This window comes from Streptomyces omiyaensis, from assembly GCF_014650895.1.
GTDB classification, from domain to species: Bacteria; Actinomycetota; Actinomycetes; order Streptomycetales; family Streptomycetaceae; genus Streptomyces; species Streptomyces omiyaensis.
On the sequence record NZ_BMVV01000021.1, the window covers coordinates 1 to 57671 of the forward strand.

The window sequence follows — 57671 nt, forward strand, 5'->3', positions numbered from 1 at the left end:
TGCCGCGGCCGCGCGTCACGTTCTCCAGGAACGGGACGACGTCGTCCGGGCCCTCGGGGCCGCCGAAGGAGAGCAGCAGCAGGGCGTCGTACGGGGCGGGATCGTGCTGATCGGACATGGCACCGATCCTGCCACCCGTCACCGGCGGCCCGGGGCGCGGCCCGTCCGGAATTCGGGGGTGATCCGATGGCTTCGAACCCTTAGGCTTTAGCTGTTAATTACACGTGTTGACCGCGACGCGCGGCCGGCACGCCGCGTCGCAGAGCCGGAGAACCCCCTTGCCCAGTCCCTACCGCGCGATCTTCTCGGCGCCCGGTACCACGTCGTTCTCCGTGGCCGGCTTCTTCGGCCGGATGCCCCTGTCCATGATGGGCATCGGCATCGTCACGATGATCTCCCAGGTCACCGGCAGGTACGGCCTCGCCGGCGCCCTCTCGGCGACCCTCGCGATGTCCGCCGCCGTGCTCGGCCCCCAGGTCTCCCGGCTCGTCGACCGGCACGGGCAGCGCAGGGTGCTCCGCCCGGTCACCCTGATCTCCCTGGCCGCCGCCGCGGGACTGCTGCTCTGCGTGCAGCAGAAGGCGCCGGACTGGACCCTCTTCGCCTTCACTGCGGTGATCGGCGTGGTGCCGAGCGTCGGGGCCATGACCCGGGCCCGCTGGGCGGACATCTACCGGGGCGACGCGCGCTCGCTGCACACCGCGTACTCGTGGGAGTCGATCGTCGACGAGGTGTGTTTCATCTTCGGCCCGATCATCTCGATCGGCCTGTCGACCACCTGGTTCCCCGAGGCAGGTCCGCTGCTGGCCGGCGTCTTCCTGGCGATCGGCGTCTTCTGGCTGACCGCCCAGCGGGAGACCGAGCCGCAGCCGCACCCGCAGCCAGCCGTCAAGCGCGGTTCGGCGCTCCGCTCCCCCGGCCTCCAGGTCCTCGCGCTGGCCTTCGTCGCCACCGGCGCGATCTTCGGCTCGGTCGACGTGGTCACCGTGGCCTTCGCCGAGGAGCGGGGCCAGAAGGCCGCCGCCAGCCTGGTCCTCGCCGTCTACGCGCTGGGCTCCTGTCTGGCCGGCGCGGTCTTCGGACTGCTGCACCTGAAGGGCGAGCCCTCCCGCCGGTGGCTGCTGGGCGTCTGTGCGATGGCCGTGAGTATGATCCCCCTCCTACTGGCCGGGAACCTGCCGTTGCTGGCCGTGGCGCTCTTTGTCGCGGGCCTCTCCATCGCGCCGACGATGGTGACCACGATGGCCCTCGTCGAGAAGCACGTACCGCACACCCAGCTCACCGAGGGCATGACCTGGACCGGCACCGGCCTCGCGATCGGCGTGGCGCTCGGCTCCTCGGCCGCCGGCTGGGTGGTCGACGCCTCGGGGGCGGAGTCCGCGTACGTGGTGCCCGTCGTCTCGGGCGCGCTCGCGGTCGTGGTGGCCGTCCTCGGCCACCGCCGGCTGCGCAGGCCGGTGCCGAACCGGGAGGGGCGAGATGAGCACGAGGACAGCGGGACCGGGGAGCTCCAGGACGGCGGGCGGCCCGTGGCGTAACTGGGCGGGGAACGTCACCTCCCGCCCGGTGCGGGAGGTGAGCCCGGCCTCGGCCGAGGAGCTGGCCGCCGAGATCCGCCGGGCCGCCGAGGACGGGCTGCGGGTGAAGACGGTCGGCACCGGCCACTCCTTCACCTCGATCGCCGCCACCGACGGCGTCCTGGTCCGTCCCGGCCTGCTCACCGGGATCCGCCGGATCGACCGCGAGGCGATGACGGTGACCGTGGAGTCGGGTACCCCGCTGAAGCGGCTCAACGTGGCGCTGGCCCGCGAGGGCCTGTCGCTCACGAACATGGGCGACATCATGGAGCAGACGGTCGCCGGGGCCACCTCCACCGGCACCCACGGCACCGGCCGCGACTCCGCCTCCATCGCGGCCCAGATCCGCGCCCTGGAGCTGGTGACGGCCGACGGCACCCTGATGACCTGTTCGGAGAAGGAGAACCCCGAGGTCTTCGCGGCGGCCCGGATCGGGCTCGGCGCGCTCGGCGTGGTCACCGCGCTCACCTTCGCCGTCGAGCCGGTCTTCCTGCTCACCGCGCGCGAGGAGCCGATGCGCTTCGACCGGGTGATCGCCGACTTCGACGAGCTGCACGCGGAGAACGAGCACTTCGAGTTCTACTGGTTCCCCCACACGGACAACTGCAACACCAAGCGCAACAACCGCAGCGCCGGTCCCGCCGCCCCGCTGCCGCGCCTCGGCGGCTGGTTCGAGGACGAGTTCCTCTCCAACGGGGTCTTCCAGGCGGCCTGCTCGCTCGGCCGCGCGGTGCCGCCGGCCATCCCGGCGATCGCCCGGATCTCCAGCCGCGCCCTGTCGGCGCGCACGTACACCGACATCCCGTACAAGGTCTTCACCTCCCCGCGCCGGGTCCGCTTCCTGGAGATGGAGTACGCGCTGCCGCGGGAGGCCGCGACGGCGGCCCTGCGCGAGCTGAAGGCGATGGTCGAGGGCTCGCCGCTGAAGGTGAGCTTCCCGGTGGAGGTGCGCACCGCGCCGGCCGACGACATCGCGCTCTCCACGGCCTCGGGCCGGGAGACGGCCTACATCGCGGTGCACCTCTACAGGGGGACGCCCCACCGCGGGTACTTCACCGCGGTGGAGCGCATCATGACGGCGCACGGGGGCCGCCCGCACTGGGGCAAGGTCCACACCCGGGACGCGGAGTACCTGGCGGAGGCCTATCCGCGCTTCGCCGAGTTCACGGCCCTGCGCGACCGGCTCGACCCGGACCGGCGCTTCGCCAACGACCACCTGCGCCGGGTCCTGGGCGACTGACGGGCGCCGGTCACCCCGCCGGGGTGCCGGAGGGGGCCGCGGGGGCGTCCGGGAGGGCCGGACCGGTCCCGGGCGCCTCGGCGGGCGCGGACGGCGTCACCGGGGCCGTCGGGGCCGTCGTCGGCTCCGTGGGCTCCCGCGCCGGGGCCGTGCCGCCGTCGGCGGAGCCGGTCGGGTCCGGGGCCGGCGCGGTGGTCGGGCCCCCGCTCGGCGTACCGGTCCCGGGGTCGGGGGTGGCGCCGGTGGGGGGCGCGGACGGGGTGCCCGTGCCGGCGCCGGGCCCGGCGTCCCGCCGGTCCTCGCCGCCGGCGGAGCCGCTCGGCGCGGGGGTCTGCGGCCCGGGCTCCTCCCGCTGCTCCCCGGGGGCGTCCTGCTGCCCGCCGCCGCGGACCACGGAGCCGAAGGTGGTGGTGCCCTCGGTGCCGCTGAAGTCCTCGCCGGAGACCAGCTCGTAGGTGGTGATGCCGCCCATGGTGACGCCGAAGACGAGGGCGGCGGCCAGCACCGGACGCCTCCAGCCGCGCAGCCGGGTGCCGTGGGTGGTGGCCGCGCCGAACTCGTCGTCGTACGGGAAGGGGGCCGGGGCGGCGGGGACGCCGGACAGCGGGGCGCGGTGGTCGCGCGCCGGGGCCGGGAAGGCCGCGGGGAGCCCGTCCTCCCGGGGGAGGACCGGGACCTGACGCGCCTTCGGCTTGGCGGCCGCGGTCGCGTCCCGCACCTGTTCGCCGGTGCGCTTGAAGAGCTGCTGGAAGAGCGGGCCGCCGCAGGTGGCGACGACGCTGATCACGCCGGCACCCAGGATCGTCCCGTAGACGCCGAGGGTGGAGGCGAGTTTGGCGGCGATCACGGCGGCGAGGGCGCTGCCCGCCACCTGGGGCACGCTCAGGTCGATCTTCCGCTTCGCCCCGTCACCGGGCTCCGGGGGCTCGCCCCCGGGCTCCGGAGTCCGTATCTCCGGGTCGTCCGTGTCGGTCGGCTGCCTGTGGCGCATCTCCACCCTCTGCCTGGTCATCTGTTCCACCGTGCACCCAGAAGGGACAAATGAGCGAAGTGAATAGTTCCGTTTCAGGGGGTTCTGTGAAGAGTGCCACGCGGGAGGAATGGGGACGGGGCCCAACTCCCGCGCACCCCGAGAAGTTGGGCGGCGCGCCGGTCCACCCGAGTGGCCCGAATGGAGTACATTGACGAACCCTGGGTCCGGACGCCCTCCGGGGCGCCCGGGAACGGAACCGCTACACAGTGTGACCTCCAGTCACTCCGGGTAGTGAACAGGTAACCGTGCCATAACGGCGGACCGGGGTCCACGCCCGACACGCCGGGCAACTCGGCAAGGTAGTGGCAGGCTGCACCCGGGCAGGCCACACTCGACTAGCGGAAGCAGCGACGCACGTGACGTCGGCAGGCACCACCCGGGAGGTCCCCATGCCCGAACTGCGTGTCGTGGCCGTCTCCAACGACGGCACACGACTGGTGCTCAAGGCTGCCGACAGCACGGAGTACACGCTTCCGATCGACGAGCGACTCCGGGCCGCCGTGCGCAACGACCGCGCCCGCCTCGGTCAGATCGAGATCGAGGTCGAGAGCCACCTCCGCCCCCGGGACATCCAGGCGCGGATACGAGCCGGTGCCTCCGCCGAGGAGGTCGCCCAGCTCGCCGGCATCCCCGTCGACCGCGTCCGCCGCTTCGAGGGCCCCGTGCTCGCCGAGCGCGCCTTCATGGCCGAGCGCGCCCGGAAGACCCCGGTGCGCCGTCCCGGCGAGAACAGCGGGCCGCAGCTCGGCGAGGCGGTGCAGGAGCGGCTGCTGCTCCGCGGCGCCGACAAGGACACCGTGCAGTGGGACTCCTGGCGGCGCGACGACGGCACCTGGGAGGTGCTGCTCGTCTACCGGGTCGCCGGCGAGGTGCACACCGCCAGCTGGACCTACGACCCGCCGCGCCGGCTCGTCCAGGCCGTGGACGACGAGGCGCGGGCGCTCATCGGCGAGACCGACGACACCCTCGCCGCAGCGCCGGAGCCGAGCTTCCCCTTCGTCCCGAGGATCGCCCGGCTGCCCCGGGACCGGCCGCTGGACCGGACCCTGGACCGGCCGCTCGACCGCGCCCTGGACCGCCAGCTCGACCGGGCCCCGCTGACGGCTTCGGCGGCGGAGCCGGAGGACGAGCGGGACTCGCTCACCAGCCTCCTGGAGGCGGTGCCCAGCTTCCGCGGCGACCTGGTCGTCCCGGAGCAGCCCGACGGCGAGCCCTCCGACGAGGTCGAGGCGGAGGAGCCCCCGGCTCCCGCCGCCTCCGCCGGGGCCGGCGCGGCCTACGCCGACGTCCTCATGCCCCGCTCCGTCTCCGGCCACCGCGACCGGCTGCACGGCGCCACCGACCGGCAGGCGGAGGCCGACGGCGTCCGTCCGGGCCGCCGCGCGGCGGTCCCCAGCTGGGACGAGATCGTCTTCGGCACCCGCAGGAAGAAGCAGGACTGACGCCCCCGGGTTCACGCCCACGGGGTTCGCGGGAGGGCCCGTGCCGAGCAGCTCGGCACGGGCCCTCCCGCGTCCTCGCGCGGGGTCCTACCGCGGGTCGGGCCCGGTGGCCACCGGGCGGGACGGGTCCGAGGACCACTCCGACCAGGAGCCGGCGTAGAGGGCCGCCGGGATCCCGGCGAGCTCCAGGGCCAGCACCTCGTGGGCGCCCGACACGCCGGAGCCGCAGTAGACGCCGACCTCCGCCGCCTCCGCGGCGCCCAGCGCGGCGAACCGGTCGCGGAGCGCGCCGGCGGCGAGGAAGAGACCGTCCCCGGCCACGTTCTCCGTCGTCGGGGCCGAGTGGGCGCCCGGGATGTGGCCGCCGACCCGGTCGATCGGCTCCACGTCGCCCCGGTAGCGCTCGGCGGCCCGGGCGTCCAGCAGCAGCCCCGAACGGGCCAGGGCCGCCGCCTCGTCCGCGTCGAGCAGCCGCAGCCCGCCCGGCTTCGGCGTGAAGTCGCCCGGCTCGGGCTCCGGCACCTCCGTCGACAGCTCCCCCGGCCAGGCGGCCAGGCCCCCGTCCAGCACCCGCACCTCCTGGTGGCCCGTCCAGCGCAGCAGCCACCAGGCCCGGGCGGCGCCCCAGCCGAGCCCGCCGTCGTACACCACCACCGGACGGTCGGCGCGGACCCCCGCCCGGCGCATGGCCTTCCCGAATTCCTCCGGGTCGGGCAGCGGGTGCCGGCCTCCGGAACCGGGCGGACCGGCCAGTTCCGAGTCGAGGTCCACGTAGACGGCGCCCGGCAGGTGGCCCGCCTCGTAGGCGGGGCGCCCGGGCGGGCCCCCGAGGGTCCAGCGCACGTCCAGCAGGACCGGCGGCCGGGCTCCCGCCGACTCGCCCGCGAGTTCGCTTGCGGAGATGATGGGGTTCATGGGGCCATCCTCGCGCAGCCATGCCCGCGGCGGGGAAGGACCCGGCGTCCTCCCGCAGGATCGCGCCAGGCAGGGTGCGACCGGGGCGCGCCGTGCGCGGCCCGGCGGAACCTCCGGCGGCGGGGCACGGTCACGACCAGGTCCGAGGAGAGAACGACGATGACCGAGGCGGCGCGGCGCAGCCCGGGAACACCCTGCTGGGTGAGTCTGATGGTGCACGGGATCGAGACGACGCAGGAGTTCTACCGGGCGCTCTTCGGCTGGGACTTCGTCCCGGGACCGCAGCAGCTGGGCCCGTACGTGCGCGCGCTGCTGGGCGGGCGGGAGGTCGCCGGCATCGGCCAGCTCCCCCCGGACCGGCACCTGAGCAGCGCCTGGACCACCTACCTCGCCACCCGGGACGCCGACGAGACCGCGGAGTCCATCCGCTGCTGCGGCGGGACAGTCGCGGTCGGCCCGCTGGACGCCGGCGAGGCGGGCCGCCTGGTGATCTGCGCCGATCCGACGGGGGCCGTCTTCGGCGTCTGGGAGGCGGAGGCCCACCACGGCACCGCGCTCGCCGGGCCGCCCGGGACACCGGTCTGGAACGAGCTGCTGACGTACGAGACCGCCACGGTCGGCAAGTTCTACCGGACGGTCTTCGGGTACGAGATCGCGCCGGTGGTGTCGCCCGACTTCGACTACGCCACCCTGCACGTCGACGGGCGCCCGGTCGCCTCGCTCCACGGGGTCGGCGAGTCGCTGCCCCGGGACCGGGGCCCGCACTGGATGACGTACTTCGAGGTCGACGACGCCGACGCGGCGGCCGGGCTGGTGGCGGAGCTCGGCGGCCAGGTGCTGCGGCCGCCCCGGGACGGCACGGCCGGCCGGCTCGCGCTGGTCGCGGACCCGGAGGGGGCGGTGTTCACCCTCGTGAGGTCCCGCGGTCGTTGACGCGGGGGCCCCTGGCCTCCCGGCCGCGCCCGTCGGCCACCCCCGGCGCCGGCCACCGATCCCGGCCGCGCCCCGGGTCAGCGGCGGGCGCGGGCGAGGCTCCGGCGGAGGAGCGAGGGGCCGGCCGGGGCGGGACCGCCCGGAAGGCCCAGCTGGGTGAGGCGTTCCGGCTGGAAGTGGTGGGCGACCGCCGGGTCGTCGTGGTGCGCCGCGAGGTACAGCTCGGTCTCGGCCCGCAGGCCGGGGTGGGCCTTGTGCCGCATGCAGAAGCCCACCGCGCGGACGAGCGGGGCGAGCGAGTCCGGGGCCGGTCCGGGCACGGCGGGCTCCGCGTCGCCCTCCAGGGCCGGGACGAGGTGGTCGACCACGGTGAGCGGGATGCGGTTGCTGTTCTCGAAGGGGGTCAGCCGCTCCAGGAGCTCCTCGGTGCCGACCCGGGCGACGGGCACCCCGTAGTAGACGGCGGCGGTGAGCATCGCCGTGGAGAAGCAGCCGACGACCAGCCGCAGCGCGCAGCGCTCGTAGAAGGTCTCGGCGAGCAGCGGCACGTCGAGGACGGTGAGCCGGACCCCGGCCGCCTCGGCCGCCTCCCGGAGGGCGGTGGAGTAGCCGGCGGGCGCGGTGGGATGCGGCTTGAAGACGATGCTGCGGTGTCCGAGGGCGGCGGCGCCCCGGACCATCCGCACGTGGAGCTCCTCCTCCTCCTCGCCGGTGAGCAGGCCGAGCGCGGCGAGGTACTGGCCGAGGAGCAGCGCGGTGGGCCGGGCGGCCACGGCGGCGGCGACGGCGGGGTCGTCGCCCGCGTCGGCGGCGATCTCGGCGAGGACGGCGCGGAAGGCGGCGTCGGGGACCAGCTCGGACGGGGTGCCGTACTCGGTGAGGAGCATCGGGGTCAGGCCGGGCACCAGGTCGAGGTGGAGGAGGCGGCGGATCCGGCAGGCGAGGGACTGGGCGACGTCCGTGCGGGTGGGGCCGTAGCTCATCAGCCCGTCGGCGTACACCTCGACGGAGCTCTCCGGGAAGCAGGCGCCGAGCGCCTTGGCCGGGTTGACCTGGATGGACTCCACGACCAGCTCGACCCGGGCGGTGCCGAGGTCCCAGGCGGTGCGCAGCACGCGCTGCCAGAGCGGGGCCTCCTCGGGGCGGGGGGCCCAGGCGGCCGGGTGGTAGGGGTGGATCGTCTCGTTCCAGTCGAGGACGCCGTCGAAGCGGGCGGCGAGGCGCGCGTAGCCGGTCATGGTCTCCAGGCGGAGCGCGGTCTCCGGGATCTCGGCGTTGTGCGAGAGGAGCAGGAGCCGGCGGGCCGTGCCGGGGGCTCCGTAGAGGCCGGCGTCGATCGCGGCGGCGACGGTCGCGGCGCCGTACAGCGTGGAGACCTGGAAGATCTGGACCGGGAGCGGGCCGGGGGCCGTGTCGGTGGGCATGGTCAGAGGGTCCTTCCGGTCGCGCGCAGGCTCCGCAGGAGGGTGGCGCGCGGCGTGTCCATGGTGGCGAGGGTCTCTTCGAGGACGTCCTGCGGCATGCGGCGCAGGGCGTCGGCGACGTCGGCGCGGAGCCGCTCGGCGACCTCGGGCTCGTACTTCCCGGCCTTGTTCACGTGGAAGGCGATCATGGCGCAGTAGGTGCGGACGGCCTTGGGCAGGAAGCGGTCGGCGTCGCGGTCCCGGGAGACCTCCTCCAGGAGCAGGTCGTAGGAGGGGATGAAGTCGAGCTGGCGGTTGTCGCTGATCTGGGTCAGCGAGGTGGTGACGCCGCGCCGGTAGAAGACGCCGTGCAGGGAGAGCGCGGCGTAGCTGGCGGCCCTGAGGTGGAGGCGCCAGACCCAGAGCCGGTCCTCGGCGGTGCGGAGCTTCGTCTCGAAGCGGGAGGCGCCGTTCGCGAAGAGCCGGGCGCTGTAGATCCCGAAGGGGACGAAGGGGTAGTCGACCATCGTGACCATGCTGGCCGGGGCGATGCCGTCGCGGGGGTCCATGACGGCGTCGCGGACCTTGGCGGGGGCGTACTTGACGTGCCGCTTGCGGCCCTCGGCGAGGACGTGGTCGGTGCGGGCGAAGTCGCAGCCGAGGCGTTCGATGCCGTCGACGGCGGCGCGGAGGTGGCCGGGGGCGTACCAGTCGTCGCCGTCGAGGAAGGTGAGGTGGTCGCCGGTGGCGGCGTCGATGCCGGTGTTGCGGGCCTGGGCGACGCCGAGGTTGGTCTCGTGGCGGATGACCCGGGCGTTCGGGAGGCGGTCCTTCCAGCGGTCGAGGACGTCCGGGGTCTCGTCGGTGGAACAGTCGTCGATCAGCAGGAACTCGAATTCCGGGTCCGCGTTGTTCGCGAGGCTGCGCACGGTGTCGGGGGCGTAGGGCCCGACGTTGTGGAAGGGGACGACGACGGAGAGTTTGGGCACGCGGAGAATCCCCACACTGGATCGGGAGGCGGACACGGATGGAATCGGAGGTGTCTTCCGGCTGTCAGGCGCCGGTACGGCGGGGAGCGTAATCGGCGTCCCGGCCGCCCGAACGAGCCTCGTGTGGACGGTCGGTGAACTCTTGCCGTCCCTCGTGCGAACCGTCCGCCGGCCGCCGCGCGCGGCGCCGGGCGAGGAGGGCGGTGGCGAGCAGCGCGAGCAGCGCGGTGGCTCCGGCGGCGGCGCCGAGCCGGGCGCCGGGGGGACGGAAGGAGCAGCTGACGCGGGTGGCGCGGCCGTCGAGGGGGACGGCGATCAGGCCACGGTGGGAGCGGGCGGAGACGGGGGCGGCGTCGCCCGCGGCGCACCGCCAGCCGGTGGCGCGGGGGACGGCGACGACCGCGACGCCGGTGCTGCCGGGCGGCAGTTCGGCGGCGATGCCGTGGCCGGTGGTGGTGACGCGGGTGGCGCCGGTGGCGGTGAGCCGGGCGACGGCGGCGGCGAGCCGGTCGCGGTCGAGGCAGCCCACGGGCCGGCGCGGCAGGACGGGCTTGCGCGCGGCGGCCAGCTCGACGCGGACCGCCCCGTCGGCCGGGACGGGGCCGAGGGCCCGCATCGCGGCGCGGGTGGCGGGCGGGCGGCCGTCGAAGGCGGCCGGGGCGGCGGCCGCGAGGGCGGCGGTGCCCCGGTACTCCGGTGCCCAGAACCAGACTTCGGTGCCGGCCGGGCAGCGGGCGGTGAGGGTGGTGCCGGTGCGGCGGACGGGGGGCAGCGTGTAGACGGCGGAACCGAGGAGGAGTTCCTGGTTGCGGAAGGCTGACTCCGCCGGGTCGACGGTCGCGTCCCGGGCGGGACGGACGGTGACGAGCGGCGGTACGGGGGTGCGGGCGGTGGTCGCGGTGCCGCGGGGCGCGGCGTCCTGGCGCACCGGTTCGGTGGCCTCGGAGCGGATCCGGGCGCCGATCGAGAAGATCGCGTCGGTGACGGGGTTGTCGAGGGTCTCGGGGTGCCGTCCCTTGGCGTAGTGGCCGAAGCCGAGGGAGTCGAGGGTGCGGGAGGTGTTCTCGGTGGTGAGGCTGGAGTAGGCGTCGGCGCCCTCGCCGCCGAGCAGCAGCGGTTCGTTGCCGCCGGGCAGCGGGCCGGGGTCGGTGCGGTACGCGGGCCAGCCGTCGGCGCGGGCCACCTCGTCGCCCACGGCCCGCTGCCAGGGCCCGATCCGGGGCGCCCAGGCGACGTCGGCCCGCTGCTGCCGTTCGATCCGCATCCCGCTGACGGCCGCCTCGCCCGCCTGGGCGGTGAGGAGGAGGACCGCTCCGGCGACGGCGAGCAGCCGGGGGGCGGCGGGGCGGGCGGCGCGGAGCGCGAGGAGGGCGGCGCCGGCGGCGAGCAGGAGGGCGGCACCGGCGGCGGGGTAGGTCCAGGCGTCGATGTCGGTGCTGTCCCGGGCGGCGAGGGCGAGGGCGCCGAGGAGGGCGGTGGCGCCGAGGAGCGCGGCCGGGCGGGGCGCTGCGGGGGCGGCGGCGAGCCAGGCGGCGACGAGGAGCAGGCCGCACAGCACGAAGGTCTGGCGGTAGGGGTTGCCGTTGGGCGAGGCGCCCGCGTGCCAGAGGAGGTGGGTGGGTCCCCACTGGAGGGAGAGCGTCACCAGGACGAGCAGCGCGGTCCAGCCGGCCCGGACGCGCGGGGCGAGGGCCCGCTGGAAGGGCAGGGTGAGGGCGAGGAGGAGCGCGGGCGTGCCGATGAAGAGCGCCGGGGTCGCCACGTTGGCGGTGGCGGGCAGGAGGCGGCCGAACAGTTCGGCCCAGCCGGCGGGCGCGAAGACGGTCTCGGGGGTGGGGTCGGCGTACTTCGTCGCGCTGAAGACGACGAGGACGAGCGGGGCGGCGAGTCCGATGCCGAGGGCGACGGTCCGGGCGGCGCGGAGCAGGGCGGCGAGCCGCCGCCGGGCGCCGGTCGTGTCGTCGGTGAGGAGCCGGACGGCGAGGAAGAGCGCCGCGCCGAGGGTGGCCATGTAGGCGGTGTAGAAGTTGGCGGTCCAGGAGACGGCGACGACGAGCGGGCCGAGCACCGGCCGCCGGCCGGCCCGGGCCCACTCCGCCACCAGGCAGAGCAGCGGGAAGGCGATCAGCCCGTCCAGCCACATGGGGACGGAGGCGCCGTGGTTGAAGGTCCAGCCGGAGAGCGCGTACGCCGCGCCGAGGAGCGCGGCGATCGGCCAGGGGCCGGTGCGTCCCGCCGGGCGGAGCCGGATGAGGAGCGCGGCCATCGCCGCGCCGGCGGCGGCGGTCTTGAGCGCGGTGATGGCGTACAGCGCGAGTTCCGGCCGGTCGGCCGGGAAGAGGACGACGAGGAGCGAGAAGGGGCTGCTCAGGTAGGTGCCGATGTCGCCGAGGAAGCCCGCGCCGAAGCCGGAGTTCCAGTTGAGGAAGGCGTCGCCGTGGGTGTCGCCGAGCAGGAACGCGCGCCAGTAGGCGTGGTACGGCAGGTACTGCTGCCCCAGGTCGACGACGTTCCGGGTGTACGGCCCGAGGGGGTGGCTGCGGGCGAGCGCGGTGGCCAGGACGAAGACGGCGGCGGTGAGCAGTCCGGCGCCGGCGGGGGCGAGCAGCAGCGGGTCCCGGGCGCGGCGGGGGCCGCCCCGTGCCCCCTCCCGGTCGGGAGTGGGCACGGGTGTGGCGGCGGGGGGCACGGGTCCTCCAGGGAGCGCGGGGCTCGCGTCGGTCACCCGCGGCGAACGCACGGCGGGACGAACCCATTACTCCTGGTTCGGGCGACCCGAAGTGGATCACCCGGCGTTCTTCCGGCGGCTCCCGGGTGAACACCCGGTGTCGGTCCCCGCCGCCGGGGGCCGGTCAGGAGACGTGGTTGAAGGCGATGTCCCCGTTCAGCACGTCGCTGGTGACGCGGGTGGCGAAGGGCTTGCGGTAGTCGCCGGTGCCCGCGTAGAAGTAGGCCGTCTTGTTCGGGCCGTACGCGAACAGGTCCGGACGCCCGTCGTGGTTGCCGTCGCCGATGCCGATGGTGTCGGTGTACGCGCCCCAGCCGCCCCCGATCTGCCTGCGGGCGGTGAAGGTGCCGTCGCCCTTGCCGAGGTACAGCCACAGCACGCCGTCCTTGTCGCGGGCGATCAGGTCGCCCGCCCCGGCGCCGCCGATGTTGCCGGTGGCGGTGATCTGGTTGTAGACGCCCCAGCCGCCGGTGCCGATCTTCTTGCGGGTGGCGAACGGGGCCGCCACCTTCCCGGTGCCCTTGTAGAACCACAGGGCGCCCGCCTTGTCGACGGCCACCAGGTCCGGACGGCCGTCGCCGTCCAGGTCGCCGCCGCCGGTGAGCTGGGTGTAGGTGTTCCAGCCGCCGCCGACCTGCTTCCGGGGCGCGATCGTCGCCCCGTAGCCGTTGCCGGTCACGTCGTACAGCCACAGGACGCCGTTCCTGTCCCGGGCCACGAAGTCGGCTGGACCGCCGCCGACGCCGCCGATGGTCTCGATCCGGTCGTAGGTCTGCCAGCCGGGGCCGACCTTGACGGGCGAGTAGTTCCGGACGAGGGTCTTCTTGGCCTCGTCGTACCGGCTGTCGAGCTGCCACAGCACGCCCGCGGTGTCCCGGGCCAGCAGGTCGGGGGCGCCGTCCCAGTCGAGGTCGTGCGGGGAGGAGACGCTCTTGGCGGCCGTGAAGCTGCCGGAGACCTCCAGGTCCGGGCCGACGCCGTTCTGCGGGCGGGCCGTGAACGACCAGTCGTAGGTCCCGGCGACGGCGTCCCGGCCCATCTGGGACTCGGCCGCGATCTGCGACCACTTGATGCCGAAGAAGCCGCCGCCGTAGTAGTACGGGCTGCCGGCGGACTCGCTGTAGAGGTGCAGCGTCTTGGAGAACGCCTTGCCGGTCGCCCGGTGCGTGATCCTCAGGTCGACGTCCGCGTTCTCCCGCGACAGCCTCCACTTGAGCGGGACCGGGGAGCTCATGTCGAAGGGCTGCGGGATCTGCGCGCCGAGGTGGCGCAGGGCCACCGGCCTCCCGGTGACGGCGACCGCCTGGGCGGCGGGCCTGCCGTCCGCGCCGAAGGAGATCCGGTAGAGCCCTTCACCGTGCTCGACGGTGCCGCCGCTCACGTACGCCGTGTCGCCGGGGCCGGGCATGACGTACCCGTCGGTGTAGTCGAGGAGCCTGACCGTCTGACCCGAGGTCAGGGACTTGGCGGTGAAGGGCACGTACGTCGGCTTGTTGCCCGTGCCGTCGCCCTCCAGGCTCGTCCAGGTCCCGTACAGCTGCCACGAGTCGAGCAGACCGACGATCATGCTCTGCTCATCGCCGAGGCGGAAGTCGGTCACGGTCTCCGCGCCGGTGGCGCGGTCCTTGGAGTGGACCTTGCCCTGGTCCGCCCAGACCAGGTGCGTGGCCGAGAAAGCGCCCTGGTCGGCGCGGGAGGCGGGCCGGTGGACGGAGGTCGCCTTCGCGGTGGCGAGGTCCACCACGGCGAGCTCGCTCTTCCAGGCCGTCCCGTCCTGCAGGGAGTACGTGAGCAGGACCGAGCCGTCGCGGGCCGGAGTGGAGGAGAGGTACGCGGTGGCGCCGGCCGGGAGGCCCTGGACCGGCCGCTGGGTGAGGGTGCCGCCGGCGCTGGTGACCAGGTGCAGCTCCACGGAGCCGTCGGCCTTCGTCACCTTCGCCAGGATCGTGTCCTGGGACACGACCTGCACGTAGGTGGCGTTCAGCGGACGGAGGTCCATCGTGACGGTGCCGCCGCCGGGGGCCATGTCCCGGAGCTGCAGCACCAGGGAACGCTCGGGGGACCTCCCCTTCCCGGTCATGATCACGTCGGTGCCGGTGGAGTCGACCGCCGACGCGTCGAGCGTGGTGACCGCGCCGTCCGCGAACCGGGTCCACTGGTACCGGTACTGGTCGTCCACCCGGGCGTGGGTCAGGAAGCCGGTCTTTCCGGCACCGACGAGGTTGCTGGACTCCGGGTAGGTGACGGGCGCGGCCTGCGTGCCCGTCTCGGCCGACACCGCGGCGGGCAGGGAGGCGGCACCGGCCGGGGCGGTCAGGACGCCCGCGCCGAGCGTGACGGCGAGGACCGTGGTGATCGCGGCGGACACGCCCCGGCGGGGCGCTGATCCGGACATCAAATTTTCCTCCCGATAAGTCAGGTAGAGGCGCATTCGTGCAGGCGCCGCTCACTGGGACTCCCGTCCCGGGCGGAAGGTTGTACGGGTGTGCGAAGTCCGGGGCTCCCGGTGTCCTCCCGCCGCGCCGGCCCTCCGTCGGGAGGGCCGGCGCGGCGGGGCTTCCCCGGTCGTGGGAGGGGAGGTCAGGACACCTGGTTGAACGCGGGCTGTCCGGCCAGGACGGGGCTGGCGACACGGGTGGCGAAGGGCCTGTGGAGGTCGCCGGTGCCGGCGTAGAAGTACGCCGTCTTGTTCGGACCGTAGGCGAACAGGTCCGGACGCCCGTCGCGGTTGCCGTCACCGATGCCGACGGTGTCGGTGTACGCGCCCCAGCCGCCCCCGATCTGCCTGCGGGCGGTGAAGGTGCCGTCGCCCTTGCCGAGGTACAGCCACAGCACGCCGTCCTTGTCGCGGGCGATCAGGTCGCCCGCCCCGGCGCCGCCGATGTCACTGGTGGCGGTGATCTGGTTGTAGACGCCCCAGCCGCCGGTGCCGATCTTCTTCCGCGCGGCGAAGGGGGCCGCCACGTTCCCGGTGTTCTTGTAGAACCACAGGGCGCCCGCCTTGTCGACGGCCACCAGGTCCGGACGGCCGTCGCCGTCGAGGTCGCCGCCGCCGGTGAGCTGGGTGTAGGTGTTCCAGCCGCCGCCGACCTGCTTGCGGGCCGAGATCCTCGTCTTGTAGGTGCGGGTGACGTCGTACAGCCACAGCACGCCGCTCCGGTCCCGGGCCACGAAGTCCGTCGGGCCGCCACCGATGCCGCCGATGGTCTCGATCCGGTCGTAGATCTGCCAGCTGGGGCCGATCTTGGTGGGCGAGTAGTCCCGGACGAGGGTCTTCTTGGCGTCGTCGTACCCGGTGTGTACCCACCACAGCACGCCCGCGGCGTCACGGGCGAGCAGGTCGGGCTCGGCGTCCTGGTCGAGGTCGTGCTGGGTGGAGAGGTGCCGGCCCGCGGTGAAGGTGCCCGACGCCTTGGCGTCCGGTCCGACGCCGTTCTGCGGGCGGGCGGTGAACGACCAGTCGTACACCCCGGTCTCGGCGTCCTTGCCCATCGGGGACTCGGCCGCGATCTGGGACCAGGTGAGGCCGAAGGTGCTGTCGCCGAAGAGGTGGGGGCTGCCGGCGGACTCGGTGTAGAGGTTCAGCGTCTTCGAGAAGGACTTGCCGGTCGCCCGGTGGGTGATCCTCACGTCCACGTCGGCGTTGGACCGGGACAGCTCCCACTTCAGGGGGGCCGGGGACGTCAGGTCGAAGCGGTCCGGGAACCGCTGGCCGAGGTAGCGGATCTGGACCGGCTTCCCGGTGGAGGCGACCGGCTCGACGGCGGGCCTGCCGTCCGCGCCGAGCGAGATCCGGAAGAGCCCGTCGCCGTGCTCGACGGTGCCGCCGCGCACGAGCATCGTGCCGTCGGGCCCGGTCCAGGCCGTGGCCACGTAGTCGAGCAGCTTGACCGTCTCACCGGTCGTCAACGACTTGGCCGTGTACGGGAGCACGGGATTCGTCTCGCCGAAGCCGTCTCCTTCGAGGTGCGCCGGATTGCCGTACGTCAGCCACGAGCCCATCAGCCCCGTGGCGAGGTACATCCCCTCGGCGCCCTGGGGATCGAAGGAGGACCGGACGCCGGTGGCGCGGTCCACGGTGACGATCTCCTTCTCGCTGCTCACCCAGGCGAGGTGCGTGGCGGAGATCGCGGAGTACTCGTGCTGGTCGTCGTAGCGGTTCACGAAGAACGGGCTGCCGTCGTGCGTGGAGACCACCTTGGCGGCGGCGAGGTCCACGACGGCGGCGCGGTACCGCGAGCCGGAGGTGCCCGTCAGGCCGAAGGTGACGAGCGCGGACCCGTCGCGCGCGGGGGCGGCGCTGATGCGATGGGCGTCGGCCGGGACGCCCTCGACCTTCCGCTGGGTGAGGGTGCCGCCGGTGCTCGTGACGAGGTGCAGCTCCACGGAGCCGTCGGCCTTCTTCACCTCCGCCAGGATCGTGTCCCTGGAGACGGCCTTCACGTAGGTGGCGTTCAGCGGGCGGAGGTCCATCGTGACGGTGCCGCCGCCGGGGGCCATGTCGCGCAGCTGCAGGACCAGGGAGGTGCGGGGGTACTGGCCCTTCCCGGTCATGATCACATCGGTGCCGGTGGAGTCGGCCGACACCGCGTCGATCGTGGTGACCGAGCCGTCCGCGTACCGGTTCCACTGGAACTGGTACGTGCCGTTCACCGGGCCGCGGGTCAGGAAGCCGGTCTTCCCCGCGGCGGAGAACCAGAGTCCGTTCGCCGGGTACGCGAGGGGGGCGGCCTGGGCCCCCGCCTCGGCCACCGCCGCCCCGGTCAGCGGGGCGGCACCGGCCGGGGCGGTCAGGACGCCCGCGCCGAGCGTGACGGCGAGGACCGTGGTGATCGCGGCGGACACGCCCCGGCGGGGCGCTGATCCGGACATGAAAGGTTCCTCCCGAGAAGCCGGTGCACGGCGCACGGATACCGGCGCCGCTCCCTGAGACTTCCGTCCGGACCGGAAGGTTGTACGGGTGTGCGAAGGTCAGGCCGGGGTGACCGGCAGCACGTCCGGGGAGAGGGACGCGGCGCGGGAGCTCGCGCTCGTCATCCGCCGCCGGTGGTGGCGGCGGCACAGCACCTCGTACCCGACGACCTCCGCGGCGGTGTTCACGTCGCCGACGACGACCTGCTCACCCTCGACGACCATGTGGCCGCCGACGGTCCGGGCGTTGTGCGTGGCCCGGGCGCCGCACCAGCACAGCGCCTCCACCTGAAGCTGCTCGATCCGGTCGGCGAGCTCGATCAGCCGCTGCGAGCCGGGGAAGAGCTTGGTGCGGAAATCGGTCGTGATGCCGAAGGCGTACACGTCGAGTCCGAGGTCGTCGACGATCCTCGCGAGCTGGTCGATCTGGGCCGGGGCGAGGAACTGGGCCTCGTCGACGATCACGTAGTCGGCCTTGCCGCCCTGGGAGAGCTGGTCGACGAGGTACGCGTAGACGTCCATGCCCTCCGGTGCCTCGACGGCCTCGGTGACCAGGCCGAGCCGCGAGGACAGCTTCCCGGTGCCCGCCCGGTCGTCGCGCGTGAAGATCACGCCCTGGAGGCCGCGCGCGTCGCGGTTGTGCGCGATCTGGAGCGCCAGCGTGCTCTTTCCGCAGTCCATCGTTCCGGAGAAGAACACCAGCTCGGGCATGACGGGTCGGGACCTTTCGGGTCGGGGTGCGGGAGGGGTGGGGACGGGGGAAGGACGGGGAACGGCGTCAGGTGCGGACTTCGAGGAGCGGCACCAGCTGCTCGGCGGCGGTCATCGACCCGTGCATGCCGGTCATCTGGGACTCCAGCGGCTCGCCGACGGAGGCGATGAGGGCGACGTCGTCGTGGGCGGCGGCGACGACGTCGCCGATCCGGCCGTGGACCCGCTCGTCGACGGTGTCGCCGAACCAGCCGAGGCCGATCGCCTCGTCGCGGCCCGCCACCCAGAACTGCTCGCCGAGGACCTCGCGCCAGCAGGTGAGGACGTCGGCCTCGGCGCCGGGGACGGCGTAGACGTGGCGGGCCCGGCCCTCGCCGCCGAGGAGGGCGACGCCGGCGCGCAGCTCCCAGTCCTCGTCGACGTCGATGCGGTGCTCCTCGTCGAAGGGCACGTCGACCATGCCGTGGTCGGCGGTGACGTACAGCGCCGAGCGGGCGGGCAGCTGCTCGGCGAGCCGCCGCACCAGCCGGTCGACCAGCATGAGCTGGCCGCGCCAGGCGTCGGAGTCGATGCCGAAGCGGTGCCCGGCGCCGTCGAGCTCGCTGTAGTACGTGTAGACGAGCGAGCGGTCGCCGGCGGCCAGCTGCTCGGCCGCCAGGTCCATCCGTTCCTCGCCGGAGAGGCGCCCGTGGAAGGAGCCGCCGCTGAGCGCGATCTGGGTCAGCGGGGTCTGCGCGAAGATCGGGGAGGACACCTGCGCGGTGTGGATGCCGGCCTCGTGGGCCAGCTGGAAGACGGTGGGGTACGGCTGCCAGGCCTTCGGCGGGGTCCACGGGCGCCACTTGAGCTGGTTCATCAGCTCGCCGGTCTCCGGGTTGCGGACCATGTAGCCGCCCAGGCCGTGGGTGCCGGGGGCGCGGCCGGTGCCGACGGAGGCCAGCGAGGTCGCGGTGGTCGCGGGGAAGCCGGCGGTGATCGGCCGGCCGGTGCCGCCGCGCGAGGAGGCGAGCAGCGAGGTCAGGTAGGGCGCCTCGTCCGGGTGGGCGGCGATCTGCTCCCAGCCGAGCCCGTCGACGAGGAAGACGCAGACGCGGTCGGCCGGGGTCAGCTCGGCGATCCGCGCCTCGAAGCCGGGCACGCCCTGGCCCGCGACGAGCGTGGGCAGCAGGTCGGCGAGGGATCCGGAGCCGTACGCGGGCACCGGGGCGGACTCCGGGGCGAGCGGGACCGGGTCGTCGGGCCAGCCGTGGGCGACGGAGGTCGGCTGCGCCATCAGCGGCCGGCCGTCGGGGCGGTGGCGGCGGTGGCCTCGGAGAGCGCCTGGGCGAAGGTGAGGGTCTGCCGGACGGTGTCGGGGCCGTCGCCGGCCTCGCTGACCCGCAGGCTGAGGTCGTCCGCGGTGGCGTTGCCGGTGTAGCCGTGGTCGGCGTCGCAGTTCGGGTCGCCGCAGGCGGCGGGCTCCAGGTCGATCCGGGAGACGGCGCCCCAGCCGATGGTGAGGACGACCTCCCGGGGCACGGTGCCCGGGGTGTACGACTCCGGGTTGGCGACGACCCGGCTGACCACGACGGACGAGATCCGGTCGAGCTTCACGGACTCGGTGGACGTGGTGGCGTAGGGGCTCGGGGAGCTGTTGTCGGCCGCCTGCTCGTCGGTGTGGCTGACGATGAAACGGCTGGGGGTCAGCACGAGGACGGTGACGTGGCGCCGGACCTCGTTGGCGTCGAAGGTGGTCTCCTGGTGGACCACGTACGACGCGACGTCCTCGCCGCCGACGGCGGCCTCCACCGCCTCGGCCACGAGTGCCGGGTAGTAGCCGCTGCGCTCGATCGCCGCGCGCAGCCCCTGGGTCGTCGTACCGCTTTTCGCCATGGACTCCATCCTACGGGGCCGTGGAGACCCCCGGACCCGTCAGTAGCTGGGCAGGCGGCGCGGGCCGAGGTCGGTGGTGGGCGCCGCCGGGGCGAGCCGGACCGCGGCGCCGAGGACGGAGACGCCGGCGGGGGCGACCACGGCCGGTTCGAGCGCGACGGAGACGATCTCCGGGTGGTCGTCGACCAGCCGGGAGACCCTGAGCAGCAGCTCCTCCAGGGCGGGGGTGTCGACGGGGGCCGAGCCCCGCCAGCCGAAGAGCAGCGGGGCGGTGCGGATGGAGCGGACCAGTTCGGCGGCGTCCCGGTCGGTGGCCGGGACGAGCCGGTGGGCGGTGTCGCCGAGCAGCTCGGAGGCGGCGCCGGCGAGGCCGAAGGAGAGGACGGCGCCGGCGGCGGGGTCGATCGTGGCGCGCACGACCGTGTCCACGCCCCGGGGCGCCATCGCCTGGACGACCGGCTGCAGCTCCTCGGGCTTGCCGAGGGCCGAGGTCAGCTCGGCGTAGGCGGTGCGCAGCTGCTGCTCGGTGGCGAGGTCGAGCCGGACGCCGCCGAGGTCGGGGCGGTGGCGGAGGTGGGGGGCGGTGGTCTTGAGCGCGACCGGGTAGCCGAGCAGGGCGGCGGCCGCCACGGCCTCGTCCGGTCCGGGCGCGGGCAGGGTGGGGCGCAGCGCGATGCCGTACCGGCCGAGCAGTTCGCCGGCCTCGTCGGGGGTGAGGGTCACCCCCCGGGACTCCTGTCCGGCGCCCCGCTCGCCGAGCACCCGGTCGATGAGCGCGGCGGCGCCGGCCTCGTCGATGGAGTCGTACTCGGGCACACGTCCCGGGTCGGCGGCCTGCCGCCGCCACTGCCCGTACCGCACGGCCTCGGCGAGCGCCCGCACGGCCCGCTCGGCGGCGGGATAGGCGGGGATCTTCCGCACGGGGGCGGGCGCCTCGGCCCCCGGGGAGGCGGAGGCCTCCTGCCCTCGGAGGGCGGACGCTTCCCGGCCCCGGAGGGCGGAGGCTTCCTGACCTCGGGGGCCGGTGGGGGCCGGGCCCCGGCCGGTGGAAGGGGCCGGGTCCGGGGCGGTGGCGGGGGGCAGGTCCGGGACGGTGGGCGCCCGGCCGGGGGCGGCGGCCTGCGGGTCCGGGGATCCGGCGGTTCCCGGCCCCGGGACGGCGGCGGCTTCCCGGTCCTGCGGCGGGGTCGCGGACCCGCCCGTGCCGGGGGCCGCGGTCGGCGCCGGGCGGCGGGTGCGCGGGGAGGCGGGGCGGGTGCTGGTGGCGGCGGAGAGGGCTTCGGCGAGACCGCCCATCTCGACGTGCACGACGACGACCGGCTTGGCCGCCCCGGACGGCCCGCCGCCGGCGACCGCCTCGCGGAGGGCGGTGGCGAGCACCTCCGTGGTGCCCTCGATGCCCACCCAGGGGATCGCGGTGACGACGACCGCGTCGCAGGAGTCGTCGGCGAGCGCCGCGGCGAGCGCGTCCCGGAAGTCGGCCGGGGTGGCGGCGGTCGTCAGGTCCACGGGCCGCTGCGGGCGCAGCCCCTCGGTGAGGCAGGCGTCGTACGTGAGGAGGCCGAGGGACTCGGAGTTGCCGAGGATCGCGACGCGCGGCCCGGCGGGCAGCGGCTGTCCGGCGAGGAGCAGTCCGGCGTCGACGAGCTCGGTGACGGTGTCGACGCGGATGACCCCGGCCTGGCGGAGCAGCGCGGAGACGGTGGCGTGCGGGATGCGGGTCACGGGGACCCGGTGGCCGGGCGGCGCGCTGCCGCTGTGCCGGGCGCCCTTGACGACGACGACCGGCTTCACGGCGGCGGTGCGGCGGGCGAGGCGGGTGAACTTGCGCGGGTTGCCGATCGACTCCAGGTAGAGGAGGACGACGTCGGTCGCCGGGTCGTCGTACCAGTGCTGGAGGAGGTCGTTGCCGGAGACGTCCGCGCGGTTGCCGGCGGAGATGAAGGAGGAGAGGCCCGCGCCCCGCCGGTGCAGTCCGGCGAGGAGGGCGATGCCGATGGCGCCGGACTGGGTGAAGAGGCCGATCCGTCCGGCGTCGGGCATCTCGGGGGCGAGGGAGGCGTTGAGCCGGACCTCGGCGGCGGTGTTGATGATCCCGAAGGCGTTGGGTCCGATGATCCGCATGCCGTGGGAGCGGGCCTGGCGGACCAGCGCCCGCTGCCGCTCGCGCCCCTCGGTGCCGCTCTCGGCGTACCCGGCGGAGAGGACGACCAGGCCGCGCACCCCGTGCGCGCCGCAGTCGGCGACGACCTCGGGGACCCGCTCGGCGGGGACGGCGACGACGGCGAGGTCGACGGGGGCGCCGATGGCGGCGACGGACGGGAAGGCGGGGACGCCGTCGGGGTCGGGCGCGCCCTCGCCGAAGGCGGGGTTGACCGCGTACAGCTGGCCGGTGAAGCCGGCTCCCCGCAGGTTGCGCAGCACGGTCCGGCCGACTCCGCCGGGGGTGCGGCCGGCGCCGACGACGGCGACCGAGCCGGGGGCGAGGAGCCGCTGGACGGAGCGGGCCTCCGCGCGCTGCTCGCGGGCGCGCTGGACGGCGAGGGAGCGGTCGGTCGGCTCCAGGTCGAGGTGGAGCCGGACGGAGCCGTCCTCGAAGCTGCGCTTCTGGGTGTAGCCGGCGTCCGTGAACACCTTGATCATCTTGTTGTTGGCGGGGAGCACCTCGGCGGCGAAGCGGCGGATGCCGCGCTCGCGGGCGACGGCCGCGATGTGTTCGAGGAGGGCGGAGGCGACGCCCCGGCCCTGGTGGGCGTCCTGGACGAGGAAGGCGACCTCGGCCTCGTCCGCGGGGGCCGAGGCGGGCAGGCCCCGGTCGTCGATGCGGTCGTAGCGGACGGTGGCGATGAACTCGCCGCCGACGGTGGCGGCGAGGCCGACCCGGTCGACGAAGTCGTGGTGGGTGAAGCGGTGGACGTCCTTGGCGGAGAGCCGGGGGTAGGGCGCGAAGAAGCGGTAGTACTTCGACTCGTCCGAGACCTGCTCGTAGAAGCTGACGAGCCGGCCGGCGTCGTCGGCGGTGATGGGGCGGACGCGCGCGGTGCCGCCGTCCCGGAGCACGACGTCGGCCTCCCAGTGGTCGGGGTAGGCGTGCTCCTCCGGGGCCGGGCGCTCCCCCGCCCCGCCGGCTTCGCCCCCGCCCGTTCCGTCCGTTCCGTCCGCCTGCTCCGACGTGCTCCGCATGGGGCAAAGCCTACGGCCGGGGTCCGTCCGCGGCACCGTCCGCGCGCCCACTCCTTGGCGGCACACCGCTCGCGCGGCCTCCCCCTCCCGTGCAAGGTGGGAGGGGCCGAAGGTCGCCCGGACACGGGACGAAGGTCGGCCGGAGCACGCCGCAACCCGTGAGAGACTGGTCTAGACAACCGCTGAAGACCTGAAGGGCAACACCATGGCTGAGCGCCGCGTCAACGTCGGCTGGGCCGAGGGCCTGCACGCCCGCCCCGCCTCCATCTTCGTCCGTGCCGCCACGGCCTCCGGTGTCCCCGTGACCATCGCCAAGGCCGACGGCAACCCGGTGAACGCCGCCTCCATGCTCGCGGTGCTCGGTCTGGGCGCGCAGGGCGGCGAGGAGATCGTGCTCGCCTCGGACGCCGACGGCGCCGAGGCCGCGCTGGAGCGCCTCGCCAAGCTCGTCGCCGAGGGTCTCGACGAGCTCCCCGAGACGGTCTGACCCGGCGGGTCGATCCGCAGTCGTCACGGACGGCCGTGTCCCCGGAATTCCCGGTGGCCACGGCCGTCCGGCATTTCCGGGCGGGACGGAGAGGCCGGGCATTTCCGGGAGGGCGGGACGCGCCGCATTCCACGGCCCCATTACCCGGCCCACGCAATTCCCATTTCCGGGCAGCACGAAGAAGGCCCCGGAATTGCTATTCTTTGTATACGGTGTCCTTGTTAATTCCGGACGCTCGCCGTGTTGACGGCATGTTGCGAAACCCTCACACGGCCCCGCTCCGGCCTTTTCAGCCGGTGCAGCGCGAGCGCGTGCTCGGCGTGCAGGGCGGTCAGCGCGCGGGCCCGCTCCGCGTCGCCGCGCGCGATGGCGTCGACGATCGCCCCGTGCTCCGCCCAGACCTCCGCGGGCCGCTCCGGCCGGTCCACGGAGTACATCCACGCGATCTTGTGGCGCAGCTGGGTGAGGAGGGCGGCGAGCGCCGGGCTCCCGGACGCCTGCGCGAGGGTCTCGTGGAACCAGCCGCCGAGCGCCTTCAGGTCCTCGCCCTGCCCCCGGCGGGCCCGCTCCTGCCCCAGCCTGACCAGGCCGCGCAGGACCTTGAGGTGGGCGTCGGTGCGCCGCTGGGCCGCCCGGGCCGCACCGAGCGGTTCGAGCAGGGCCCGTACGTCGAGGAGGTCGGCCGCCTCCTGGTCGGTGGGTTCGGCGACCTGGGCCCCTGCGTGCCGGCGGCTCACGACGAAGCCCTCCGACTCCAGGGTGCGCAGGGCCTCGCGGACCGGCACCCGGGAGACGCCGTAGCGGCGGGCGAGCTGGTCCTCGGTCAGCCGGCTGCCGCGCTCGAAGACCCCCGAGACGATGTCGTCCCGGATCGCCGTGCATACCGATTGCGCGGGAACCTGCATGTCCGACCTCCGTATTTCCGCTCCGCGCGCACCGGATTCGAGCGCTCTTCTCCGCGACTCTATTGCAGCACGCCGGAAATTCCGATGCCCCCTCGGAATTCGTCCGGTTCACGGCAGTGGGCACAGCGGGCGGGAGCGACGGAAAACGGCCCCGGCTCTGGGGAGCCGGGGCCGTTGCGCAGCGGGTGTCGGGTCAGAGGCTGACGCCGCGGGCGCGCAGGTACGCGATCGGGTTGAGGTCGGAGCCGTAGTCGGCGGTGCTCCGGGCCTCGAAGTGGAGGTGCGGGCCGGTCGAGTTGCCGGTCGAGCCGGAGACGCCTATCTGCTGGCCGGGCTCGACGGTCTGGCCGACGTAGACGCCGATGGACGACAGGTGGCCGTACTGGGTGTAGGTGCCGTCGTTCATCCGGATCACGATGTTGTTGCCGTACGCGCCGCCCCAGCCGGCCTCGACGACGGTGCCGGAGCCGACGGAGACGACCGAGCTGCCGTAGGCGGCGTGGAAGTCGACGCCGGAGTGGCTGCCGGAGGACCAGAGCGAGCCACCGGTCTTGTAGCCGGTGGAGACGTACGAGCCGGCGACCGGGAGGTTGAAGGAGGCGAGCCGGCGGCGCTCGGCCTCGCGGGCGGCGCGCTCCTTGGCCTCGCGGATCTCCTGGGCGCGGGCCTCGGCCTTGCGCTTCGCCTCGGCGCGCGCCTTGGCCCGGGCCTCGGCCTCGACGGCCTCCAGCTCCTGGGCGGCGACCTGCGCGCTGACCTGGTCGGCGAGGGACTCCTCGGCGATCACCCGGGTGAGGCCGGTGTCCTCGGCGGAACGGTCGTCCGTGTCGGCGGCGAGCGCCGGGGAGGCCAGGGTGCCGACGACGCCGGTGGTGGCGAGGGCGGCCACGCCGGCGATGCCGGCGCTGCGGCGAGCCATTCGGCTCGCGCCACGGTGCTTCCCGGTGGCACGGGTGAACGCCAAGACGGTTCCTTTCCTTCCTTCTCGCCTACCGGGTTAGCTGACGGGTTCGGAGCAGGAAGGTCTCCTACGGACCCCTCCGCATGGCGAAGGCGCCCGATTCACCCCAGGGACTGCGTGGGTCCCCGGCTCCCCAGGCTCGCGCCTGACGGGGACTCGGCGATGGCTGCCCGATGCCGCGGGTGCGGCGCGTACGTCGGCCGGACAGCCGGGTCGACGCTAGGCCGGACGGATGTCGTTCGCCAAACAGACACGCTTTTTTGTAAGACATGCCACAAGGCATACAAGCATTCTTGACGCCATAACGGACAAAGCGGAGGCCTCCGATGCCCCGTCACACCGGAGACCTCCGCCCGAGCCGACGGCGGGTCAGCTCACCACGGTCACCTCGCCGATGCCGAGGGCCCGCACGGGCTCCTCGATCTCGGCGGCGTCGCCCACCAGGACCGTCACCAGACGGTCCACCGGGAAGGCGCTGACGACGGCGGCCGTGGCCTCCACCGTGCCGGTCTCGGCCAGGCGCGCGTACAACCGGGCCTGGTAGTCGTCCGGGAGGTGCTGCTCGACCTGGTCGGAGAGGGTCGCGGCGACCGAGGCGGCCGTCTCGTACTTGAGCGGGGCCACGCCCACCAGGTTCTGCACCGCGACGTCCCGCTCGGCGTCGGTCAGGCCGCCCTCGGCCAGGGTCCGGAGCACCTTCCACAGGTCGTCGAGGGCCGGGCCGGTGTGGGGGGTGTCGATCGAACCGCTGATGGCGAGCATCGAGGCGCCGTGCCCCTCGCCGTCCGAGCGGAGCACCTGCCCGAAGGCGCGCACGCCGTACGTGTACCCCTTCTCCTCCCGCAGGACGGCGTCCAGACGGGACGTCAGGGTGCCGCCGAGGCAGTAGACGCCGAGGACCTGCGCCGCCCAGACGGCGTCGTGGCGGTCCGGCCCGATCCGGCCGATGAGCAGCTGGGTCTGGACGGCCCCGGGGCGGTCCACGATGACGACCCGGCCGGTGTCGTCGGCCGTGATCGGCGGCATCGGCCGCGGCGCGGCCGGCTTGCCGCTCCAGCCGCCGAGGGTCCCGGCGAGGACCTCGTCCAGGTCGACGCCGGTCAGGTCGCCGACGACGACCGCGGTGGTCGCGGCGGGCCGCACGTGCGCGTCGTAGAAGGCGCGGACGGCGCCGGCGTCGATGGCCCGCACCGTCTCCTCGGTGCCCTGGCGCGGCCGGGACATCCGGGTGCTCGCCGGGAACAGCTCCTTGTAGAGCTGCTTGGCCGCGCGGCGGCCAGGGTTGGCGGCCTCGTGCGGGATCTCGTCGAGCCGGTTGTCCACCAGGCGCTTGACCTCGTCGGCGTCGAAGGCCGGGGAGATCAGGGCCTCGGAGACGAGCCCGAGCGCCTTCGGGAGCCGGGAGACCGGGACCTCCAGGGAGACCCGGACGCCGGGGTGGTCCGCGTGCGCGTCGAGCGTGGCGCCGCAGCGCTCCAGCTCGGCCGCGAACTCCTCGGCGCCGCGCTCGGTGGTCCCCTCGGAGAGGGCGCGCGCCATGATGGTGGCGACGCCGTCGAGGCCCTCGGGCTCGGCGTCCAGGGGCGCGTCGACGAAGATCTCGACGGCGACGACCTGCTGGCCGGGGCGGTGGCAGCGCAGCACGGTCAGACCGTTGTCCAGCGTGCCGCGCTCGGGGGCCGGGAAGGCCCACGGCTTCGCCACGCCGGCCTCGGGCCGCGGGTGGAAGTCCATGCTGGTCAGGGACTCGGTGGTGTCCGTCACTGGTCCGCTCCCTCTGCGTCGTCGCGGTCGGCGGCGTCGCCCGCCTCGTCGGCCCCGTCGGCCTCGTTCTCGACGGGCTCGTAGACCAGCACCGCGCGGTTGTCCGCGCGGAGCCGGGCCGCGGCCACCTCGCGCACCTCGTCGGCGGTGATGTCGAGGACACGGTCGACGGCGGTCAGGGCGAGCTGCGGGTCGCCGAACAGCACGGCGAAGCGGCACAGTTCGTCCGCGCGGCCGGCCACCGTGCCGAGCCGGTCGAGCCATTCGCGCTCCAGCTGGGCCTGGGCGCGCTCCATCTCCTCGGCGGTCGGGCCCTCCGCGGCGAAGCGGACGAGCTCCTCGTCGACGGCCGCCTCGATCGCGGGGACCTCGACGCCGCCGGAGGTCTTGACGTCCAGCCAGCCCAGCGAGGGGGCGCCGGCCAGGCGCAGCAGGCCGAAGCCGGCGGCGACGGCGGTGCGGTCGCGGCGGACCAGCCGGTTGTGCAGGCGGGAGGACTCGCCGCCGCCGAGCACGGTGAGGGCGAGGTCGGCGGCGTCGCACGCGCGCGTGCCGTCCTCCGGCAGCCGGTAGGCGGCCATCAGGGCCCGGGCGGGGACGTCCTCGACGACGACCTCGCGCAGCTGCTCGCCGATCACCTCCGGCAGGGCGCCGTCGCGCGGGGCGGGCTTGCCGTCGTGACCGGGGATCGAGCCGAAGTACTTCTCGACCCAGGCGAGCGTCTGCTCCGGGTCGATGTCGCCGACCACCGACAGGACCGCGTTGTTGGGCGCGTAGTAGGTGCGGAAGAAGTTCCGCGCGTCCTCCAGGGTGGCCGCGTCCAGGTCCGCCATCGAGCCGATGGGGGTGTGGTGGTACGGGTGGCCCTCGGGGTAGGCGAGCGCGGTGAGCTTCTCGAAGGCGGTGCCGTACGGCACGTTGTCGTACCGCTGGCGGCGCTCGTTCTTCACGACGTCGCGCTGGTTCTCCATCGACTCGTCGTCGAGGGCGGCGAGCAGCGAGCCCATCCGGTCGGCCTCCAGCCAGAGCGCGAGCTCCAGCTGGTGGGCCGGCATGGTCTCGAAGTAGTTGGTGCGCTCGAAACTGGTCGTGCCGTTGAGCGAACCGCCGGCGCCCTGCACCAGCTCGAAGTGCCCGTTGCCGTGCACCTGCTTCGACCCCTGGAACATCAGGTGCTCGAAGAGGTGGGCGAGGCCGGTGCGGCCCTCGACCTCGTGGCGCGAACCGACGTCGTACCAGAGGCATACCGCGGCGACCGGGGTCAGGTGGTCCTCGGAGAGCACCACCCGCAGGCCGTTCGCCAGCCGGTGCTCGGTCGCTGTCAGGCCGCCGGAGCCGGCCTCGGCCGTGGCCGTGTGACCCATGGGCATGTACGTCCCTTCGATCGCGATCTGGAAAAGTCCTGCCACTGTATGCAAGCGCGTCGACACCTGGCGAAGTTCCCGGACCCCGGAGATGTCCCTCGTCCGGGTCGCGGTCAGTGTTGTCGGTGGCACGGTCCACAATGGTCCGCGTCAGATCAAGCCTTGTCGGAGAAGGAGCAGCAGCCGCGATGGCCCGCCGCAGCACGAAGACACCGCCGCCGGACGACGCGTACGAGGAGAGGATCCTCGACATCGACGTCGTCGACGAGATGCAGGGCTCCTTCCTCGAGTACGCCTACTCGGTCATCTACTCGCGCGCGCTCCCCGACGCCCGCGACGGCATGAAGCCGGTCCAGCGGCGCATCGTCTACCAGATGAACGAGATGGGCCTCCGCCCGGACCGCGGCTTCGTCAAGTGCGCGCGCGTGGTCGGCGAGGTCATGGGCAAGCTGCACCCGCACGGCGACGCCTCGATCTACGACGCCATGGTGCGCATGGCGCAGCCCTTCTCCATGCGCGTGCCGCTGGTCGACGGCCACGGCAACTTCGGTTCGCTGGGCAACGACGACCCGCCGGCCGCCATGCGGTACACCGAGTCGCGGATGGCCCCGGCCGCCCTGCTGATGACCGAGTCCATCGACGAGGACACGGTCGACTTCGCGCCGAACTACGACGGCCAGGAGCGGGAGCCGGTCGCGCTCCCCGCCGCGTACCCGAACCTGCTGGTGAACGGCGCCTCGGGCATCGCGGTCGGCATGGCGACCAACATGCCCCCGCACAACCTCGGCGAGGTCGTCGCGGCCGCCCGCCACCTGATCCGCCACCCGAACGCGGACCTGGACGCGCTGATGCGCTTCGTCCCCGGCCCCGACCTGCCCACCGGCGGCCGGATCGTCGGCCTGAACGGCATCCGGGACGCGTACGAGACGGGCCGCGGCACCTTCAAGATCCGCGCCACCACCTCGGTGGAGACGGTGACCGCCCGCCGCAAGGGCATCGTCGTCACCGAACTGCCCTTCACGGTCGGCCCCGAGAAGGTCATCTCCAAGATCAAGGACCTGGTCGGCTCGAAGAAGCTCCAGGGCATCGCCGACGTCAAGGACCTCACCGACCGCGCCCACGGGCTCCGCCTCGTCATCGAGATCAAGAACGGCTTCGTGCCCGAGGCCGTCCTGGAGCAGCTCTACAAGCTGACGCCGATGGAGGAGTCCTTCGGCATCAACAACGTGGCCCTGGTGGACGGCCAGCCGCTCACCCTCGGCCTCAAGGAGCTCCTGGAGGTCTACCTCGACCACCGCTTCCAGGTCGTCCGCCGGCGCTCCGAGTACCGCCGCGGCAGGAAGCGCGACCGGCTCCACCTGGTCGAGGGCCTCCTCGTCGCGCTCCTCGACATCGACGAGGTCATCCGGCTGATCCGGGAGAGCGAGAACTCGGCGCAGGCGAAGGAGCGCCTGATGGAGCGCTTCTCGCTCAGCGAGATCCAGACCCAGTACATCCTGGACACCCCGCTGCGCCGGCTCACCAGGTTCGACCGGCTGGAGCTGGAGACCGAGCGGGACCGGCTGACCGGCGAGATCGACGAGCTGACCGGGATCCTGGACTCCGACTCCGAGCTGCGCAAGCTGGTCTCGGCCGAGCTGGCCGCGGTCGCGAAGAAGTTCGCCACCGACCGGCGGACGGTCCTCCTGGAGTCGGCCGGCGCACCGGTCTCGGCCGTCCCCCTGGAGGTCGCCGACGACCCGTGCCGGGTGCTGCTCTCCTCGACCGGCCTGCTGGCCCGGACGGTCTCGGCGGAGCTGCCGCCGGCCGACCCGGACGCCAAGCGGACCAAGCACGACGCGATCGTCTCGTCGGTGGCGGCCACCCAGCGCGGCGACGTGGGGGCGGTGACCTCCGCCGGACGGCTGCTGCGGATCGCCGTCATCGACCTGCCGCAGCTGCCCGACACGGCCGCGGCGCCGAATCTGGCGGGCGGCGCGCCGCTGAGCGAGTTCCTGTCCCTGGAGGGCGACGAGACGGTGGTCTGCCTGACCACGCTCGACGAGGCCTCCCCCGGTCTGGCGCTCGGCACGCTCCAGGGCGTGGTCAAGCGGGTGGTCCCGGACTATCCGGCGAACAAGGACGAGCTGGAGGTCATCACCCTCAAGGACGGCGACCGGATCGTCGGCGCGACCGAGCTGCGGACGGGCGAGGAGGACCTGGTCTTCATCACCTCCGACGCCCAGCTGCTGCGCTACCAGGCCTCCCAGGTGCGGCCGCAGGGCCGTCCGGCGGGCGGCATGGCGGGCATCAAGCTGGCGGCCGGCGCCGAGGTGCTGTCGTTCGCCGCGGTGGACCCGGCGGCGGACGCGGCCGTCTTCACGGTGGCGGGTTCGACCGGCACCCTGGACGGCTCGACGGCGTCCTCCGCGAAGCTGACCCCCTTCGACCAGTACCCGCGCAAGGGCCGGGCGACCGGCGGCGTGCGCTGCCAGCGCTTCCTGAAGGGCGAGGACGTGCTGGTCCTGGCCTGGGCGGGCGCCCTGCCGGCCCGTGCCGCGCAGAAGAACGGCACCCCGGTCGAGCTGCCGGAGCCGGACCCGCGCCGCGACGGCTCGGGCACCCCGCTGCCGCAGCCGGTGGACGTGGTGGCGGGCCCGGCGAGCTAGCCGGCACGCCCGTGACGAAGCCCCCCGCTCCATCCGGAGCGGGGGGCTTCGTCACGCGCGGGAGGAGGCGCCGGGCGGGCCGTCAGCTCCGGGCGCCGGGGGCGTACACCGCCTCGATGCCGGCGAGGACGATCCGGAGCCCCTCCTCGAAGCGCTCGTCGTAGTCGGCGAAGATGGTGGCCGACCGGGACCACTGGCACGTCTGGCGGGCCCCGGACGGCGGCGTGGCCCTCTGCCCGCTGCCGGGCGACGGCGGCCTGTTCCAGCTCGCCGCCGCCTTCGAGGACCGGTCGGCCGCGGTGGACACCACCCCGGCGGGCGTCCGGGCGCTGCTCGCGGCCCGGACGCCGCTGGCCCCGGAGGAGGTCACGGAGGTGCCGTGGGCCTCGGACTACCGCGCCCGGGCGGCGCTGGCCGACCGCTTCCGGGCCGGCCGGGTCTTCCTCGCGGGCGACGCCGCCCACGTCCACTCCCCCGCCGGCGGCCAGGGCCTCGACACCGGCGTCCAGGACGCGTACAACCTGGGCTGGAAGCTCGCCCAGGTCCTGCTGCGCGGGGCACCGGCGTCCCTCCTCGACAGCTACGAGGCGGAGCGCCGCCCGGTCGCGGCGGACGTGCTCGGGCTCAGCACCCGCCTCCACCGGGCGACCGCCGACGGCGAGGCCACCCAGCGGGGCGCGGAGGTGCAGCAGCTCGGCCTCGGCTACCGGGAGTCCGCCCTCGCGGTGGACACCCGCCCCCGGGTGCCCGGGGACGCCCTGCGCGCGGGCGACCGCGCCCCGGACGGCGCGTACGGCCCGGGACGCCTCTTCGACCTCTTCCGGGGGCCGCACTTCACCCTGCTCGCCGTCGGGTCCGCCGAGACCCCGGCCGCGCTGCCGGAGGCGGTCCGCGCGGCCCGGCTCCCGGCCGACGAGGCGTACGGCACGGGCCTCTTCCTGATCCGCCCGGACGGGTACGTGGGCTGGGCCGGCGACCGCGCCGGCGCGAGCCTCGACGCCTACCTGGCGACGGTCGGCCTGGTGGCGGAGGGCGTGCCGGCCTGAGCCGCGGCCTACGCCTCGGCGGGCGGCTCCTCGCCCTGCGGCACGTACCGCAGGACGCCCCACAGGGCGTGCTCGTCCGGGGTGTCCCCGGGTCCGTCCTGCTCGCAGGCGGCGAGCTCCTTGCGCAGGGCCGCCGCGTCGACGCCGGAGCCGATCAGGACGAGCTGCGAGAGCCGCTGCTCGCCGGCCGGCCAGGGCTCCGGGTAGAAGCGCAGGAAGCGGCCGACGGCGTGCACCGCGTAGCGGTGTCCGGGGTCGGCTGCCCCGAGGTCCACGAAGCCCTTGATCCGGTACAGCCCCTCGGGCCGGGAGTCGAGGAAGGCCATCAGCCGTCGCGGGTGCAGCGGAACCGCCGTGGCGAGGGAGACCGTGTCGTAGGCGGCGTGCGGGTGGGCGTGCCCGCCCTCGTCGCCGTAGAGGATGTCCTCGATCGACATCTGGCCGGCGATCTCGCCGTCCGGGACGACCCGGTCGAAGAGCAGCTCGGGATCGATCCGGCCGTGCGCCGCCTCGATCACGGCGGCGCGCTCCGCGAGCCCGGCCACCGTCTCCCGGACCGCCCGCAGCTCCTCTCCGGACACCCGGTCGGCCTTGTTGACGACGACCAGGTCCGCGAGGGCGAGGTGCCGGTCGGTCTCGGGGTGCCGCTCCCGGGTGGCGGCGAACCCGGCGGCGTCGACGACCTCGACGAGCCCGCCGTAGACCGTCCGCCGGTTCTCGCTGGCGAGCACCATCCGGACCAGTTCCTGCGGCTCGGCGAGTCCGCTCGCCTCGATCACGATCACGTCCAGACCCAGCTCGGGCCGGGTCAGGACCTCCAGGTACTCGTCCAGCTCGCTCGCGTCGACCGCGCAGCACAGACACCCGTTGCCGAGCGAGACCGTGGAGCCGACCTGCCCGGCGACGGTCATCGCGTCGATCCCGATGTCGCCGAAGTCGTTGACCATGACCCCGATCCGCGTCCCCCGGGCGCTGCGCAGCAGATGGTTGAGGAGCGTGGTCTTCCCCGCCCCGAGAAACCCGGCGAGGACGACGACGGGGATCTGCTGCGCGCTCAAGAAGCATGCCTTTCGCTGGGAGACGTACGGGTAGGGGTACGGGACGCGGGAGCGGGGCGCGGGTGCCGGGGCCGGCGCCCGCCCGGGGCCGCTCACCGCACCGGACCGGCGTCCAGGATAGGCAGCCCGGCCCGACGCCCCCGGAGCCACACGCGCACCACAGGCCCACGGGCCGGCCCGCGCCCCGGCCCGGCACTCCCGCACCCGGCACCGGTCCGGTGCCGGGTGCGGGCACGGGCGCCCTCGGTGCAGGCACCGGCCGGCATGGGTGACGGACGCCGGCGGCCTGCGACCCCGGCCGCCGGTTGCCGACCGGCGACCGGCACCGGCTCGTTTCCGGTCGCCCACCCCGCCCCCGTACCGTTTCGGGCATGAGCAGCACCGGATCGGTCCCCTCCGCGCCGCCGGCCGCGCGCCGCCGGCGCAGGCTGGGATGGCCGCGCCGGGTCTTCTCGCAGGTGCTGCTGATGCAGCTGGCCGTCGCCACCGGCGTCACCGTGCTGGCCACCGGGTTCTTCCTGGCCCCGCTCAGCGCCCAGCTGGACGACCAGGCCATGCGGCGCGCCCTGGCGATCGCGGAGACCATGGCGTCGACCCGTACGGCAGCGGACCTCGCCGGCGGGCCGCCGTCCGCGACGGGGCCGGTCCAGCGCGAGGCGGAGCGGGTCAGGACCGCGACCGGCGCCGAGTACGTGGTCGTCATGGACACGCGCGGGGTGCGCTGGTCGCACCCCGACCCCGCGCAGCTCGGCCGGACCGTCTCCACCGACCCCAGCGAGGTCCTGGCGGGCCGCGAGGTGATGGAGATCGACAGCGGCACCCTCGGCCGCTCCGCGCGCGGCAAGGCTCCGCTCCTCGACGCCGACGGCGGGATCGTCGGCGCCGTCTCGGTCGGCATCGAGTACGACAGCGTCCGCGACCGCCTCCTCTCCGCGATCCCCGGGCTCCTCGCCTACGCCGGCGGCGCCCTCGCGGCCGGCGCCCTCGCCGCGTACCTGATCTCCCGGCGGATCCAGCGGCAGACCCGCGACCTGGCCTTCTCCGACATCTCGGCGCTGCTCGCCGAGCGCGAGGCGATGCTGCACGGCATCCGCGAGGGCGTGGTGGCCCTCGACCGGAAGGGTTCGGTCCGGCTGCTCAACGACGAGGCGCAGCGGCTGCTCGGCCTCGGTCCCGAGGCCGCCGGACGGCCGCTCGACGCGCTCCTGGGCCCCGGTCGCACCGCGGACGTGCTGACCGGCCGGGCGACCGGAGCCGACCTGGTGACCGTCCAGGGGCACCGGGTGCTGATCGCCAACCGGATGCCGACGGACGACGGGGGCGCCGTGGCGACCCTGCGCGACCGCACCGAGCTGGAGCGGCTGGGCCGTGAGCTGGACTCCACCCGCGGCCTCATCGACGCCCTGCGCGCCCAGGACCACGAGCACGCCAACCGGCTGCACACGCTGCTCGGCCTCCTGGAGCTGGAGCTGTACGACGAGGCGGCGGACTTCGTCACCGAGGTCGTCGGGGTGCACCGGGCGACCGCCGAGCAGGTCACGGAGAAGGTCCACGACCCGCTGCTCGCGGCGCTCCTGGTCGGCAAGGCGACGGTCGCGGCGGAGCGCGGGGTCTCGCTGCGGATCGCCCCCGACTCCCTGCTCCCCGACCGGCTGGTGGACCCGCGCGAGCTGGTCACCGTCGTCGGCAACCTCGTCGACAACGCCCTGGACGCCGCCGCCGGCACCCCGGACGCCCGGGTCGAGGTCGCGCTGCGCGCCGACGGCCGGACGGTGGTCCTGCGGGTCGCCGACAGCGGGCCCGGCGTCCCCGAGGACCGCCGGGAGCTGATCTTCACCGAGGGGTGGACGACGAAGGATCCCCCCGCCCACGGCAGGCGCGGTCTCGGACTGGCGCTGGTGCGGCGGCTCGCCGAGCGGCGCGGCGGCACCGCGCGCGTGACGGCGGGCCCGGCCGGTGGCGCCGAGTTCGGCGTGGTCCTGCCGGACGCCCTGACGGAGCACGCCCCTCCCGCCCCGTACGACCCGCCCGCCCCGCGCGGGCCGGTGGACCCGACCACGGCAGAGGAGCGGTCCCGATGATCGACGTGCTCGTCGTCGACGACGACGTCCGGGTGGCGCGGGTGAACGCCGCGTACGTGACCAAGCTGCCCGGCTTCCGGGTGGCCGCGACGGCCCACTCGTCCGCGGAGGCCCTGGCCGTCCTCGACGGCCGGTCCGTGGACCTCGTCCTGCTCGACCACTACCTCCCCGACGAGAACGGGCTGGCCGCCATCCGCGAGCTGCGGGCCCGCGGCCACCAGTGCGACGTGATCATGGTGACCGCGGCCAGGGACGTGGCGACCGTCCAGGCGGCGATGCGGCACGGCGCCCTCCAGTACCTGGTCAAACCGTTCGGCTTCGCCGGACTGCGGACCAAGCTGGAGGCGTACGCGGCCCTCCGCCGCACCCTGGAGGGCGGCGGCGAGGCGGAACAGGCCGAGGTCGACCGGATCTTCGGCACCCTGGCCGCCGGCACCGTCGCCCCCGACCTCCCGAAGGGGCACTCCCCGACCACGGCCGAGCTGGTCCGCCAGGCGCTGCTGAACGCCTCCGGCCCGCTCTCCACCCAGGAGCTCGCCGAGCGCACCGGGGTCAGCCGCCAGACCGCCCAGCGCTACCTCAAACTCCTCGAACGCACCGGTCGGGTGCGGCTCTCCCTCCGGTACGGCGAGACCGGCCGCCCCGAACACCGCTACACCTGGGTCGCCTCGCCCTGAGGCCCTGAGCCCCGGAGGCTTCGGCGCTCCGGGGCTCCGGGGCCCCAGGCCGTCGGCTCGGCCGAGGCGGCCGTCCCTCAGGCGGCCCCGGCCCCCGTGAGGGCCCGCACCTCGGTCTCGGCGTGCCGCGCCTCGTCGGGCGGCTCGGGCGAGGTGACCGTCCCCAGCCAGCCGGCGAGGAAGCCGAGCGGGATGGAGACGAGGCCCGGGTTCTGCAGCGGGAAGACCTGGAGGTCGAGGCCCGGGAAGAGCGCCTCGGGACTGCCGGAGACGACCGGCGAGAGCAGCACGAGCAGCACCGCGGGCACGAGGCCGCCGTAGACCGACCAGACCGCGCCCCGAGTGGTGAAGCGGCGCCAGAAGAGCGAGTAGAGCAGCACCGGCAGGTTGGCCGAGGCGGCCACCGCGAAGGCGAGGCCGACCAGGAAGGCCACGTTGAGGTCGCTGGCGAGCAGTCCGAGTCCGATCGCCACGGCGCCGATGACGGCGGCGGCCACCCGCGCCACGGCCACCTCGCCGTACCCCTTCCGCCCGGGCCTGCGCAGCGAGGCGTAGAGGTCGTGGGCGACGGAGGCGGAGGAGGCCAGGGTGATCCCGGCGACGACGGCGAGGATGGTCGCGAAGGCGACGGCCGCGACGACCGCGAAGAGCACCGTGCCGCCGGTGGAGCCCGCTCCCCCGCCGAGGTCGAGGGCGAGCAGCGGGACGGCGGTGTTCCCGGAGGCGTTGGAGGCGCGGACCTCCGCGGAACCGATGAGGGCGGCGGCGCCGAAGCCGAGGACGATGGTCATCAGGTAGAAGCCGCCGATGAGGCCGATGGACCAGACGACCGAGCGGCGGGCGGCCCGCGCGGTGGGCACGGTGTAGAAGCGGGACAGGATGTGGGGCAGTCCCGCGGTGCCGAGGACGAGCGCGAGCCCGAGGCTGATGAAGTCGAGCCGGGCCGTCCAGTCGCCGCCGTAGCGCAGTCCGGGGCCGAGGAAGGCGGTGCCGTGCCCGCTGCGCTCGGCGGCGGTGCTGAGCAGGCTGTTCACGTCGCCGTGGAAGCGGATCAGGACGAGGACGGTGAGCGCGATGGTGCCGGCCATCAGCAGCACCGCCTTGACGATCTGGATCCAGGTGGTGGCCCGCATCCCGCCGAGCGACACGTAGATCACCATCAGCGCGCCGACGCCGATCACCGTCCAGGTGCGCGCCGCCTCGCCGGTGCCGCCGAGGAGGAGGGCCACCAGGCTTCCGGCACCCACCATCTGGGCCACCAGGTAGAGCACGGAGACGGCCACCGAGGAGGTACCGGCCGCGATCCGGACGGGCCGTTCGGCCATCCGCGCGGCGACGACGTCGGCGAGGGTGAACCGGCCGCAGTTGCGGACGAGTTCGGCGACGAGGAGGAGCACCACCAGCCAGGCGACCAGGAAGCCGACCGAGTAGAGCATGCCGTCGTAGCCGTAGAGCGCGATGAGGCCCGAGATGCCGAGGAAGGAAGCCGCCGACATGTAGTCGCCGGCGATGGCGAATCCGTTCTCCATCGGCGAGAAGAGCCGGCCTCCGGCGTAGAACTCCTCGGCCGAGCCGTGCCGGTTGCGGCTCACCCAGGTGGTGATGCCGAGGGTGACGGCGACGAAGGCGCTGAAGAGCACCAGGGCGAGCGTCTGGTGGTCTCCGGTCACCACTGGCCGGCCCCCCTCGTCATCTGCTGGGTGTCCCAGCGCAGTTCGAGCGCGGCCCGGTCCCGGCGCAGCCGCGCGTGCCGCGCGTAGGCCCAGGTGAGGACGAAGGTGGTGAGGAACTGGCCGAGGCCGGCGACCATCGCCACGTTCACCGCGCCGGCGACCGGGCGGGCCATCAGGCCGGGTGCGGCCGTGGCGGCGACGACGTAGGCGAGGTACCAGGCGAGGAAGGCGAGGGTGGCGGGGAAGACGAACCGGCGGTACCGGCGCCGCACCTCCTGGAAGGCGGGGCTGCGCTGGACCTCCAGGTAGATCCCGGCCGCCCCGGGCAGCGGCTGCGCGGCCCCGTCGTGCCGCGGGCGCGGCAGCTCCGTCCCCCTCCCGCCCGGCCCGTCGTCCCGCGCCCCCGCGCGCTCCTGCTCGTCCAGCTGATCCACCGGTCAACTCTCCTTGTCAGCGAACCGTTTCGGCCGCGTGCCCAAGGATGGACAGAGCGGGCAGATCCCGGACTCTTCTCCCTCCGGTCTTCACCCCATCAGGTGACTCTTCGGCCCGACGACTGACCGGAGCGGGCCGATATGCGTACGGACACACCACCGGCCCGGCCCCGGGATGCGGGGACCGGGCCGGTGCGGCGCGGAGCGTCGGTGGCGGTGCAGGGACGGCTCAGGCGTCGATGCGCGAGCGGTCGAGCGTCGCCGCCGAGCTGGTGATGAACTCCTTGCGGGGCGCCACGTCGTTGCCCATCAGGAGGTCGAAGACCTGCTCGGCCGCGTCCAGGTCGCCGATGTTGATCCGGCGCAGGGTGCGGTGGCGCGGGTCCATCGTGGTCTCCGCGAGCTGGTCGGCGTCCATCTCGCCGAGGCCCTTGTAGCGCTGGATGGAGTCCTTGTAGCGGACGCCCTTGCGCTGGAACTCCAGGAGCGTCTGCCGCAGCTCGTTGTCGGAGTACGTGTACACGTACTTGTCCTGGCCCCGCTTGGGCTGGACCAGCTCGATCCGGTGCAGCGGCGGCACGGCGGCGAAGACCCGGCCCGCCTCGACCATGGGGCGCATGTAGCGCTGGAAGAGGGTCAGCAGCAGGGTCCGGATGTGCGAGCCGTCGACGTCGGCGTCGGTCATCATGATGACCTTGCCGTAGCGGGCCGCGTCGATGTCGAAGGTGCGGCCGGAGCCCGCTCCTATGACCTGGATGATCGCGCCGCACTCGGCGTTCTTCAGCATGTCCGAGACGGACGACTTCTGGACGTTGAGGATCTTGCCGCGGATCGGCAGCAGCGCCTGGAACTCGCTGTTCCGGGCGAGCTTGGCGGTGCCGAGCGCGGAGTCCCCCTCGACGATGAAGAGCTCGCTGCGCTCGACGTCGTCGCTGCGGCAGTCGGCCAGCTTGGCCGGCAGCGAGGAGGACTCCAGGGCCGTCTTCCGGCGCTGCGCGTCCTTGTGCTGGCGGGCCGCGATCCGGGTGCGGGCGGCGGCGACGGCCTTGTCCAGGATCGCGCGGGCCTGGGCCTTGGCGTCCCGCTTGGTGGAGGTCAGGAAGGCCTTGAGCTCGCGGGCGACCACGGTGGCGACGATCCGGCGGGCGGCCGAGGTGCCGAGCACCTCCTTGGTCTGGCCCTCGAACTGCGGCTCGGCGAGGCGGACGGTGACGACGGCGGTCAGGCCCTCCAGGGCGTCGTCCTTGACGATGTCGTCCTCGGCGACGCGCAGCAGCTTGGCGGAGCGCAGCGCCTCGTTCACCGTCTTGGTCACGGCCTGCTCGAAGCCGGAGACGTGGGTGCCGCCCTTGGGGGTGGCGATGATGTTCACGAAGGACCGGACGGTGGTGTCGTACCCGGTGCCCCAGCGCAGGGCGACGTCCACGCCGAGCTCGCGGGTGACCTCGGTGGGGGTCATGTGGCCGCGGTCGTCGAGGACCGGGACGGTCTCCTTGAAGGTGCCCTGGCCGGTGAGGCGCAGCACGTCGCAGACGGCCTTGTCCTGCGCGAGGTACTCGCAGAACTCGCTGATGCCTCCGTCGAAGCGGAAGACCTCCTCGCTCTTGCCGATCCCCTCCAGGTCCCGCTCGTCGCGGACCACGATGGTGAGGCCGGGCACGAGGAAGGCGGTCTGGCGGGCGCGCTGGTGCAGGTGCTCCAGGGAGAGCTTGGCGTCCTTGAGGAAGATCTGGCGGTCCGCCCAGTAGCGGGTGCGGGTGCCGGTGCGGGTCTTCGGCACCCTCTTGCCCTTGACCAGGCCGTTCGCCGGGTCGAAGGGGCTGTCGGGGCCCTGCTCGGTGAAGATGCCGGGGACGCCGCGGCGGAAGCTGATCGCGTGCGTGGCGCCGCCCCGGTCGACCTCGATGTCGAGGCGGGCCGAGAGCGCGTTGACCACGGAGGCGCCGACGCCGTGCAGACCGCCGGAGGCCGCGTACGAGCCCCCGCCGAACTTTCCGCCGGCGTGCAGCTTGGTCATGACGACCTCGACGCCGGAGAGCCCGGTCTTGGGCTCGACGTCGACCGGGATGCCGCGGCCGTTGTCCCGCACCTCGACGGAGCCGTCGTCGTGCAGGACGACGTCGATGTGGTCGCAGAAGCCGCCCAGGGCCTCGTCGACCGAGTTGTCGATGATCTCCCAGAGGCAGTGCATCAGACCACGGCTGTCCGTGGAGCCGATGTACATGCCGGGACGCTTGCGGACCGCTTCGAGTCCTTCGAGGACGAGCAGGTGCCGCGCGGTGTAGTTGGAACCGTCACTGTCTGCGGTCAGCAGCGCACTGGACGGCGCGGACGTTTCGGCGGTCACGCGGTTCGCTCCTCGCTGAATTTTGGAATCTTGCCCGACGGGGTGAGTACCGGGGTCGCTCACCGCTCAGAGGGTACCGATGCCTGGTGGGGCCGCTGAAACGCCACCCTCCCGGTTTCCTCATGCTAGTCCAGACTCGTATGGATGTTCGATCCCTCGTTGGGGTGACGTGAACATCACGTTCCCTTCCAGGCATGAACCATCTAGGCTCCGGGCACGTCCTCATCAACAACCGGCAACCCCGCCGGGAGGGCGACCGACACACCACAGCAACGCGAAACCCGTAGAGCGACGCAATACGGCTCATTCGCCGCCAACCGGCAGCAAACAGCCACCTTGGGAAAAAGTTTCAAGGAAAAGCCACGAGCGGGAACGTTTTCGGCCTGGTTGGATGTTGACCCTGGTACGACAGCTCGTCGAGCTAGAGAAGAGGCGACGTGACTACTGTTCTGACCCCCGCGAGCCCCCTGACGGCCGCTGACCGCTGCGACCGCTGCGGCGCCCAGGCTTACCTGCGTGTCGTCCTGGCCAGCGGAGGTGACTTGCTCTTCTGCGCCCACCACGGTCGCAAGTTCGAGCCGGAACTCAAGAAGATCGCCGTTGAGATACAGGATGAGACGGACCGGCTGACCGACGTGCCGGCCCGCACGGTGGGCGACGAGCACTGACGCCGCGCATCCACGACGAGCTCAGGGCCGGTCGCTGACGACCGGACGACGGGCGGTCACCCCCTCGACCAGGGGGTGACCGCCCGTTCTCGTGCCTCCACCACCGTCCGGGAACCCCCCGAGCGGCCCGTGAAAGGGACCCGCGGCCGCTCAGATCCGCTTCGGCAGCACCGTCGACACCCGCGTGTAGACGCCCGGGTTCTCGGCCTCCCCGCAGCCGCTGCCCCAGGACACCAGCCCCACCAGGAGCCCGCCCGCCACCAGCGGGCCGCCGCTGTCGCCCTGGCAGGCGTCCCGGCCGCCCCCGGGGTCACCGGCGCAGAGCATGGTGTCCCCGCGGTACGAGACGCCCCCGAAGCCGCCCGGGTACGCCCGCTCGCAGGCCGCGTCCGGGAGGACCTGGACCTGCGCCGACCGGAGCGAGGAGGCGTAGCGCCCGCTCCCCGTCGTGTCGCCCCAGCCGTACACCCGGGCCGCGGTCCCCGGGTTCTCGGCCGCGTCCCCCGGCGGCGCCACCTCGATCACGTAGGACTGCGGCAGGGACTCGGCGAGGGTGAGCACGGCGAGGTCGCCCGAGTTGGTCGATGGGTCGTAGTCGGGATTCACCCAGGTGTCCGCGATCCGCACCTCCTGTCCGCCCTGCCCGAGCAGCGCGGCCCGGCCCGCGATCACCGAGAAGTCGCGCAGCTGCCAGGGGGCGCCGCCGAGCACCTCCCGGCCCAGGCAGTGCGCCGCGGTGAGCACCTTGGTCGGCGCCACGACGACGCCGCCGCAGAACTGGCCCGCCCGCGTACCTCCGAACCGGTCACGGCTGGACAGCGCCACCACCCAGGGCGCGTCGGCGATCGCGGCCGGGCTGCCGCCCACCACGACGCCGTCCGCGACGGCCGGGGCGGCACCGGCCACCAGTCCCGTCGCCGCCGTGACCAGACCCAGGGCACCCGCCAACGCTCGGGTGAGGGAACCACGCATGGAGCCTCCTGACTCTCCGCAGATATCCGTTCACCCAGCGTCGGTCACGGACTGGCCTGATGCACCCGCGAACGGCCGAAGGGCCCGGCCCCCGAGCGGGGAACCGGGCCCTTCGGCCACTGCCGTGCGCCTCCGGCGGACCGGATCGGTCAGTCGAGGTAGTCGCGCAGGACCTGCGAGCGCGACGGGTGGCGCAGCTTCGACATGGTCTTCGACTCGATCTGGCGGATCCGCTCGCGGGTCACGCCGTAGACCTTGCCGATCTCGTCGAGCGTCTTCGGCTGTCCGTCGGTGAGGCCGAAGCGCATGGAGACCACGCCCGCCTCACGCTCGGAGAGCGTGTCGAGGACGGAGTGCAGCTGCTCCTGGAGGAGCGTGAAGCTGACCGCGTCGGCCGGCACGACCGCCTCGGAGTCCTCGATGAGGTCACCGAACTCGCTGTCGCCGTCCTCACCCAGGGGGGTGTGGAGGGAGATCGGCTCACGGCCGTACTTCTGGACCTCGATGACCTTCTCGGGGGTCATGTCGAGCTCCTTGGCCAGCTCCTCCGGGGTGGGCTCACGGCCCAGGTCCTGGAGCATCTGGCGCTGGACGCGCGCGAGCTTGTTGATGACCTCGACCATGTGCACCGGGATGCGGATGGTGCGGGCCTGGTCGGCCATGGCGCGGGTGATCGCCTGACGGATCCACCAGGTGGCGTACGTGGAGAACTTGTAGCCCTTGGTGTAGTCGAACTTCTCGACCGCTCGGATCAGACCCAGGTTGCCCTCCTGGATCAGGTCCAGGAAGAGCATGCCGCGGCCGGTGTAGCGCTTGGCCAGCGAGACCACCAGGCGGAGGTTGGCCTCCAGGAGGTGGTTCTTGGCGCGGCGGCCGTCCTCGGCGATGATCTCCAGCTCGCGCTTGAGCTTGGGAGCGATCTTGTCCGAGTTGGCGAGCTTGTCCTCGGCGAAGAGACCGGCCTCGATGCGCTTGGCGAGCTCGACCTCCTGCTCGGCGTTGAGCAGCGGGACCTTGCCGATCTGCTTCAGGTAGTCCTTGACCGGGTCGGCGGTGGCACCCGCGACGGCGACCTGCTGGGCGGGAGCGTCGTCCTCGTCCTCGTCGGACAGCACGAAGCCCTTGGTCTCGCCCTCGGTCTCCTCCTCGTCCTTGCCCGGCGCGACGTCCTCGAGCAGCTCCTCGCCCTCGATCAGTTCGTCGTCGGACTTCTTGGACGCGGTCTTCTTGGCCGCCGTCTTCTTGGCGACGGTCTTCTTGGCCGCCGTCTTCTTGACGGCGGTCTTCTTCGCGGCCGCCTTCTTGGCGGGCGACGCGGCCTCGTCGGCCGGGTCCGCGCTCTCGGCCGCGGGGGCCGCCGAACCGGTCGCGACGGTGGACCTCGTCACCGTCGCCGCCCTGGCGGTGACGGTGGTCTTGGCGGCGGTGCGCTTGGCCGGGCTCTTCGCTGCTGCGCTCTTGCGGGCGCGCTTCGGCGACTCCGCTGCACTGACCATCAGCGTCACACCCTCTTCCTCGAGGATCTGATTGAGGCTGCGCAGAACATTCTTCCACTGGGTTGGCGGAATCTGGTCAGCCTCGAAGGCCCGACGCACGTCATCGCCGGCGATCTGCCCATCAGCCTTTCCCCGCTCGATGAGCGCCATCACAGACTCGGACTCGGCGATCTCCGGCGGGAGCGTACGGGATGTGCTGGCCGACACGAACAACCTCTCGGAACGATGGAAACGGCTTCCGGCCCCGCCCGGGATCGGGCCGGAGCCGACGACCGTCGACGGGGAATGTGCCGACGGCGCGGGCTGGACCGGGGAACTGCACAGCGCCTGCACCGGCTGCTGTATTCCTTCCTCGGCTGTCACCTCTTAGGTCATCGCACGGCTCGGAGGAGTGTTACGCCCAATCTTCGTGTCCCGAGTCACACCGCATCCGCGACGAACCATATGGAAGTGGAATCAAGCGTACATTCGATGCCGCCGGAACCCTGGCGCGGTCCGGGGGACCCTTCCGGCCCCCCGGACCGCGCTCGGATCCGGCGGCTTCCCCTGCGTACGCGCCCGTGCGCTTCCTGCCACGGCCCGCGGATCAGTGTTCGCGGGGGGCGGGAACGACGCGGGGCTCCACCTCGGGGTGGACCGTGAGCAGTTGACGCATGGCGGTCTCGGCGCCGTGGGCGTCCCCGGCCGCGAGGGCGTCGACGATCCTGGCGTGGTGCGCCAGGCAGCTCTCGCCCGGGCGGTCGCAGGCCGTGACCGGGCCCCCGGAGACCTGGAGCGCCGCCGAGACGATGCCCGAGAGGTGCTCCAGCATCCGGTTGCCGGCGAGCTGGATGAGCAGGGAGTGGAACTCGGTGTCGGCGCGGGAGAAGGTGATGCCGTCCCCCTGCGCGTACGCGTGCCCCATGATCTCGACCATGTCGGAGAGGCGCTGCTGCACGTCCTCGCGGCCGTGGCCGGCGGCGAGGCGGGCGGCCAGCGGCTCGATGGTCCAGCGGAGCTCGTTGAGCTCGCGCCGCTGGTCGTCGCGCTGGGGGCCGAAGGCGCGCCACTCGATGATGTCGGGGTCGAGGAGGTTCCAGTCGCTGACCGGGCGGACCCGGGTGCCGACGTTGGGCCGGGCACTGACGAGGCCCTTGGCCTCCAGGACGCGCAGGGACTCGCGCACGACGGTGCGCGAGACCTCGAAGCGCTGGCCGATCTCCTCGGGGACGAGGGGACGGTCCGCGCCGAGGTCGCCGGAGACGATCATCTGGCCGAGCTGCTGGACGAGCTGTCCGTGCAGGCCGCGGCCCCTGCTTCCGGCGGTGCGGCGGCCGACGCGGCCGAGGTCCGTGTCCACCCCCTCCCAGGAGGGCGGGCCCACGCGATCGGCGACGGGCGCCTCCGCGTAGGGGTAGCGGTCGAGATCGCCCGGGGCGCCGAGGCCGGAGTCGACGGAACGGGCGGCGGTCATCATCGTGTGCGCAAGGGTACTCACGCATCCTTTGTCGGCGTGGCCTCCGTGGCCCTTGAGGTCTTTGGTGAAAAGCACACGAAAGGGTGATCGGCACCCCCTACACAATTGACGATTATTCGGACATAAGCGGCATTCCTCAAGAGAGTTGCGGCTCAACCGGAATATTTCGATCCGGAAGTGATCACCAAGAGGTCTGCCGGCGAAGGCCGGTGAGCACATAGGCGCAGAGCAGGACCGTCAACGTGAGCACGAGCGCCACACCGGCGGGATGCCCGGCCACCTCCAACGCCCCGGCGATCCACCGGTCGAGGGACGGCGCCCACCGCGGACCGGCGAACTCGCCCAGCCGGGAGGCGAGTCCGGCGACGGAGCGGATCTCCGGGCCGCTCGCCACCTGCCGCAGCAGCGGGACGAAGGCGACCGGGACGAAGAGGACCGCGGCCACCCCGGCCGCGGCCGCCCGGAACACTCCGGCCCCCAACACCCCCGCCCAGGCGCATCCGACCGTCAGTCCCAGCCAACTGGCCGTCATCATGCGCCAGTTGTCCGGCACAGTGATCAATTCGGCTCCGTAGAAGAGGCGGAGCGCCGCCAGGTCGACCCCCGCCACCAGCACGCCGAGGAGCAGCGCGGCGACCGCGGCGACCGCCAGCTTGGCCAGCAGCAGCGCGAGCCGGCGCGGCACGGCCCCGCGCCCCGCGGCGAGCGCGGGATAGCGGTACTCCTCGCCGAAGGAGAGGGCGCCGAGCAGGCCGGCGCCGAGCGCGGCGGGAGGCAGCGGCAGCAGGTCGGGCCAGGCGGCCAGGACCGCCGGGAGCGGGGTGCCCCCGCCGCGCCCGAGGAGCACCGCGAGCACGGCCGACACCGCCAGGACACCCGTCATGACCAGAGCCGTGGACGGTACGCCGGTGATCCGGCGCAGTTCGTACCGGAGCGGGCGCAGCGGCGAGCGCGCCGGCCGGCCCGCCGGAACCGGGTCGGGCGAGCCCGGCCCCGGCGGCGAGGCTCCCGGAGGGGGAGCGCCCCCCTCTCCCGGCCGGGTCCCGGCGGGGTCGACGACGGCGGTCTCCTCCGCGAGCCGGTGGACCGGGACGCCGTGCCGGAAGGCGGTGTCCCCGACCTGGGCGCAGTCGCCGCCGTAGACGAGGAGGAGGTTGCCGTCCTCGGTGACGACCTCGACCGGGCGGCGTGCGGCCCGGGCCTCCTGGGCCACGGCGGCGGCGAGGCGGGCGGCGTGCGGGGTGCGCACGGCGACCCTGGGCCGCAGCCGGGTGCGGGCGAAGTCGGCGGCGTCCTGGGCGGCGACCAGACGGCCGGCGTGGAGGGTGACGACGTGATCGGCGTGGCGGGCCGCCTCCTTGGGGTCCGCGGTCGTGTAGAGGACGGTGCCGCCGGCGCTCGCGTGCGCGCGCAGCAACGCGTGCAGGGCGTCCCGCTCCGCGGGGGCCAGTCCGGCGCCGGGATCGTCCAGGAGCAGGGTGTGGGGTTCGCCCAACAGGGCGGCGGCCAGCGCGAGTCGACGGTCGGCGCCCCGTGGCAGGGTGCCGAGCCTCCGCCCCTCCAGTCCGCCCAGGCCCACGGCCTGGATCGCCTCGTCGGCCCGGCCGACCGGAACTCCCGCGCCTGCGGCGAGCATCCGCAGCTGACCGCGCACGGTGCGGGAGGGGTGTCCGGGCACGTCGCCGAGGACCGTCCCGACCTCGCGCGCGGGCTGGGCGACGCGGTGCAGCGGCCGCCCCCGGAAGTAGGTGAGCCCACGCCCCGGGTCGAGCGCGAGGAGGAGGCGCAGGACGGTGGTCTTGCCGGAGCCCGGAGGGCCGACGAGGGCGGTCACGGCCCCCGGCGGGGCCTCGAAGGTGAGATCGTCCACGGCGGGCGGGCGATCGCGTCGGGGGGTGCTGGTCAGTCCGAAGGCCTGGAGCATCGCTTCTCTCGCGGTAGGGGCACCGCTCCGCGGCAGGGCGGCTCTACCGCAGCAAGATAACGCCAGATTTCGGACTTTCGGCGCAGGTTTGCCGCCTCGGGGGCGGCGGAGGCGTACGCCCCTCAGACCTCGGGGCGCAGCATCGGCGGGTTGAGCAGGGTGGCACCGCCGGCCCTGAACAGCTGGGCGGGACGGCCTCCCTGACGGGTGGTGGTCCCTCCGGTCGGGACGAGGAAGCCGGGCGTGCCGGTGACCTTGCGGTGGAAGTTGCGCGGGTCGAGCGAGACGCCCCAGACCGCCTCGTAGACCCGGCGCAGCTCTCCGACGGTGAACTCCGCCGGGCAGAACGCCGTGGCGAGCGAGGAGTACTCGATCTTGGAGCGAGCCCGCTCCACCCCGTCGGAGAGGATCTGGGCGTGGTCGAAGGCGAGCGCGTCCGGGGAGTCGCTCCCCGCCGCCCGCGCCTGGTCGAGCAGTTCCTCCACGGGCGCCCAGCGCGCGCTGTTGGCGTCGCCGCCGGGCCGGGGCGCGGGCAGGTCGGGGGCGAGCGCGAGGTGTGCGACGCTCACCACCCGCATCCGCGGGTCGCGCTCGGGCGCTCCGTAGGTGGCGAGCTGTTCGAGGTGCGCACCGTTGTCCGGCACCGGCGCGGGGGCCGACGGGTCGTGGGCGCGCAGCCCGGTCTCCTCGGCCAGCTCGCGCGCGGCGGCCGCGCCGAGGTCCTCGTCGTCGCGGACGAAGCCTCCGGGCAGCGCCCACCGGCCCTGGAAGGGAGCTTCCCCCCTGCGCACGACCAGCGTGCACAGCGCGTGGCTCCGCACGGTGAGGACGACCAGGTCGACGGTGACAGCGAAGGGCGGGAAGGCCGACGGGTCGTAGGGAGGCATGCCGCGATCATAGTCGTCTTCCTGACGATAAACACGTCCCGCGTGCGCTCCGGCCACGACTTCCTCACCCGGCCGCGAGGGCTCCCTCGTCTCCGTCCCCGGCATCCGTCACACCCCCAGCTGCAGGCCCTCGGCGGCCTCCTCGACCATACCGAGTCCGAGACGGCTCACCCGCACGGCGAAGGGCTCGCCGGCGACGACGAGTCCCGAGAGCCGGACCGCGCCCAGCGGCGCGGAGGGCATCGGCTGCACGGCGACGCTCCGGCCGGGGGCGTCGGGACGGATCCCGGCGAGGGCGGCGAGCGCGTGGACCGCTCCGGCGGCCGCGACGGCGGCGGGCCGGCAGGCCGCGGGGTGCGGCACGGGGCGCGCGCCCGTGGTGCGCTGCTCGCCCGCGTACATCTCGGGCAGGCGGTGACCGAAGTGCTCGGCGGCGTCGAGGAGTCCCCGCAGCAGGGCCGCGGCCTCCTTCTCGTAGCCGGCGGCGGCCAGCCCGGAGACGGCGACGGCCGTCTCGTGGACGCGGACGGCGCCGGCCCGGTGCCCGAAGGGGTTGTGACCGGGCTCCTTGGCACCGAGGCCGCGCAGTCCCCAGCCGGAGTCGAGCGCCGGGGTGCCGAGCAGCCGCGCGACCTGCTCGGTCTCGGTCCGGTCGAGCAGTCCCTGGGCGTACCGGCCTCCGCCGAGGAGTCCGGTGTCGAGGAGGTGGGCCGCCCAGCCGCCGAGCTGGGGCCAGGAACGTCCCTCCGGCGCCCGGGCGGCGGCGGGACGTCCGCCGGAGGGGTCGTCGAGCCAGAACGCGCTCCGGAACCGCTCGCGCAGGGCACCGGCCGCCTCCCGGAGCTCCGCGGCGCCGGGGCGTCCACAGGTGTCGAGGAGGTCGGCCCCGAGCAGGGCGGCCCGGTGGGCGTGGGCCTGGGTCTCGGCCCGCCAGGGACCGCCGGGAGCCGGGTCGGGCAGGAGCCGGTCCGTGTCGAGGCCCCGCCGCAGCCAGCCGAGGCAGCGCTCCGCCACCGGAAGGAGCTCGTCCAGGTCGCCCGAGGGCAGGCCCCATCGGCGTGCCTCGGCGAGGACGACAGGGAAGGCGAGGGTGGCCTCGACTCCGGTGCACCGGGGCGGGAGGTGGGGACCGGCGTCCCGCAGCGGGCCGGGGAGGCGCCCGGCGTCGGCTCCCCCGGTGACCTGGGCGCGGCCGAGCACGCGGAGCGTGGCGGCGGCGAGCCTGGTGCCGAGCGGCAGGGCCATGCGGGCCGCCCAGAGCGCCTCCGCGGTGACGGGTCCGCAGCGCCACGGGACGCCGGCCGCGAGATGGACGTCGGCGGGGTGCGCGGGATCGCGCTGGAGGAGCGCGCGCAGGTCCGCGACGGAGGCGTGGAGCAGCGCGCCGACGCGGCGGTCGTCGCCCTCCGCCTGGGCGTCCGGGAGCAGTTGCCCGCCGGGACGGCCGCCCCCTCCGGGCGGGGCGGCACCGGGGGCCCGGTCGGCGTGGACGCGGAGGTGGAGGGTGACGGTGGCGCCGGGGGTGAGGTCGGTTTCCCACCGGAGGACACCGGCCGCCGCCAGGGAGTCCGTGGGCGCCGGGTCTGCCGTGACGGCGACGGACCGTCCGTCGGGGGCGGTCCACCGGAGGCCGGTGCCGTGGACGCTGGCCCTGAGCTCGGCGCGGGGCCGACCGGACGCGATCGCGCCCAGCTCCGCGAGATCCGTGCCCAGAGCGAGCTCCACCGGGAGGCGGACGGGCCGGGGGACGGCGCTGCGGAGGGTGATCCGCTCGGTTCCGTCGGCGCTCCGGGAGCGCTCGACGGTGACGCCGGGGTCGGGGCCGATGTCGCCGGGGATCCGCAGGGCGCCGACGAACACGGCCCGGTCGGCGCCGGCGAGCCGTCCCTGGAGGGGGACGGGCTCGCGTCCGGCGACTCGCAGGACGCTGCGGGACAGGAGGCGTCGCCCCGACGCGTACACGCCTTCGGGACCGTCCCCGGTGAGCTGGCCGTGCTCGGGCGAGACGGCGAAGGCAGGCAGGGCAACGCAGAGGAGGGCGTCGTGGATCGGAGGGAGCTCGCCCGGCCGGGTCCCGCGGGCGACGGGGACGCCGCCGGCCGCGGCGGGCTGCCCGGGGGGCTGTTCCGTCGGGTGTCCGGGGGCCGGGACAGGACTGAGGACCATGGGGGGTGCGGCGTGCTCTCTGTGCGATCCGGAGGGCCGGCAGGGCGTCGGCGGCACGGCTCGCCCGGCTCCGCCACAGACGTGAACGGTCGGGTGGGGCGCGGGGTCACGGTCATCGACCGCTCCTCGTGCCGCGTCGGCCCCCGGGCCGCGGGGCGGGGCCGCCCGGGCGGGTCGCGGCGCGTCCGGTGGGCCTCACTCCCGGCGCCCCCCTGTCACGGCGGGCGGTGACCGTCCCCGCCCCGGGAAGCACCGGTCGCGCCCCGCCGGGACGGACGCTCCGTGTCCGGGTGCGCGTCCGGGTCCTGGTCCTGGTCCGCCGGGAGGGGGCACAGGCCTGCTTCTCGGTCGCCACGCGGTTCTCCCGTTCCTGCCGGAGGCAGGAGCGCAGCGTCTCGGGGTCGATCCCCTGGTTGCACGCCTGGTGCAGCAGCCTCGCGAAGACGTAGCGCGGATCGGCCCGGAGGGCGAGGCCGAGGGCGACCCGGGCGGTCGGTTCGTCGCCGGTCGACCACGCGGCCCAGCCGGCGAGGGTCAGCGGAGCGGCGGCGTACTCCTCGAAGGGGGTGACGCAGCGCCGGGAGAGGACGCGCCAGAGCCGCACGGCGGCGGCGCCCTCGGGCCCCTCCATCCATTCGGCCAGACGGTCGCGGGCCAGGCGGTCCTGGAGTCCCAGGATGACCGCGGCCGCCTCGGCGGGGGCGACCCGGGCGTCGTCGTCCGCGTCGACCGCGGCCTGGCCGCGGCGGGCGCCGTCGGCCCCGATTCGCCGTGGCGGTTCGGCGAAGCGGGCCAGGAGCCGGGTCGCGACGGCCAGGGTCGCCTCGCGCACCCGTGCCCGGTCCTCTTCCGCCGCGCCGTCCACGACGTGGGGGACGATCGCGGCGGCCGCCGCGTCGAGGGCGGCGCGCTGCTCCGCCTCACCGGGTCCGCCGGTGGGGCCGAAGCCGGCCTCCAGTTCCCGGAGCGAGCCCCGCACCCGGATTCCCGCGTAGGCAGCGGCCGCCGCCATGACCGAGGTGCCGCCCACGGCGAGGGGCGTTCCGTCGGGGGGACAGCAGCCTTCGTCGGGGCAGCAGTAGGAGAAGTGCCGGCCGCCGGAGATGCACAGGACCTCGTAGACCGGGATGTCGAGGGCTCCGCAGGCGGTCCGGAGACGCTGGGCGAAGGGCCTCAGCCGCTCGTAGACCTCCTGGGCGGTCTCGCCCGGACGCGGGTCCTGGCAGAGGAAGCCGACGATGCCGTCGGGGGGTGTGGTGCGCCGGGCGGACGCCTCGACGAGGCACTCCGCGAGGTGGTCGGCGGTGGAGTCCCATTCGCCGGGCGCGCGGGGAATGCCGAGCCGGATCCGGCCGCCGAAGCGGCCGTTCTCCCCGTGCAGGGCGACGAGCACCACCGAGTCGGTGGGGTGGAAGCCGAGGACGAACGGCAGGGCGTCGGCGAGCTCCGCCGCGCTGCGCAGGGTGATCTGCCGACCTCGGGCGGAGGCGCTGGTTTCGGGGTGATTCGCGTTCATGGCGAGGACCGTCTCGTGATCTCCGTTTTCCTACAACCCCTGTGGATAACTCAGCACATACGGTGTGATGATCCGATATGCACTGTCCACAGATCGGCAGCCCGTTCGCCGAATGTCCGAGGCATCGGGTTGCATGGACGCATGACCCACGCAGACCGACCGGAAGACCGTGCCGCGCTCCGCGCCCAGGCCGACGCCGTACTGGCCCGACTCGTCGGGGACCCGACCGGCACGGCGAGACTGCGCGAGGACCAGTGGCGCGCCATCGAGGCGCTGGTCGCCGACCACCGCAGGGCCCTCGTGGTCCAGCGGACCGGCTGGGGCAAGTCGGCCGTCTACTTCGTGGCGACCTCCCTGCTGCGCGAGCGCGGCAGCGGGCCCACGGTCATCGTCTCGCCGCTGCTCGCCCTGATGCGCAACCAGGTGGACGCGGCGGCGCGAGCGGGCATCCGGGCACGGACGATCAACTCGTCGAACACCGAGGAGTGGGAGGGGGTCAACGAGGAGGTCGCCGCGGGTGAGGTCGACGTCCTGCTCGTCTCCCCCGAGCGACTGAACAACCCGGACTTCCGGGACCGGGTCCTGCCCCGGCTCGCGGCCGCCACGGGACTGCTGGTGGTGGACGAGGCGCACTGCATCTCCGACTGGGGTCATGACTTCCGGCCGGACTACCGGCGGCTCCGCACGATGCTCGCCGACCTCCCGGCCGGCGTGCCGGTGCTCGCCACCACCGCCACGGCGAACGCCCGGGTGACCGCGGACGTCGCCGAGCAGCTCGGCACCGGCGCGGGCACCGACGCCCTCGTCCTGCGCGGCCCGCTGGACCGCGAGTCCCTCAGCCTCGGCGTGGTCGCGCTGCCCGACGCGGCCCACCGTCTGGCCTGGCTCGCCGACCACCTGGACGAGCTGCCCGGCTCCGGGATCGTCTACACCCTCACCGTCGCCGCGGCCGAGGAGGTCACCGCGTACCTCCGTCAGTGCGGGCACCCGGTCGCCTCCTACACCGGACGCACGGAGAACGCCGATCGCCAGCAGGCCGAGGACGACCTCCTGGCGAACCGGGTGAAGGCGCTGGTGGCGACCTCGGCGCTCGGCATGGGCTTCGACAAGCCGGATCTCGGCTTCGTGGTGCACCTCGGATCGCCCTCCTCGCCGATCGCCTACTACCAGCAGGTCGGCCGCGCCGGACGCGGGGTGGAGCACGCGGAGGTGCTGCTGCTGCCGGGCAAGGAGGACGAGGCGATCTGGCGGTACTTCGCCTCCGTCGCCTTCCCCCCGGAGGAGCAGGTGCGCCGGACCCTCGACGTGCTCGCCGCCGCGGGCCGGCCGCTGTCGCTGCCCGCGCTGGAACCGATGGTCGAGCTGCGCCGGACCCGGCTGGAGACGATGCTCAAGGTCCTGGACGTGGACGGGGCCGTGCGGCGGGTCAAGGGCGGCTGGGAGAGCACGGGCCGGCCGTGGGCGTACGACACCGAGCGGTACGCGTGGGTGGCCGAGCAGCGCTCCTCGGAGCAGCAGGCGATGCGCGAGTACGCCACTACGACCGGGTGCCGGATGGAGTTCCTGCGGCGCCGGCTGGACGACGAGGAGGCCGCGCCCTGCGGCCGCTGCGACAACTGCGCGGGCCCGCGGTTCGACCCGAAGGTCACCGACGCGGCGCTGGACGCGGCCCGGGGCGAGCTCGGCCGGCCGGGCGTGGAGGTGGAGCCGCGCCGGATGTGGCCGACGGGGCTGGCCGCCGCGGGGGTCGACCTCAAGGGACGGATCCCGGCCGGTGAGCTGGCGTTCGGCGGCCGGGCCCTCGGCCGCCTGTCGGACATCGGCTGGGGCAACCGGCTCCGTCCGCTGCTCGCCGACTCGGCGCCGGACGGGCCGGTGCCGGACGACGTGGTGCAGGCGGTGGTCCAGGTGCTGGCCGACTGGGCGAAGGGACCGGGCGGCTGGGCTTCGGGCTCCGCCGACGCCCCGCCCCGGCCGGCCGGAGTGGTCACGGTCGCCTCGCGGAGGCGACCCGTCCTGGTCGGCTCGCTCGGCGCGCGGATCGCCGAGATCGGGCGGATGCCCCTGCTCGGCACGGTGGAGTACGCGCCCGGGGCGGAGGACGTGCGCCTGTCCCGGACCAACAGCGCCCAGCGGGTGATCGGACTGCACAAGGCCCTGGAGGTCCCGCCCGGACTGGCGGACCGGGTGGCCTCGGCGGGCGGTCCGGTGCTCCTGGTGGACGACCTGTCCGACACCGGCTGGACCCTGGCCGTGGCGGCGCGTCTGCTGCGGCGGTCCGGGGCGGAGGGAGTCTTTCCTCTGGTGCTCGCCGCCCAGGGCTGAGAAGGGTCGGGAAACGGCGAGTGAATACTGGGTAACTGGGCAGGGATATCAGTGGCATAACGGTTCATTACCGTCAGCTGCCTCAATTGCTCGTTGCCGCCCCCGCTCGGGCCACGCCAGAATTGGGGAACCGCCCCACACGGCTCGAAGCGGTCCGGAAGGACTGTGCCGTGCTGCGCCCTCACCCGACCTTGCCCGCCTCGCGGGCGCGTATCCGAAGGGAGGACCGTGACCCTCGGATTCGCTCCGTCCACCGCCTCGCTCGGCTCGAGCTCAGCCTCCGCCAGCCGACTCGCCCGGATGGTGGAGCCCGCCGACTGGGCCGCGGCCGGAATTCCCTTGCTGCGCAGTCCACGTGAGGTCGTGAGCGGACTGCACTCCCGCCACCACCCCCTGCCGACGACCGCCGTGGTGGCGGTGCTCGACCACGAGGAGCGCCTCACCGCCAGTGCCTCGTTCGTGCGCCGCCCGGGCCCGGCCGACGGCTGGGAGTTCCGGAACGCCCTCCTCGCCCATCTGCGGCGCGTCGTCCCGCACGACCTGCGGCGTCGCACCCCCGTCCGCACGGCGGTGCTCGTCTACTGCCGTGACGGCGACGAGCGCTGGACGGAGGAGGACGGGGCCTGGATGTGGGGGCTCCGTGACGCGTGCACGCTCCACGGACTGCGCTGCGGCGCGTACATCACCTTGACCAAGGCGGGCTGGCAGGTCTTCGGCGAGGGCCGGGGCGGCCGCAGGCCGAGCTCGGACTCCACGCCGCTCGCGCTCGGCGAGCCGACCGGCGACCTCGGTCACCTCGTGCCGAGGACGGCCGGCGGGGCGGCCGAGCCCCTGCGCAGGGCCGCGGCGCGCTGAATCGCCCGGTCGCTCCGCCGGGCCGCTGCCGGCCCGGCGGAGACGCGACCGGTCAGACGCCGGCGCCGAGGACCGCGGTGACCCGCTGGGAGTCGCCGCAGACCACGAGCAGGGCGCCCGCGCGGGACAGGGCGACCGGGAGGGCCCGGTCGGCCACCTCGTCGTCGCCGCCGTTGACGGCGACGATCACCACGGGGCGGGGGGCGACCCGGTCCACCGAGGCTGCGTCGGCGAAGAACACGTCCTCGCCGCTGTCCTGCTGGGCCCAGTAGGAGGCTTCGCCGAAGGACAGTTCGTGGGCGGCCCACGGGTGGCGGTCGCCGGTGGTGAGCACCAGGACCTCACCGGGCGACCGGCCGGTGTCCAGCAGGAGGTCGAGGGCCTCCTCGGCGGCGTCGAGGGCGCCGTCGGCCGGGGCCGGGATGACCTGGAGCTGGGGAGTGCCGTCGCCGGAACGATTCTCCGGACGGCTCTTGGGCGTGGGCGGACCGGGAACGGGCCGCTGGGCCGGCGGGCCGGGACGGGCCGAGCCGGGACCCGGGCGACCGGGACGCGGGGAGGCCGCCGAACGCGGACCGGGTACGGGACGGGGGGTCGGCGCGGGGCGGCCGGCGGCCGCGGTGGCGCTAGGACCCTGGGCGCTCTCGTGAATCTGAGGCTCCTCGGGAGGGAGAGGCATGGGTGGATGTCTATCAAATGCCGTTTCGGACGGCATCGTCGGGTGGGCGCACGGGGGCGCCCCCGGTCCGGCGGGACCTCGTCGGTGAGGCCCCGCGGCCGGAAGATCAGAAGTCGAAGCCGAGTTGGCCCCCGCTCTCCAGAGCGGCCGCCTCAGCGGAGAGGCGGACCTTCTTGAGGTGGCGCCATCGGGGCATGGCGTCCAGGTAGGACCAGGAGAGCCGGTGGTAGGGGGTGGGCCCCAGCTCCTCGAGGGCGGCCTTGTGGACGGGCGAAGGGTAGCCCGCGTTGGCCGCGAAGCCGTAGCCGGCACCCCCGGGGCCGCTCTCCAGCTCGGCCATCATGGCGTCCCGGCGCACCTTGGCGATCACGGAGGCCGCGGCGACGGCGATGCAGGACTGGTCGCCCTTGATCACCGTGCGCACCCGCCAGGGGCTGCCGAGGTAGTCGTGCTTGCCGTCGAGGATCACCGCGTCCGGGCGGACCGGGAGGGCGTCGAGGGCCCGGACCGCCGCGAGGCGCAGGGCGGCGGTCATCCCTAGTTCGTCGATCTCCTGCGGGGACGCCTCGCCGAGCGCGTAGGCGGTGACCCAGCGCTCCAGCTCGGCGGCGAGGGCGGTGCGCCGCTTCGGGGTGATCAGTTTGGAGTCGGTCAGTCCCTCGGGGGGACGGCGCAGGCCGGTGACGGCCGCGCACACGGTGACGGGCCCGGCCCATGCCCCGCGTCCGACCTCGTCGACCCCGGCGACGGTCCTGGCGCCGGTGGTGGCGCGGAGCGACCGCTCGACGGTGTGGGTAGGGGGTTCATACGGCATGGCGCCTGACAGGTTACGCCGCCGGGTACCGCGCGCGGTACCCGGATTCCCGTCAGGCGCTCCCCCGCCGTGCCGCGGGGACGGTCAGGCCGGTCCCGAGCGCACCAGCGGCACCATGATCCGGTCGATGATGTCGGCGATCTCATCGTCCGCCCATTCGCTGCCGCACACCTTCGAGCGGTACATCATGAGGGCAGGGATGACGTCGAGGACGAGGTCGTCGAGCGCGGCGGCTCGCACCTCTCCCCGCCTGATCCCGCGCTCCAGCACCTGTCCGAAGAGCCGCTTCGAGGGGCCGACGACACCCGTCTCGATCAGGGCGCGGAAGCGCACGGCGGCCTCTTCGTCGCACTCGTGAAGCACCGCACGCAGGGCGAGGCCGGGGCGCGAGTTCATCACGTCGCGGACCCGGCGGCAGAGCTCGTACAGCTCGTCGCGGACGCCGCCGAGGTCGGGGGCCTCGTCGAAGCGGGGCAGTCCGGCGCGCAGGGCGTCGGCGACGAGGTCTTCCTTGGACGGCCAGCGCCGGTACACCGCGGCTTTACCCGTCTGCGCGCGGAGGGCGACACCCTCCATGGTCAGGCCGTTCCATCCGACGCTGCCCAGCTGGTCGAGCGCGGCCTCCAGGATGGCGCGTTCGAGCACCGGCCCGCGCCTGCGCGGCGTCGCTCCGTCCGGCCGGGCGGCGGCCGTGGAGCGCGAAGTCATCATCAGGGTCTCTCCGTTGGGGCCGAAACGAACCACCGGCAGTGCTCAGTGAACGGTTGCGTTCACTGATGGGGACTCACTACCGTGAAGAACAGTGAACGGTCACGTTCACTCATTCTTTCGTGGGGGATCCATAGTGACAACGACTCCGGTCGACACACAGGCCGAGAAAGGCCTGGCCGGCTCCGGGGGCCGGCCAGGAATCGCCCTGACGGTCATCGCCGCCTGCCAGCTGATGGTCGTCCTCGACGCCACGATCGTGAACATCGCGCTGCCGCACATCCAGGACGCGCTCTCCTTCTCCACCACCGACCTGTCGTGGGTGCTCAGTGCCTACACGCTGACCTTCGGAGGGCTGCTGCTCCTCGGCGGGCGGGCCGGCGACATCCTCGGACGCCGCCGGGTCTTCATGGCGGGCATCCTGATCTTCACCTTCGCCTCGCTCCTCGGCGGCTTCGCGCAGGAGCCCTGGCACCTGCTCGCCGCGCGGGCGCTGCAGGGCGTGGGCGGTGCGATCGCCTCGCCCACCTCGCTCGCCCTGATCACCACCACGTTTCCCGAAGGCCCCGAGCGCAACCGGGCGTTCGGCGTCTTCGCCGCCGTCTCGGCCGGCGGCGGCGCGATCGGACTGCTCGCGGGCGGCATGCTCACCGAGTGGCTGGACTGGCGCTGGGTGCTCTTCGTCAACGTGCCCATCGGCCTGCTGATCGCGTTCCTCGCACCCCGGTACATCAACGAGTCGGAACGCCACCCCGGCCGGTTCGACATCGCGGGGGCGGCGACCTCGACGCTCGGCATGGCCGCGCTGGTCTACGGCTTCATC

Annotated in this window: 43 protein-coding genes, 1 pseudogene and 1 riboswitch (1 of these 45 running past the window's edge); of the genes and pseudogenes, 13 read left to right on the forward strand and 31 right to left on the reverse strand. The window is 74.1% G+C overall.

Annotated features, from left to right (window positions below; all coding sequences use genetic code 11):
• Positions 1–118: pseudogene (locus tag IE287_RS27910) on the reverse strand (ferrochelatase); the annotation flags it as partial.
• 160 nt (positions 119–278) lie between these two features.
• Between IE287_RS27910 and IE287_RS27915 the strand changes: the two are divergent.
• Entirely contained in the window at positions 279–1538 is a 1260-nt protein-coding gene (locus tag IE287_RS27915) for an MFS transporter (RefSeq protein ID WP_189851984.1), read from the forward strand.
• Positions 1480–2817 (forward strand): D-arabinono-1,4-lactone oxidase, encoded by a 1338-nt coding sequence (locus tag IE287_RS27920; protein ID WP_189851985.1) that lies wholly within the window; start codon positions 1480–1482, stop codon positions 2815–2817. Before IE287_RS27915 ends, IE287_RS27920 begins: the two co-directional genes overlap by 59 nt.
• A 10-nt stretch (positions 2818–2827) precedes the next feature.
• On the opposite strand, the gene IE287_RS27925 is transcribed toward IE287_RS27920, so the two are convergent.
• Positions 2828–3829, reverse strand: a complete 1002-nt coding sequence (locus IE287_RS27925; protein ID WP_229883786.1) for a hypothetical protein — start codon at positions 3827–3829, stop codon at positions 2828–2830.
• Between the two features lie 410 nt (positions 3830–4239).
• Here IE287_RS27925 and sepH point away from each other — a divergent pair, with 410 nt between their 5' ends.
• A complete protein-coding gene (gene sepH, locus IE287_RS27930) occupies positions 4240–5292 on the forward strand; it encodes a septation protein SepH (protein WP_189851986.1) in 1053 nt (350 codons plus the stop codon).
• An 87-nt stretch (positions 5293–5379) separates the two neighbouring features.
• Here the strand turns inward: sepH and IE287_RS27935 are convergent, their stop codons facing one another.
• Entirely contained in the window at positions 5380–6207 is an 828-nt protein-coding gene (locus IE287_RS27935) for a sulfurtransferase (protein WP_189851987.1), read from the reverse strand.
• 159 nt (positions 6208–6366) lie between these two features.
• Here IE287_RS27935 and IE287_RS27940 point away from each other — a divergent pair, with 159 nt between their 5' ends.
• Positions 6367–7140: a VOC family protein gene (locus IE287_RS27940; RefSeq protein WP_189851988.1), complete on the forward strand. Its 774-nt coding sequence runs from the start codon at positions 6367–6369 to the stop codon at positions 7138–7140.
• A 77-nt stretch (positions 7141–7217) separates the two neighbouring features.
• Here IE287_RS27940 and IE287_RS27945 read toward each other — a convergent pair whose 3' ends face one another.
• From IE287_RS27945 to IE287_RS27985, 9 genes are all read right to left on the reverse strand, one after another.
• Complete coding sequence (locus IE287_RS27945; RefSeq protein WP_189851989.1) at positions 7218–8564, reverse strand: polysialyltransferase family glycosyltransferase; 1347 nt, start codon at positions 8562–8564, stop codon at positions 7218–7220.
• A gap of 2 nt (positions 8565–8566) precedes the next feature.
• On the reverse strand, positions 8567–9532 hold the full coding sequence (locus IE287_RS27950) for a glycosyltransferase family 2 protein (protein WP_189851990.1): 966 nt from the start codon (positions 9530–9532) through the stop codon (positions 8567–8569).
• A gap of 64 nt (positions 9533–9596) precedes the next feature.
• Positions 9597–12221, reverse strand: a complete 2625-nt coding sequence (locus IE287_RS39180) for a YfhO family protein (protein ID WP_189851991.1) — start codon at positions 12219–12221, stop codon at positions 9597–9599.
• Positions 12222–12384: 163 nt separating this feature from the next.
• Entirely contained in the window at positions 12385–14655 is a 2271-nt protein-coding gene (locus IE287_RS27960) for an FG-GAP repeat domain-containing protein (protein WP_189851992.1), read from the reverse strand.
• Between the two features lie 185 nt (positions 14656–14840).
• The gene (locus tag IE287_RS27965; RefSeq protein ID WP_189851993.1) at positions 14841–17132 is read right to left on the reverse strand and encodes an FG-GAP repeat domain-containing protein; all 2292 of its coding nucleotides are present in this window, start codon (positions 17130–17132) and stop codon (positions 14841–14843) included.
• A gap of 99 nt (positions 17133–17231) precedes the next feature.
• Positions 17232–17882, reverse strand: a complete 651-nt coding sequence (locus IE287_RS27970) for a thymidine kinase (RefSeq protein WP_189851994.1) — start codon at positions 17880–17882, stop codon at positions 17232–17234.
• A 67-nt stretch (positions 17883–17949) separates the two neighbouring features.
• Positions 17950–19155, reverse strand: coding sequence for an alkaline phosphatase family protein (locus tag IE287_RS27975; RefSeq protein WP_189851995.1), 1206 nt, complete (start codon positions 19153–19155; stop codon positions 17950–17952).
• Positions 19155–19754, reverse strand: coding sequence for a DUF5998 family protein (locus IE287_RS27980; protein WP_189851996.1), 600 nt, complete (start codon positions 19752–19754; stop codon positions 19155–19157). Before IE287_RS27980 ends, IE287_RS27975 begins: the two co-directional genes overlap by 1 nt.
• 39 nt (positions 19755–19793) lie before the next feature.
• On the reverse strand, positions 19794–22937 hold the full coding sequence (locus IE287_RS27985) for a bifunctional acetate--CoA ligase family protein/GNAT family N-acetyltransferase (protein WP_189851997.1): 3144 nt from the start codon (positions 22935–22937) through the stop codon (positions 19794–19796).
• 205 nt (positions 22938–23142) lie between these two features.
• On the opposite strand from IE287_RS27985, the gene IE287_RS27990 reads away from it, so the two are divergent.
• Entirely contained in the window at positions 23143–23424 is a 282-nt protein-coding gene (locus IE287_RS27990) for an HPr family phosphocarrier protein (protein WP_031010885.1), read from the forward strand.
• Between the two features lie 221 nt (positions 23425–23645).
• Here IE287_RS27990 and IE287_RS27995 read toward each other — a convergent pair whose 3' ends face one another.
• The 4 genes from IE287_RS27995 to IE287_RS28010 form a co-directional block, all read right to left on the reverse strand.
• Positions 23646–24329, reverse strand: coding sequence for a GntR family transcriptional regulator (locus IE287_RS27995; protein ID WP_189851998.1), 684 nt, complete (start codon positions 24327–24329; stop codon positions 23646–23648).
• Between the two features lie 193 nt (positions 24330–24522).
• Positions 24523–25293: a M23 family metallopeptidase gene (locus tag IE287_RS28000; RefSeq protein WP_189851999.1), complete on the reverse strand. Its 771-nt coding sequence runs from the start codon at positions 25291–25293 to the stop codon at positions 24523–24525.
• A gap of 8 nt (positions 25294–25301) precedes the next feature.
• Positions 25302–25462, reverse strand: a riboswitch (cyclic di-AMP (ydaO/yuaA leader).
• A gap of 197 nt (positions 25463–25659) precedes the next feature.
• The gene (locus IE287_RS28005; protein ID WP_189852081.1) at positions 25660–27024 is read right to left on the reverse strand and encodes a M16 family metallopeptidase; all 1365 of its coding nucleotides are present in this window, start codon (positions 27022–27024) and stop codon (positions 25660–25662) included.
• A gap of 26 nt (positions 27025–27050) precedes the next feature.
• The gene (locus IE287_RS28010; protein ID WP_189852082.1) at positions 27051–28418 is read right to left on the reverse strand and encodes a M16 family metallopeptidase; all 1368 of its coding nucleotides are present in this window, start codon (positions 28416–28418) and stop codon (positions 27051–27053) included.
• Positions 28419–28606: 188 nt separating this feature from the next.
• On the opposite strand from IE287_RS28010, the gene IE287_RS28015 reads away from it, so the two are divergent.
• On the forward strand, positions 28607–31066 hold the full coding sequence (locus tag IE287_RS28015; protein ID WP_189852000.1) for a DNA gyrase/topoisomerase IV subunit A: 2460 nt from the start codon (positions 28607–28609) through the stop codon (positions 31064–31066).
• Between the two features lie 82 nt (positions 31067–31148).
• Here IE287_RS28015 and IE287_RS39510 read toward each other — a convergent pair whose 3' ends face one another.
• The gene (locus IE287_RS39510) at positions 31149–31241 is read right to left on the reverse strand and encodes a TetR/AcrR family transcriptional regulator C-terminal domain-containing protein (RefSeq protein WP_373307914.1); all 93 of its coding nucleotides are present in this window, start codon (positions 31239–31241) and stop codon (positions 31149–31151) included.
• On the opposite strand from IE287_RS39510, the gene IE287_RS28020 reads away from it, so the two are divergent.
• The gene (locus IE287_RS28020; RefSeq protein ID WP_189852001.1) at positions 31240–32112 is read left to right on the forward strand and encodes an FAD-dependent monooxygenase; all 873 of its coding nucleotides are present in this window, start codon (positions 31240–31242) and stop codon (positions 32110–32112) included. The two genes, IE287_RS39510 and IE287_RS28020, sit on opposite strands and share 2 nt — an antisense overlap.
• A gap of 8 nt (positions 32113–32120) precedes the next feature.
• Here IE287_RS28020 and IE287_RS28025 read toward each other — a convergent pair whose 3' ends face one another.
• Positions 32121–33170, reverse strand: coding sequence for a CobW family GTP-binding protein (locus IE287_RS28025; RefSeq protein WP_189852002.1), 1050 nt, complete (start codon positions 33168–33170; stop codon positions 32121–32123).
• 371 nt (positions 33171–33541) lie between these two features.
• Between IE287_RS28025 and IE287_RS28030 the strand changes: the two genes are divergently transcribed.
• Positions 33542–35251, forward strand: a complete 1710-nt coding sequence (locus IE287_RS28030; RefSeq protein WP_189852003.1) for a sensor histidine kinase — start codon at positions 33542–33544, stop codon at positions 35249–35251.
• A complete protein-coding gene (locus tag IE287_RS28035) occupies positions 35248–35928 on the forward strand; it encodes a response regulator (RefSeq protein WP_189852004.1) in 681 nt (226 codons plus the stop codon). The genes IE287_RS28030 and IE287_RS28035 overlap by 4 nt, the downstream gene beginning before the upstream one ends.
• Before the next feature lie 77 nt (positions 35929–36005).
• Here IE287_RS28035 and IE287_RS28040 read toward each other — a convergent pair whose 3' ends face one another.
• The 3 genes from IE287_RS28040 to IE287_RS28050 all read right to left on the reverse strand — a co-directional run bounded on the left by IE287_RS28040 (position 36006) and on the right by IE287_RS28050 (position 40382).
• Positions 36006–37598 carry a monocarboxylic acid transporter gene (locus IE287_RS28040; protein WP_189852083.1) on the reverse strand — a complete coding sequence of 531 codons (1593 nt, stop codon included), beginning with the start codon at positions 37596–37598 and terminating at the stop codon, positions 36006–36008.
• The gene (locus tag IE287_RS28045; RefSeq protein WP_229883787.1) at positions 37595–38035 is read right to left on the reverse strand and encodes a DUF485 domain-containing protein; all 441 of its coding nucleotides are present in this window, start codon (positions 38033–38035) and stop codon (positions 37595–37597) included. The genes IE287_RS28040 and IE287_RS28045 overlap by 4 nt, the downstream gene beginning before the upstream one ends.
• 229 nt (positions 38036–38264) lie before the next feature.
• A complete protein-coding gene (locus IE287_RS28050; RefSeq protein ID WP_189852005.1) occupies positions 38265–40382 on the reverse strand; it encodes a DNA gyrase/topoisomerase IV subunit B in 2118 nt (705 codons plus the stop codon).
• Between the two features lie 437 nt (positions 40383–40819).
• On the opposite strand from IE287_RS28050, the gene IE287_RS28055 reads away from it, so the two are divergent.
• Positions 40820–41050 carry a DUF7455 domain-containing protein gene (locus tag IE287_RS28055; protein ID WP_030495106.1) on the forward strand — a complete coding sequence of 77 codons (231 nt, stop codon included), beginning with the start codon at positions 40820–40822 and terminating at the stop codon, positions 41048–41050.
• Between the two features lie 150 nt (positions 41051–41200).
• Here IE287_RS28055 and IE287_RS28060 read toward each other — a convergent pair whose 3' ends face one another.
• The 7 genes from IE287_RS28060 to IE287_RS28090 form a co-directional block, all read right to left on the reverse strand.
• The gene (locus IE287_RS28060; protein ID WP_189852006.1) at positions 41201–42022 is read right to left on the reverse strand and encodes a serine protease; all 822 of its coding nucleotides are present in this window, start codon (positions 42020–42022) and stop codon (positions 41201–41203) included.
• Positions 42023–42171: 149 nt separating this feature from the next.
• Complete coding sequence (locus IE287_RS28065) at positions 42172–43725, reverse strand: RNA polymerase sigma factor (RefSeq protein WP_189852084.1); 1554 nt, start codon at positions 43723–43725, stop codon at positions 42172–42174.
• Positions 43726–44104: 379 nt separating this feature from the next.
• The gene (locus IE287_RS28070) at positions 44105–44995 is read right to left on the reverse strand and encodes a FadR/GntR family transcriptional regulator (protein WP_189852007.1); all 891 of its coding nucleotides are present in this window, start codon (positions 44993–44995) and stop codon (positions 44105–44107) included.
• A 160-nt stretch (positions 44996–45155) separates the two neighbouring features.
• Positions 45156–46898: an ATP-binding cassette domain-containing protein gene (locus IE287_RS28075; protein WP_189852008.1), complete on the reverse strand. Its 1743-nt coding sequence runs from the start codon at positions 46896–46898 to the stop codon at positions 45156–45158.
• A gap of 122 nt (positions 46899–47020) precedes the next feature.
• Complete coding sequence (locus IE287_RS28080) at positions 47021–47785, reverse strand: NUDIX hydrolase (RefSeq protein ID WP_189852009.1); 765 nt, start codon at positions 47783–47785, stop codon at positions 47021–47023.
• Positions 47786–47893: 108 nt separating this feature from the next.
• Positions 47894–49951, reverse strand: coding sequence for an amylo-alpha-1,6-glucosidase (locus IE287_RS28085; protein ID WP_189852010.1), 2058 nt, complete (start codon positions 49949–49951; stop codon positions 47894–47896).
• Positions 49952–50063: 112 nt separating this feature from the next.
• The gene (locus IE287_RS28090) at positions 50064–51467 is read right to left on the reverse strand and encodes a DUF4192 domain-containing protein (RefSeq protein WP_189852011.1); all 1404 of its coding nucleotides are present in this window, start codon (positions 51465–51467) and stop codon (positions 50064–50066) included.
• A gap of 141 nt (positions 51468–51608) precedes the next feature.
• Between IE287_RS28090 and IE287_RS28095 the strand changes: the two genes are divergently transcribed.
• Positions 51609–53792: a RecQ family ATP-dependent DNA helicase gene (locus IE287_RS28095; protein WP_189852012.1), complete on the forward strand. Its 2184-nt coding sequence runs from the start codon at positions 51609–51611 to the stop codon at positions 53790–53792.
• A 228-nt stretch (positions 53793–54020) separates the two neighbouring features.
• On the forward strand, positions 54021–54647 hold the full coding sequence (locus tag IE287_RS28100) for a hypothetical protein (RefSeq protein ID WP_189852013.1): 627 nt from the start codon (positions 54021–54023) through the stop codon (positions 54645–54647).
• Positions 54648–54699: 52 nt separating this feature from the next.
• On the opposite strand, the gene IE287_RS28105 is transcribed toward IE287_RS28100, so the two are convergent.
• The 3 genes from IE287_RS28105 to IE287_RS28115 form a co-directional block, all read right to left on the reverse strand.
• A complete protein-coding gene (locus tag IE287_RS28105) occupies positions 54700–55326 on the reverse strand; it encodes a hypothetical protein (RefSeq protein WP_189852014.1) in 627 nt (208 codons plus the stop codon).
• A 106-nt stretch (positions 55327–55432) separates the two neighbouring features.
• On the reverse strand, positions 55433–56140 hold the full coding sequence (gene rnhB / locus IE287_RS28110; protein ID WP_189852015.1) for a ribonuclease HII: 708 nt from the start codon (positions 56138–56140) through the stop codon (positions 55433–55435).
• A gap of 84 nt (positions 56141–56224) precedes the next feature.
• The gene (locus IE287_RS28115) at positions 56225–56851 is read right to left on the reverse strand and encodes a TetR/AcrR family transcriptional regulator (protein WP_189852016.1); all 627 of its coding nucleotides are present in this window, start codon (positions 56849–56851) and stop codon (positions 56225–56227) included.
• A gap of 133 nt (positions 56852–56984) precedes the next feature.
• Between IE287_RS28115 and IE287_RS28120 the strand changes: the two genes are divergently transcribed.
• Positions 56985–57671, forward strand: the 5' portion of a protein-coding gene (locus IE287_RS28120) for an MFS transporter (protein WP_189852017.1). Its footprint extends 867 nt past the window's final position; 687 of the gene's 1554 nt are visible here — the first part of the coding sequence; the start codon lies at positions 56985–56987; its stop codon lies beyond the right edge, outside the window.

What these genes read in the sequence shown, in the direction of transcription:
- IE287_RS27920 (WP_189851985.1), top strand. Translation starts at nt 1,480, where the DNA reads ATGAGCACGAGGACAGCGGGACCGGGGAGCTCCAGGACGGCGGGCGGC.
- IE287_RS27925 (WP_229883786.1), bottom strand. Translation starts at nt 3,829, where the DNA reads ATGACCAGGCAGAGGGTGGAGATGCGCCACAGGCAGCCGACCGACACG.
- sepH (WP_189851986.1), top strand. Translation starts at nt 4,240, where the DNA reads ATGCCCGAACTGCGTGTCGTGGCCGTCTCCAACGACGGCACACGACTG.
- IE287_RS27935 (WP_189851987.1), bottom strand. Translation starts at nt 6,207, where the DNA reads ATGAACCCCATCATCTCCGCAAGCGAACTCGCGGGCGAGTCGGCGGGA.
- IE287_RS27940 (WP_189851988.1), top strand. Translation starts at nt 6,367, where the DNA reads ATGACCGAGGCGGCGCGGCGCAGCCCGGGAACACCCTGCTGGGTGAGT.
- IE287_RS27945 (WP_189851989.1), bottom strand. Translation starts at nt 8,564, where the DNA reads ATGCCCACCGACACGGCCCCCGGCCCGCTCCCGGTCCAGATCTTCCAG.
- IE287_RS27960 (WP_189851992.1), bottom strand. Translation starts at nt 14,655, where the DNA reads ATGTCCGGATCAGCGCCCCGCCGGGGCGTGTCCGCCGCGATCACCACG.
- IE287_RS27965 (WP_189851993.1), bottom strand. Translation starts at nt 17,132, where the DNA reads ATGTCCGGATCAGCGCCCCGCCGGGGCGTGTCCGCCGCGATCACCACG.
- IE287_RS27970 (WP_189851994.1), bottom strand. Translation starts at nt 17,882, where the DNA reads ATGCCCGAGCTGGTGTTCTTCTCCGGAACGATGGACTGCGGAAAGAGC.
- IE287_RS27975 (WP_189851995.1), bottom strand. Translation starts at nt 19,155, where the DNA reads ATGGCGCAGCCGACCTCCGTCGCCCACGGCTGGCCCGACGACCCGGTC.
- IE287_RS27980 (WP_189851996.1), bottom strand. Translation starts at nt 19,754, where the DNA reads ATGGCGAAAAGCGGTACGACGACCCAGGGGCTGCGCGCGGCGATCGAG.
- IE287_RS27985 (WP_189851997.1), bottom strand. Translation starts at nt 22,937, where the DNA reads ATGCGGAGCACGTCGGAGCAGGCGGACGGAACGGACGGAACGGGCGGG.
- IE287_RS27990 (WP_031010885.1), top strand. Translation starts at nt 23,143, where the DNA reads ATGGCTGAGCGCCGCGTCAACGTCGGCTGGGCCGAGGGCCTGCACGCC.
- IE287_RS27995 (WP_189851998.1), bottom strand. Translation starts at nt 24,329, where the DNA reads ATGCAGGTTCCCGCGCAATCGGTATGCACGGCGATCCGGGACGACATC.
- IE287_RS28005 (WP_189852081.1), bottom strand. Translation starts at nt 27,024, where the DNA reads ATGGACTTCCACCCGCGGCCCGAGGCCGGCGTGGCGAAGCCGTGGGCC.
- IE287_RS28010 (WP_189852082.1), bottom strand. Translation starts at nt 28,418, where the DNA reads ATGGGTCACACGGCCACGGCCGAGGCCGGCTCCGGCGGCCTGACAGCG.
- IE287_RS28015 (WP_189852000.1), top strand. Translation starts at nt 28,607, where the DNA reads ATGGCCCGCCGCAGCACGAAGACACCGCCGCCGGACGACGCGTACGAG.
- IE287_RS28020 (WP_189852001.1), top strand. Translation starts at nt 31,240, where the DNA reads ATGGTGGCCGACCGGGACCACTGGCACGTCTGGCGGGCCCCGGACGGC.
- IE287_RS28030 (WP_189852003.1), top strand. Translation starts at nt 33,542, where the DNA reads ATGAGCAGCACCGGATCGGTCCCCTCCGCGCCGCCGGCCGCGCGCCGC.
- IE287_RS28035 (WP_189852004.1), top strand. Translation starts at nt 35,248, where the DNA reads ATGATCGACGTGCTCGTCGTCGACGACGACGTCCGGGTGGCGCGGGTG.
- IE287_RS28060 (WP_189852006.1), bottom strand. Translation starts at nt 42,022, where the DNA reads ATGCGTGGTTCCCTCACCCGAGCGTTGGCGGGTGCCCTGGGTCTGGTC.
- IE287_RS28075 (WP_189852008.1), bottom strand. Translation starts at nt 46,898, where the DNA reads ATGCTCCAGGCCTTCGGACTGACCAGCACCCCCCGACGCGATCGCCCG.
- IE287_RS28080 (WP_189852009.1), bottom strand. Translation starts at nt 47,785, where the DNA reads ATGCCTCCCTACGACCCGTCGGCCTTCCCGCCCTTCGCTGTCACCGTC.
- IE287_RS28085 (WP_189852010.1), bottom strand. Translation starts at nt 49,951, where the DNA reads ATGGTCCTCAGTCCTGTCCCGGCCCCCGGACACCCGACGGAACAGCCC.
- IE287_RS28090 (WP_189852011.1), bottom strand. Translation starts at nt 51,467, where the DNA reads ATGAACGCGAATCACCCCGAAACCAGCGCCTCCGCCCGAGGTCGGCAG.
- IE287_RS28095 (WP_189852012.1), top strand. Translation starts at nt 51,609, where the DNA reads ATGACCCACGCAGACCGACCGGAAGACCGTGCCGCGCTCCGCGCCCAG.
- IE287_RS28105 (WP_189852014.1), bottom strand. Translation starts at nt 55,326, where the DNA reads ATGCCTCTCCCTCCCGAGGAGCCTCAGATTCACGAGAGCGCCCAGGGT.
- rnhB (WP_189852015.1), bottom strand. Translation starts at nt 56,140, where the DNA reads ATGCCGTATGAACCCCCTACCCACACCGTCGAGCGGTCGCTCCGCGCC.
- IE287_RS28115 (WP_189852016.1), bottom strand. Translation starts at nt 56,851, where the DNA reads ATGATGACTTCGCGCTCCACGGCCGCCGCCCGGCCGGACGGAGCGACG.